Annotated in this window: 36 protein-coding genes (1 of these 36 only partly in view); 24 read left to right on the top strand and 12 right to left on the bottom strand. The window is 72.5% G+C overall.

The genetic code is table 11. The annotated features are described in order from the left end of the window. Nucleotides 1-168: 168 nt before the first annotated feature. Nucleotides 169-1,335, top strand: a complete 1,167-nt coding sequence (locus FF100_RS18070) for an amidohydrolase (protein ID WP_139037063.1) — start codon at nucleotides 169-171, stop codon at nucleotides 1,333-1,335. Nucleotides 1,336-1,343: 8 nt separating this feature from the next. Here FF100_RS18070 and FF100_RS18065 read toward each other — a convergent pair whose 3' ends face one another. Next, nucleotides 1,344-2,249 (bottom strand): DMT family transporter, encoded by a 906-nt coding sequence (locus tag FF100_RS18065; protein ID WP_139037062.1) that lies wholly within the window; start codon nucleotides 2,247-2,249, stop codon nucleotides 1,344-1,346. A gap of 107 nt (nucleotides 2,250-2,356) precedes the next feature. On the opposite strand from FF100_RS18065, the gene pdxR reads away from it, so the two are divergent. The 5 genes from pdxR (at nucleotide 2,357) to FF100_RS18040 (ending at nucleotide 6,716) form a co-directional block, all read left to right on the top strand. Next, the gene (pdxR, locus tag FF100_RS18060; RefSeq protein WP_139037061.1) at nucleotides 2,357-3,835 is read left to right on the top strand and encodes a MocR-like pyridoxine biosynthesis transcription factor PdxR; all 1,479 of its coding nucleotides are present in this window, start codon (nucleotides 2,357-2,359) and stop codon (nucleotides 3,833-3,835) included. A gap of 393 nt (nucleotides 3,836-4,228) precedes the next feature. Continuing rightward, complete coding sequence (locus tag FF100_RS18055; protein ID WP_425463324.1) at nucleotides 4,229-4,549, top strand: ArsR/SmtB family transcription factor; 321 nt, start codon at nucleotides 4,229-4,231, stop codon at nucleotides 4,547-4,549. Further along, nucleotides 4,546-4,902: an SRPBCC family protein gene (locus FF100_RS18050; RefSeq protein WP_139037060.1), complete on the top strand. Its 357-nt coding sequence runs from the start codon at nucleotides 4,546-4,548 to the stop codon at nucleotides 4,900-4,902. Before FF100_RS18055 ends, FF100_RS18050 begins: the two co-directional genes overlap by 4 nt. Nucleotides 4,903-5,130: 228 nt before the next feature. Continuing rightward, nucleotides 5,131-5,742, top strand: coding sequence for an ATP-dependent Clp protease proteolytic subunit (locus FF100_RS18045; protein ID WP_139037059.1), 612 nt, complete (start codon nucleotides 5,131-5,133; stop codon nucleotides 5,740-5,742). A gap of 98 nt (nucleotides 5,743-5,840) precedes the next feature. Further along, complete coding sequence (locus FF100_RS18040) at nucleotides 5,841-6,716, top strand: alpha/beta fold hydrolase (protein WP_139037058.1); 876 nt, start codon at nucleotides 5,841-5,843, stop codon at nucleotides 6,714-6,716. A 75-nt stretch (nucleotides 6,717-6,791) separates the two neighbouring features. Here FF100_RS18040 and FF100_RS18035 read toward each other — a convergent pair whose 3' ends face one another. Beyond that, nucleotides 6,792-7,478: a Crp/Fnr family transcriptional regulator gene (locus tag FF100_RS18035; protein WP_139037057.1), complete on the bottom strand. Its 687-nt coding sequence runs from the start codon at nucleotides 7,476-7,478 to the stop codon at nucleotides 6,792-6,794. A gap of 127 nt (nucleotides 7,479-7,605) precedes the next feature. After that, a complete protein-coding gene (locus tag FF100_RS18030; RefSeq protein WP_139037056.1) occupies nucleotides 7,606-8,949 on the bottom strand; it encodes a nucleotide sugar dehydrogenase in 1,344 nt (447 codons plus the stop codon). A 121-nt stretch (nucleotides 8,950-9,070) separates the two neighbouring features. Here FF100_RS18030 and FF100_RS18025 point away from each other — a divergent pair, with 121 nt between their 5' ends. The 10 genes from FF100_RS18025 (at nucleotide 9,071) to FF100_RS17980 (ending at nucleotide 19,827) form a co-directional block, all read left to right on the top strand. After that, entirely contained in the window at nucleotides 9,071-10,939 is a 1,869-nt protein-coding gene (locus FF100_RS18025) for an ABC-F family ATP-binding cassette domain-containing protein (RefSeq protein WP_139037055.1), read from the top strand. After that, nucleotides 10,936-11,574 (top strand): class I SAM-dependent methyltransferase, encoded by a 639-nt coding sequence (locus FF100_RS18020; protein WP_139037054.1) that lies wholly within the window; start codon nucleotides 10,936-10,938, stop codon nucleotides 11,572-11,574. The genes FF100_RS18025 and FF100_RS18020 overlap by 4 nt, the downstream gene beginning before the upstream one ends. A 47-nt stretch (nucleotides 11,575-11,621) precedes the next feature. Then, nucleotides 11,622-12,485, top strand: a complete 864-nt coding sequence (purU, locus tag FF100_RS18015; RefSeq protein ID WP_139037053.1) for a formyltetrahydrofolate deformylase — start codon at nucleotides 11,622-11,624, stop codon at nucleotides 12,483-12,485. Between the two features lie 108 nt (nucleotides 12,486-12,593). Further along, the gene (locus tag FF100_RS18010) at nucleotides 12,594-13,028 is read left to right on the top strand and encodes a GlcG/HbpS family heme-binding protein (RefSeq protein WP_139037052.1); all 435 of its coding nucleotides are present in this window, start codon (nucleotides 12,594-12,596) and stop codon (nucleotides 13,026-13,028) included. 8 nt (nucleotides 13,029-13,036) lie between these two features. Then, nucleotides 13,037-14,626, top strand: coding sequence for a peptide ABC transporter substrate-binding protein (locus FF100_RS18005; protein WP_171070225.1), 1,590 nt, complete (start codon nucleotides 13,037-13,039; stop codon nucleotides 14,624-14,626). Between the two features lie 10 nt (nucleotides 14,627-14,636). Continuing rightward, nucleotides 14,637-15,560 carry an ABC transporter permease gene (locus FF100_RS18000; RefSeq protein WP_139037050.1) on the top strand — a complete coding sequence of 308 codons (924 nt, stop codon included), beginning with the start codon at nucleotides 14,637-14,639 and terminating at the stop codon, nucleotides 15,558-15,560. Further along, on the top strand, nucleotides 15,557-16,678 hold the full coding sequence (locus FF100_RS17995) for an ABC transporter permease (RefSeq protein ID WP_139037049.1): 1,122 nt from the start codon (nucleotides 15,557-15,559) through the stop codon (nucleotides 16,676-16,678). Before FF100_RS18000 ends, FF100_RS17995 begins: the two co-directional genes overlap by 4 nt. Then, complete coding sequence (locus FF100_RS17990) at nucleotides 16,675-18,273, top strand: ABC transporter ATP-binding protein (protein WP_139037048.1); 1,599 nt, start codon at nucleotides 16,675-16,677, stop codon at nucleotides 18,271-18,273. Before FF100_RS17995 ends, FF100_RS17990 begins: the two co-directional genes overlap by 4 nt. A 100-nt stretch (nucleotides 18,274-18,373) precedes the next feature. Continuing rightward, nucleotides 18,374-18,847 carry a hypothetical protein gene (locus tag FF100_RS17985; protein WP_139037047.1) on the top strand — a complete coding sequence of 158 codons (474 nt, stop codon included), beginning with the start codon at nucleotides 18,374-18,376 and terminating at the stop codon, nucleotides 18,845-18,847. Nucleotides 18,848-19,110: 263 nt separating this feature from the next. Continuing rightward, nucleotides 19,111-19,827 (top strand): ribonuclease activity regulator RraA, encoded by a 717-nt coding sequence (locus FF100_RS17980; protein ID WP_139037046.1) that lies wholly within the window; start codon nucleotides 19,111-19,113, stop codon nucleotides 19,825-19,827. A 7-nt stretch (nucleotides 19,828-19,834) separates the two neighbouring features. Here FF100_RS17980 and FF100_RS17975 read toward each other — a convergent pair whose 3' ends face one another. Together FF100_RS17975 and ada are read right to left on the bottom strand one after the other, a co-directional pair. Next, on the bottom strand, nucleotides 19,835-20,050 hold the full coding sequence (locus tag FF100_RS17975; protein ID WP_139037045.1) for a hypothetical protein: 216 nt from the start codon (nucleotides 20,048-20,050) through the stop codon (nucleotides 19,835-19,837). Nucleotides 20,051-20,441: 391 nt separating this feature from the next. Further along, nucleotides 20,442-21,572: a bifunctional DNA-binding transcriptional regulator/O6-methylguanine-DNA methyltransferase Ada gene (ada, locus tag FF100_RS17970; protein ID WP_139037044.1), complete on the bottom strand. Its 1,131-nt coding sequence runs from the start codon at nucleotides 21,570-21,572 to the stop codon at nucleotides 20,442-20,444. A gap of 533 nt (nucleotides 21,573-22,105) precedes the next feature. Between ada and FF100_RS17965 the strand changes: the two genes are divergently transcribed. From FF100_RS17965 to FF100_RS17955, 3 genes are all read left to right on the top strand, one after another. Then, complete coding sequence (locus tag FF100_RS17965) at nucleotides 22,106-22,999, top strand: 3'-5' exonuclease (protein WP_139037043.1); 894 nt, start codon at nucleotides 22,106-22,108, stop codon at nucleotides 22,997-22,999. 335 nt (nucleotides 23,000-23,334) lie between these two features. After that, nucleotides 23,335-24,858, top strand: coding sequence for a UbiA family prenyltransferase (locus tag FF100_RS17960; RefSeq protein ID WP_139037042.1), 1,524 nt, complete (start codon nucleotides 23,335-23,337; stop codon nucleotides 24,856-24,858). After that, a complete protein-coding gene (locus FF100_RS17955; RefSeq protein ID WP_139037041.1) occupies nucleotides 24,858-25,286 on the top strand; it encodes a GtrA family protein in 429 nt (142 codons plus the stop codon). The genes FF100_RS17960 and FF100_RS17955 overlap by 1 nt, the downstream gene beginning before the upstream one ends. Here the strand turns inward: FF100_RS17955 and FF100_RS17950 are convergent. Next, nucleotides 25,274-26,512 carry a hypothetical protein gene (locus FF100_RS17950; protein ID WP_139037040.1) on the bottom strand — a complete coding sequence of 413 codons (1,239 nt, stop codon included), beginning with the start codon at nucleotides 26,510-26,512 and terminating at the stop codon, nucleotides 25,274-25,276. The two genes, FF100_RS17955 and FF100_RS17950, sit on opposite strands and share 13 nt — an antisense overlap. A 321-nt stretch (nucleotides 26,513-26,833) precedes the next feature. Between FF100_RS17950 and FF100_RS17945 the strand changes: the two genes are divergently transcribed. The 3 genes from FF100_RS17945 to FF100_RS17935 all read left to right on the top strand — a co-directional run bounded on the left by FF100_RS17945 (nucleotide 26,834) and on the right by FF100_RS17935 (nucleotide 28,506). Further along, nucleotides 26,834-27,040, top strand: coding sequence for a hypothetical protein (locus FF100_RS17945; RefSeq protein ID WP_246102142.1), 207 nt, complete (start codon nucleotides 26,834-26,836; stop codon nucleotides 27,038-27,040). Nucleotides 27,041-27,042: 2 nt separating this feature from the next. Further along, on the top strand, nucleotides 27,043-27,660 hold the full coding sequence (locus FF100_RS17940) for a type II toxin-antitoxin system VapC family toxin (protein WP_139037038.1): 618 nt from the start codon (nucleotides 27,043-27,045) through the stop codon (nucleotides 27,658-27,660). Nucleotides 27,661-27,765: 105 nt separating this feature from the next. Further along, the gene (locus tag FF100_RS17935; protein WP_139037037.1) at nucleotides 27,766-28,506 is read left to right on the top strand and encodes a phosphorylase; all 741 of its coding nucleotides are present in this window, start codon (nucleotides 27,766-27,768) and stop codon (nucleotides 28,504-28,506) included. Here FF100_RS17935 and hpnH read toward each other — a convergent pair. Both hpnH and ispH read right to left on the bottom strand, forming a co-directional pair. Beyond that, nucleotides 28,429-29,583, bottom strand: a complete 1,155-nt coding sequence (gene hpnH / locus FF100_RS17930; protein WP_048449925.1) for an adenosyl-hopene transferase HpnH — start codon at nucleotides 29,581-29,583, stop codon at nucleotides 28,429-28,431. The two genes, FF100_RS17935 and hpnH, sit on opposite strands and share 78 nt — an antisense overlap. Before the next feature lie 122 nt (nucleotides 29,584-29,705). Beyond that, nucleotides 29,706-30,656 (bottom strand): 4-hydroxy-3-methylbut-2-enyl diphosphate reductase, encoded by a 951-nt coding sequence (ispH, locus tag FF100_RS17925; RefSeq protein WP_139037036.1) that lies wholly within the window; start codon nucleotides 30,654-30,656, stop codon nucleotides 29,706-29,708. Between the two features lie 422 nt (nucleotides 30,657-31,078). Between ispH and FF100_RS17920 the strand changes: the two genes are divergently transcribed. Both FF100_RS17920 and FF100_RS17915 read left to right on the top strand, forming a co-directional pair. Further along, on the top strand, nucleotides 31,079-33,727 hold the full coding sequence (locus tag FF100_RS17920; RefSeq protein WP_139037035.1) for an MMPL family transporter: 2,649 nt from the start codon (nucleotides 31,079-31,081) through the stop codon (nucleotides 33,725-33,727). A 332-nt stretch (nucleotides 33,728-34,059) separates the two neighbouring features. After that, entirely contained in the window at nucleotides 34,060-35,535 is a 1,476-nt protein-coding gene (locus FF100_RS17915; RefSeq protein ID WP_139037034.1) for a SulP family inorganic anion transporter, read from the top strand. 31 nt (nucleotides 35,536-35,566) lie between these two features. Here the strand turns inward: FF100_RS17915 and FF100_RS17910 are convergent, their stop codons facing one another. From FF100_RS17910 to FF100_RS17895, 4 genes are all read right to left on the bottom strand, one after another. After that, nucleotides 35,567-36,220, bottom strand: a complete 654-nt coding sequence (locus FF100_RS17910) for a TetR/AcrR family transcriptional regulator (RefSeq protein WP_139037033.1) — start codon at nucleotides 36,218-36,220, stop codon at nucleotides 35,567-35,569. A gap of 75 nt (nucleotides 36,221-36,295) precedes the next feature. Further along, nucleotides 36,296-37,657 carry a cytochrome P450 gene (locus tag FF100_RS17905; protein WP_139037032.1) on the bottom strand — a complete coding sequence of 454 codons (1,362 nt, stop codon included), beginning with the start codon at nucleotides 37,655-37,657 and terminating at the stop codon, nucleotides 36,296-36,298. 39 nt (nucleotides 37,658-37,696) lie between these two features. Further along, the gene (locus tag FF100_RS17900) at nucleotides 37,697-38,935 is read right to left on the bottom strand and encodes a phosphopentomutase (protein WP_139037031.1); all 1,239 of its coding nucleotides are present in this window, start codon (nucleotides 38,933-38,935) and stop codon (nucleotides 37,697-37,699) included. After that, nucleotides 38,932-40,510 carry the 3' portion of an ABC transporter ATP-binding protein gene (locus FF100_RS17895; RefSeq protein WP_139037030.1) on the bottom strand. It continues 41 nt past the right edge of the window, so only the last 1,579 of its 1,620 coding nucleotides appear in the window; its start codon lies beyond the right edge, outside the window; it ends in the stop codon at nucleotides 38,932-38,934. The genes FF100_RS17900 and FF100_RS17895 overlap by 4 nt, the downstream gene beginning before the upstream one ends.

Here is a 40,510-nt window from a genome sequence, read left to right as displayed (position 1 = left end):
CCCGCGTCTCCTCGCCGAGGCGGGCGGTCCGGCGACGACGCCGTCCGGCGCGGCGGGCCTTGCCGGCCTGCTGGCGGTCCTGGCCGATCCGGCCCGGGCGGCGGATCTGCGCCTCGACCGGGACAGCCGCATCCTCGTCCTCGTCACCGAAGCGGCGCTGGAGGGGGCATGACGACGATTGATCCGGCCGCCTTGCGGGACATGGTCGCCTGGCGGCGCGACCTCCACGCCCATCCCGAATTCGGGTTCGAGGAGCGGCGCACCGCCGCCTTCGTGGCGGGACGCTTGCGGGATTTCGGCCTCGACGTCGCCGAGGGGATCGGCGGCACCGGGGTGGTCGGCACGCTCCGGCGCGGCAGCGGCCCCCGGACGATCGCGCTCCGCGCCGACATGGACGCCTTGCGCATCGCCGAGCAGGGCACCCACCCCCACCGCTCGACGGTGCCGGGGACGATGCATGCCTGCGGCCATGACGGCCACACGGTGATGCTGCTCGCCGCCGCCCGGGTGCTCGCCGCCGAGGGCGGGTTCGACGGGACGGTCCGATTCCTGTTCCAGCCCGCCGAGGAATGGGGCCGCGGCGCCCTCGCGATGCTGGAGGACGGGCTGCTGGAGCGGTTCCCGTTCGAGGAGATCCACGGCCTGCACACCCTGCCCGGCCTGCCCGTCGGCCATCTCGAGACCCGCCCCGGGCCGATCATGGCGGCGGAGGACAATTTCGAGATCGTGCTCCGGGGCGTCGGCGGCCACGCCGCCCGGCCGCACGCGACGAGCGAGGTCCTGGTCGCCGCCTGCGCCACCGTGATGAACCTCCAGACCATCGTCTCGCGCCGCCTCGATCCGGCGGAGACCGCCGTGGTCTCGGTGACCGAGCTGATCGCCGACGGCACCCGCAACGCCCTGCCCGGCCAGGCGCGCCTCCTCGGCGATGCGCGCAGCTTCCGGCCCGAGGTCAGCGCCGCGATCGAGCGGCAGATGCGTGTGATCGCCGAGGGCACGGCGCTGAGCCACGGCGTCACCGCCGAGGTCACCTATACCCGCGAGTTCGTGCCGCTCCTCAACGATCCCGCGCTGACCGAGGAGGCGCTCGCCGCCGCCCGGACCGTGCTCGGGCCGCAGGCCGTCGCCGTCGCGCGGGCGCCGATGACCGGATCGGAGGATTTCGCCCGCTTCCTCGCCCACGTCCCGGGGTGCTTCGTCTTCCTCGGCAACGGCGAGGATTCGGCGCCCCTGCACAACCCGACCTACGATTTCGACGACGCCGCCCTGCCCCACGGCGCGGCCTATCACGTCGCCCTGGTCCGCCGGCGCCTGCCGTTCGTCCCCGGGGCCTGATGCGGCGCTCATCGCGCCCGCGATGACCCGCCGACGACGAGGCCCGCCACGATCAGCGCCGCGGCGGCGGCGAGCGTCGGGCCGATGCGCTCGCCGAGCAGCAGCGCCGCGCAGGCGATGCCGACGAGGGGCGTGGCGGTGAGGCCGAGCGCGGTGGTCACGGCCGGCAGGCTCCGGTTCACGACCGCCATCGCCCCGTAGCCCAGCACGGTGCCGACGAGGCTGCTCGCGAGGAGCAGGGCGACGATCTCGCCCGTCCAGGCGAAGCGGGGCGGCCCGTCGCGCCACAGGGCGAGCCCGGTCAGCACCAGGGCCGCCACCAGGGCCTGCCAGACCAGGAGCTGGAGCGGGCCGGCGCGCCAGGGGCGTGACCGGATCAGCACGATGTTGGCCGCCCATGCCACGGACGCCGCCAGGACCAGGGCGCAGCCGGTCACCGTGTCGGCCCGGCCCCAGTCGAAGGCCGCCGGGTTGAGCAGCACCGCGAGGCCGGCGAGCCCGAGCCCGACTCCCGCGAGGCGGCCCGGACCCAGCCGCTCGCCGAGCGCCAGCGGCGCCATCAGGGCGACCCAGAGCGGGGTGGTGTAGCCGAGCACGATCGCCTGGCTCGCCGGCAGGAAGGTCAGGCCCGCCCCCGACAAGGTCGAGAACGCGACCATGTGCAGGAGCCCGGTGCCGGCGATGGCCGGCAGGTCGCTGCGGGGCGGTCGGACCAGCCGGCCCGAGGCGGCGAGGATCACCAGCACGGCCGCGAAGGCGATCCAGCAGCGCAACGCCGTGGTCCAGAGCGGCGGCACCGCCGCGACCAGCAGCTTGGTGACGGACCAGTTGCAGCCCCAGGCCGTGACGACGACGGCGAGGACGGCCAGGGCCTTGGGCGTCGAGACCTGTGGTGTCGGGAGACTCGGGGGCATGCCGTCATCCTTCGCCCCGGCAGCCTTGATCCGGGGGCGGCGACCGGCATAGCGTCAGACTGGACCTCGTCCGAGATCCGCTTCCGCCATTCCCGGGGTACCAGCGGATGACGGCCGTCCTCGCCGATCTGGTTGCGCTCGACCCGTGTCGCGGGCGCGGCCTGTCGGCCGATCTCACCGCGCAGCTGCGGGACCTGATCGCCCGGGGCCGGCTGGCGCCCGGCGCGATGCTGCCGTCGAGCCGGCTTTTCGCGCAGGATCTCGGCGTCTCGCGCAACACCGTCATGGCGGCGTGGGAGCAACTGGCGGCCGAGGGCTACCTCGTCGTGCGGCAGGGCTGCCGACCGGTCGTGGCCGCGCAGGGCGGCTTCGCGCCGGGGCCGGCGCGAGGCCCCGACGATCTCGGCCGCAATGGCCTTGCGGCCGGGCCCGCGCTCTCGGCCTGGGCCGCCGCCCTGCCGGCCGCGCCGGCGGAAACGGGCTTGCGGCCCTTCCGCACCGGCTTTCCCGATGCGCGGGAATTCCCGCACGCCGCCTGGGCCCGCTGCCTGCGCGAGGCCGCTCGCCGGCCTCCGCCCGGGCCGCCCTTCGTCGCCAACAGCCCCGCCCTCCAGACGGCGCTGCTGGACCATCTCGCCGCCGCCCGCGGCGTGCGGGCGTCGCCCGATCAGGTCGTCCTCCTGCCGAGCGCCCGGGCCGCCCTGGCGCTGATCGCCGCGATCCTGCTCGATCCCGGGGACGAGGCCTGGATGGAGGATCCCGGCTATCCGGGGTCCTGGGCCGCCTTGCGGGCGGCCCGGGCGCGCATCCGCCCGATTCCCGTCGATGCCGGAGGCCTCACCCTCCCCGAGGACGGGCCGGCCCCGAAGCTCGTCGTCACGACACCCTCGCACCAATTCCCGACCGGAGGCCTAATGCCGCTCTCCCGGCGGCGCGCCCTCCTGCGCCGCGCCGAGGCGGCGGGCGCGATCGTCGTCGAGGACGATTACGACGGCGAGTTCCACTTCGACGGCGCGCCGGTCCCCGCCCTCCAGGCCCTCGACGAGGCCGGGTGCGTCGTCTACGCCGGGACCTTCTCCAAGGCGACGCTCCCGGCGATCCGGATCGGCACCATGGTCGTGCCACGGCCCCTTCTCGCCCCGGTGCTGGCCGCGCAGCGCCAGCTCGGCCTGTTCGCGGCCTCCCCGGTCCAGGACGCGCTGGCCCTGTTCCTCCGGCGCGGGCATTACCGGGCCCATGTGCGCCGGGTGCGCCGGCTCTACCGCGAGCGGCGGGACCGCCTCGTCGCGGCGTTGCGCGCGCACTGCGCCGACCGGCTGGACGTCGCGGCGCCGGCCGGCGGGCTCCAGCTCCTCGCGACCTTGCGCGACGGGGGCGACGACGTGGCGGTGGCGGCCCGCGCCGCGACCCGCGGCCTCGACGTGCTCCCCCTGTCCCGGCTCCATGCGGGACCCACCGACCGGGCCGGCTTGCTCCTCGGCTTCGCCTCCTGCCGCCCGCAGGAGCTTGATGCGGCGGCGATGCGGCTGGCGGAGGCGCTGGCGGTCGGGGATGCCGATCCGGATCTGGTCGGCTCGGCCGTGTGATACGGTTTCCGCCTGATCTGTCATTCAGTCAGCAAAGCGCGGGATCCCCTCTCCAGGCGATGCCGGGCTTGCCCGGTATCGCTGCAAGGTGTGGGGTAGGGGCGATCGAAGATCGCGCGAGGGTGATACGGGTCCGTATGAAGCGCCCAGTGTCGACCTGCCAGCACGACGGTCACAGCTTTACATTGCAGTGTGTCACCCTCACGCGGGATCTTCGATCCCCCGGCCCCTCTTCCACTCGGGAGAGGGGAGACGCGCTCTCCTGTCTTCGGGCAGATCAACTGGAACTCGTATGACGGGCTGCCGTCCTCGCACCCGCGCACGGCGGACGATGCTCTCGCGCCACGCGGCCCGCAGTCCGGGCTTGCGGTTCACATAAGCATCTGCTTATCTATGGTCATGGTCGAGGACGACATCTTCCGGGCCCTGGCGGACCCCACCCGACGCGCGATCTTCGAGAAGCTCGCGGACGGGTGCATGAACGCCAGCGCACTCCGCGAGGGCATGGCGATCAGCCAGCCGGCGATGTCGCAGCACCTCGCCGTGCTGCGGGGCGCCGGGCTCGTGCGCCAGACGCGGCAGGGTCGTTTCGTGAACTACGACGTCGATCCGGCCGGCGTGGCACTCATCGCGCAATGGCTGGCGAAGTACCGTGCCTACTGGCCCGCCCGCGTCGACGCGCTCAAGGCCGTGCTGAAGGAGATGGACCAATGAGCGACCCGGCGCGTCACGAGCCCGGCCCCGGCATCGAGCAGGCCTACGCGCTGAGCGAGCCGCCCGAGAAGGTGTGGCGTGCGCTCAGCCTCCCGGCGCTTCGGGAGCATTGGCTGCCCGAGGCGGCCCTGGCCGCGCCCGAACCGATCGCCGTCACGCCCGGGCGCGAGGTCAGCTACCGGATGCGCGAGGCCGTCCCGCCCTACCTCGAGAGCACGGTGACGTTCCGCATCGCCCCGAACGGCACGGGCGGCACCTGCCTGCGGATCATTCACGAACTGACGGATGCCCGGTTCACGCATCTGACGAAGGCCGCCGCGAACGGCAACGCCCCCCGGTTGCGCGCGGCCTGACACCGCGCGTCCTCATAAGATCCGATGGCGCAACGCTGCTTGAACCCTCGCTTCTGCATCATTCGCCGAACCGGTCACCGCTTCAGCGAGTGATGTCGAGAGCATCGCCCGATCGCTTTGCAATCAGACGCTCCTCTCGCTCGTCGATTTTGCCGCATTTTCTGCGACGAACCAATCTCCTTCGTCGGAAGATGCTCCAGCCTCATCCCGGAAGATCGGAGGTCGCCGATGCGCGACGCGATGCAGCTCGTCCCCATGGTCGTCGAGCAGTCCAGCCGCGGGGAGCGGTCCTTCGACATCTATTCCCGCCTCCTGCGCGAGCGCATCGTCTTCCTCAATGGAGAGGTGAACGACACGGTCTCGGCGCTGGTCTGCGCCCAGCTCCTGTTCCTGGAGGCGGAGAACCCGACGCGGCCGATCCACCTCTACATCAACTCGCCGGGCGGCGTCGTCACGAGCGGGTTTGCGATGTACGACACCATGCGCCACATCCGCGCCCCGGTGCACACGCTGTGCATGGGAATGGCCTACTCGATGGGCTCGTTCCTGCTCATGGCCGGCGAGCCCGGGCAGCGGGCCGTGCTGCCCAATGCCAGCATCCTCATCCACCAGCCTCTGGGCGGCTACAAGGGACAGGCGTCGGACATCCTCATCCACGCCGCGGAGACGCTGCGGACCAAGCAGCGCATGACGCGGCTCTACGCCGAGCATTGCGGGCGGTCCTACGAGGAGTTCGAGCGCGCCATGGACCGCGACCGCTTCATGACGGCGGAGGAGGCGCTCGACTGGGGCCTCGTCGACCGTGTCCTCGCTCCCGCGCCGGCAGGCGGCCTCGCGTAGGTCGCACGGACCACGAGGGCCGCGCCTGAGACGTCCGCGCTGGAGCGGCAGGCCAGGAACGAGCGTCAGCGCGCCCGACCGCGTCGAGGATCGACACGATGCGCATCGCCGTGAACGGTGTGCGGCTCTTCGTGGATGTCGCGAATCTCGGCCTCGTGCCGGACGGCGACACCATGCGCGAGAAGCCGGCGCTCCTCATGCTGCACGGCGGGCCGGGCTGGGATCACACCGGCTTCAAGGAGGCGTTCGCCAGCCTCGGCGATGTCGCGCAGGTGATCTTTTGCGACCTGCGCGGCAACGGCCGCAGCGAGGGCAACGATCCCGCGACCTGGACCCTGGCGCAGTGGGCCGACGACGTGAAGGGTCTCTGCGACGCGCTCGGTCTCGTCCGCCCGATCGTGTGCGGTCTGTCGTTCGGCGGCTTCGTCGCGCAAGCCTACGCCACCCGCTACCCCGACCACCCGGGCAAGCTCACCCTGCTCAGCACGGCCGCCAGGATCGACTTCCCGACGATCTTCGCCGCGTTCGCGCGTCTCGGCGGCCCCGAGATCGGCGCGCTGGCCGAACGCTACTGGATGAACCCGACCCCGGAGGGACGGGCCCGCTACCTCGAGCGATGCCGGCCGTTCTACCGGCACCGGCGCGACCGGCCGCCCCCGAATCTGTCGCGCATCATCATGCGGACGGAGGTGGCGTTGCACTTCAACGGGCCCCGCAACGAGCAGGGGCGGTTCGACTTCCGCGACGGCCTCGCCACGCTGCGCTGCCCCGTGCTGCTGATGGCGGGCGAGCACGACCCCATCGTGCCGATGCCCCTGGCCGAAGCGACGGCCGCGGCCATTCCCGCCCACCTCTTGCGCTTCGAGCGTCTGGAGCAGTGCGCCCACGACATCCATGGGGACGATCCGGAGAGGGTGTTCGGGGCCATCCGCGACTTCATCACGGCCCCACGCCCGTCCTCCATCGACGGTTGAAGGAACCCCCTCGTAACGCTGCGCCGCGCGCGTCTTGAACCTGGACCTCCGGGCCCAGGATCCACGGCGGGCCGCCTACGCGTCCTCCCGCAGGGCCTCCGCCACCCGCGCCTCGAGGATGTCCGGCCGGCGCAGGATCAGCGCGCCGCGGGTGCGGTCGACGAGGCCTTCCTGGGCCATCACGGTGAATTCCCGCGTCACCTGCTCGCGGCGGCAGCCGATGCGGGCGGCGAGCACGTGGTGGTAGGGCGGCGGGCTCACGGCGCGCTCGCCGTCGGTGCCGGGCCGGGGGGCGGAGAGGCGCAGCAATTCGGCGTAGAGGCGGTGGCGCAGGTCGAGGACCGCGTGCTCCATCAGCCGGGCGTTGAGCATCCGCACGCGCTTGGCGAGCAGCCGCAGCAGCTTGTCGGCGATCGGCGGGGCCGCGAACACGATCTCGCGGAAGACCGCCGCCGGCACCACGCAGAGCTCGCCGCGGGTGAGCGCCGTGACGTTGGCCGAGCGGCTGACCCCGTCGATGGCGGCGAGCTCGCCGAAGAACTCGCCGGCCCGCATCTCGCCGAGGATCACCTCCTTGCCGGATTGCGTCCGGTTGAGGATCCGCACCTCGCCGGCGGCGAGCAGGTAGACGTCGGTCGAGGCGTCGTCGAAATCGACCAGGATCTCGTTGGCGTCGAACCGGCGCCAGATGCAGCGCGATTCGTACGAGGTCAGGTCGACGCCCGCGTCCTTGAAGAACGGAAACCCTGCGAGCCGACCCATCTGCTGCCCTCGACCCCCGCGCACGCGGCGTTGCCCCGCGTATCTAGCCCGGCGCTGCCGCGCTCGCCAGGGCGCGGGCGGCCTTCCCCCCGGGTCATGTGCCGGACAACCCGCGGTTTTTTCGACTTCAGGCCTTCACGATCGTCGCATTTGTTAGTTCATCCGTGAAGCCGTGCCGCGCCATGACGTTGCGGGTGTCGACGACGAGCCGGGCTTCGTGCGCCACCAGCCCGTAATCGACGCCGTCGTGATCGGTGGCGATCAGCACCGCGTCGACGGCGCGCAGGATCTCCGGCGTCAGGGCCTCCGAGCGCCGCCCGGCGAGCTCCGGGTGCTCGCGGGTCGCCGGCAGGACGGGCACCAGGGGGTCGTGGTAGAGCGCTCTCGCGCCCCGGGCCTCGATCAGCCGGATCAGCTTCAGCGCCGGGCTCTCGCGTGTATCCTCGACGTTGCGCTTGTAGGCGAGGCCCAGCACCAGCACCGTTGCGCCCGAGAAGGCGCGGCCGGTGCGGTCGACGGCCGCCGCCAGGCGCTCGACCACGTGGTAGGGCATCCGCGTGTTGACCTCGCCGGCGAGTTCCACGAACCGGGCCGGCACGTCGAATTCCCGCGCCTTCCAGGCGAGGTAGAACGGATCGATCGGGATGCAGTGGCCCCCGAGACCCGGCCCGGGCTGGAACGGCATGAAGCCGAACGGCTTGGTGGCGGCGGCCTGGATCACCTCCCAGACGTCGATCCCCATCGCGTCGTAGACGAGCTTCAGCTCGTTCACGAGGGCGATGTTGACCGACCGGAAGATGTTCTCGGTGAGCTTCACGGCCTCCGCCGCCGCCGCCGAGGAGACCGGCACGGTGCGCACCACCAGGGCGCCGTAGAGGGCGTCCGCCAGGGTCCGGGCGGCGTCGTCGTCCGCCCCCACCACCTTGGGGATGCGGGCGGTGTCGAACTGGTCGTTGCCCGGATCCTCGCGCTCCGGCGAGTAGGCGAGGAAGAAGTCGTGCCCGGAGCGCAGGCCCCCTTCCTCCAGGATCGGCCGCATCACCTCGGCGGTGGTGCCCGGATAGGTGGTCGATTCGAGCACCACGATCTGGCCCGGCCGCAACCGCGCCGCGATGGCGCGCGCCGTGGCCTCGACGTAGGACAGGTCGGGCTCGCGGTGGCGGGTGAGCGGCGTCGGCACGCAGATCAGCACCGCGTCGGGTTCCGACAGGCGCGCCATGTCGCCGGTGGCCGCGAAGGTGCCGGCGGCGAGCGCGGGACCCAGGGCCTCGCCCGGGATGTGGTGGAACGCCCCCTCGCCCCGGTTCAAGGCCGCGACCCGGCCGGGATCGACGTCGAAGCCGAGCACCGGAAAGCCGGCCCGGACCGCGGCGAGCGCCAGCGGCAGCCCGACATAGCCGAGGCCGACGATGCCGATCAGGGCCCGGCGCTCGGCGAGGAGCCGGCCCAGGGTGTCGGAGGAGGACGTCATCGCGGGTCCGGGCTCAGGCATCATGGCCTCGCTTACACGGTGCGGGGCCCCGCGCTGTCAACACGCAAGCCCCTCACCGATCCACCCTTGCCTCCGGTGCCCGCCGCCCCCACAACGCGCCATGCTCCGCGTCAACGACCTCACCTACCGGATCGGCGACCGCCTGATCCTCGACCATGCCAGCTTCGCCCTGCCCGAGCGGGCGCGGGTCGGGATCGTCGGGCGCAACGGCGCCGGCAAGACCACCCTGTTCCGCATCATCCAGGGCGAGATCCCCACCGAGGGCGGCACGATCGGCCTGCCGAAGGGCACCCGGATCGGCGGCGTGGCGCAGGAGGCGCCGGCCGGCCCCGAGACCCTGCACGCGGTGGTGCTCGCCGCCGATACCGAGCGCACGCGGCTGATGGAAGAGGCCGAGACCGCCGACGGGTTGCGCCGGGCCGAGATCGAGACGCGGCTCGTCGACATCGACGCCCATTCGGCCCCGGCCCGGGCCGCCGCGATCCTGCACGGCCTCGGCTTCGACGCCGAGGCGCAAGGCCGGCCCTGCTCCGACTTCTCCGGCGGCTGGCGGATGCGGGTGGCGCTCGCCGCGGTGCTCTTTTCCGAGCCGGACCTGCTGCTCCTCGACGAGCCGACCAACTACCTCGACATCGAGGGCACGCTCTGGCTCTACGACTACCTCGAGCGCTATCCGCGCACCGCGGTGATCATCAGCCACGACCGCGACCTCCTCGACACCTCGGTCGACCACATCCTCCACCTCGATCGCGGCAAGCTCACACTCTATCGCGGCGGCTACACCTCGTTCGCCCGCCAGCTCGCCGAGAAGCGCATGCTCCAGGCCAAGGCCCGGGTGAAGCAGGAGGCCGAGCGCGCCCATCTCCAGAGCTTCGTCGACCGCTTCAAGGCCAAGGCGACCAAGGCGCGCCAGGCCCAGTCGCGGATGAAGCGGCTCGCCAAGATGGAGCCGATCGCGGCGCTCATCGAGGACGACGTGCCGGTGATCCACCTGCCGAGCCCGGAGCGCGCCCTGTCGCCGCCGCTCGTCGCGATGGAGCGGGTCCAGGCGGGCTACCCCGACCGCACGGTGCTGACCGGCCTCAACCTGACGCTTGCCCCCGACGACCGGGTGGCGCTGCTGGGCGCCAACGGCAACGGCAAGTCGACCTTCTGCAAGCTCATCGGCGGCCGGCTCGACCCGCTGTCGGGCGAGGTGCGGCGCTGGGGCAAGATGAACGTCGCCTACTTCGCCCAGCACCAGCTCGACGAGCTCAGGCCCGCCGAGAGCGCCTACGCCCATGTCCGCGACCTGATGCCGGACGTGCCGGAGGCGAAGGCCCGGGCGGCGGCGGCCCGCCTCGGCTTTCCCGGCCACAAGGCCGACACCCCGGTCTCGCAGCTCTCCGGCGGCGAGAAGGCGCGGCTGCTGATGGGGCTTGCCGCCTTCAACGGCCCCCACCTGCTGATCCTCGACGAGCCGACCAACCACCTCGACATCGAGAGCCGCCAGGCGCTCGTCGAGGCGATCAACGACTACGAGGGCGCGGTGATCCTGGTGAGCCACGACCGCTTCCTGGTCGAGGCCTGCGCCGACCGGCTCTGGCTGGTGCGCAACGGCACCGTGAAGCCCTTCGACGGCGACATGGACGATTACCGCCGCCTGGTGCTCGCCGGCCCGGAGACGGAAGCGCAGAAAGCGCAGGAGCCGACCGGCGGCGCCAAGGCGGTGGAGCGCCGCTCCAACGCCGAGCGCCGGGCCGCGCTCGCCCCCCTGCGCCGCAAGCTCGAGGCGGTGGAGGCGCGGATGGCCAAGCTCACGGCCGCCATCGCCAAGATCGACGCCGCGCTCGCCGACGGCACCGCCTTCCGCACCGATGCCGCCAAGGCCGGCGAACTCGCCCGGATGCGGGCCGAGGCCGCGTCGGCCCTCGGGAGCGCCGAGGAGGAGTGGCTGGAGGTGAGCGGGGAGCTGGAGGCGGACGCGTGACGGACGGGAGTGCTCCGCAGGGTACGGCCGGCTACGCCGCCGAGGCCGAGAGGTTGGTCTCGCAATACGAGAGCATCACCTTCTCGGAGATCCACGCGGCGATCCTGCCCCTGCTTCCTGCGCCACCGGCCCATGTCCTCGATGTCGGAGCCGGGACCGGGCGCGACGCGGCAGGGTTCGCCGCCCTCGGCTACCGCGTGACCGCCGTCGAGCCGACGGCCGAGCTGCGCCGGCGGGCGATGGTGCTGCATCCCTCGCCGCAGATCGCCTGGCTGGACGACGGCCTGCCGGACCTGCCCGCGCTCGCCGGGCACGGCGCGGCCTTCGATGTCGTGATGCTCACCGCCGTCTGGATGCATCTCGACGCCGGCGAGCGGCTTTCCGCGATGCCGCGCATCGCCGGCCTGATGCGCGTCGGGGGCGTGATGGCACTGTCGCTGCGCCACGGGCCCGTGCCGCCCGGGCGCCGGATGTTCGACGTGACCGCATCCGAGACGATCGATCTCGCCCGGGCGCAGGGCTTGCGGTGCATTCTGTGTCGCACCGACGAGGATGCCCAGCTCGGGCGTCCCGGCGTCACGTGGGACCGGATCGCTTTCGTTAAGGAGGATACTCCGGGGGCTTCACGCGCCTGAGACGATCGCCTAGGGCGGGGACGCACGTCGTCTCAGCCCGGGCAGCCATGACCACCCCCTCCTACGTCCTCTCCCTCTCCTGCACCAACGTCCCGGGGATCGTGGCCGGCGTGTCGGCCTACCTGTTCGAGGCCGGCTGCAACATCCTCGACGCGCAGCAATTCGACGACGTCGAGACCGGCCGCTTCTTCATGCGGATCGTGTTCAACCCGGTTCGGGCCGAGCCCGGGCGGGACGCGCTCGCCGAGGGCTTCACGGCGGTGGCGGCCCGCTTCGGCATGGACTGGACCTTGCGCGACCGGGCCGAGCGGCGCCGCGTGATGCTGCTCGTCTCGCGCTTCGACCATTGCCTCAACGACCTGCTCTACCGCTGGCGCATCGGCGAGCTGCCGATGGAGGTCTGCGCGGTCGTCTCGAACTACCCGCGCGAGATCTACGGCGCGGCCGACCTCGCCGGGGTGCCGTTCCACCACCTGCCGATCACGCCGGAGACGAAGCCCCAGCAGGAGGCCGCCCTGTGGCGCCTCGTCGAGGAGACCGGGGCCGAGCTGGTGGTGCTCGCCCGCTACATGCAGATCCTGTCGGACGACCTCTCGCACAAGCTCGCCGGCCGCTGCATCAACATCCACCACTCGTTCCTGCCCGGCTTCAAGGGCGCCAGGCCCTACCACCAGGCCCACGAGCGCGGCGTGAAGCTGATCGGCGCCACCTCGCACCTCGTCACCGGCGACCTCGACGAGGGGCCGATCATCGAGCAGGACGTCGAGCGCATCTCGCATCGCGACACCCCCGACGACCTCGTCCGCAAGGGCCGGGACATCGAGCGCCGGGTGCTCGCCCGCGCCGTGCGCTACGTGCTGGAGGACCGGGTGATCGCCAACGGCCGCAAGACGGTGGTGTTCACGGATTGAGGCCGATGGGCGGCGCGCTCGGATGACCGGCTTGGCGCCGCCCGTCCCGCCGGGTAATCCGGTCACGAACCGAGCGGGCACCGCCCGCGCGACCACCCGGAGCTGCTCATGTCCGACCTCACCCTCGACGCCGCCTCGACCATCGTGACCGCCGCCCTCAAGGCCGGCCGCGAGCTCGGGCTGAAGCCCCTGGCGGTGGTGGTGCTCGACGCCCGCGGCGCCCTCAAGGCGGCGGGCGTGGAGGACGGCACCAGCCTCAAGCGGTCGGAGATCGCCGCCGGCAAGGCCAACGGCGCGCTGGCGCTCGGCATCGGCTCGCGGGCCATCGCCAAGCGGGCCGAGGAGCAGGCCTATTTCGTCGCCGCGGTGACCCATGTCGCGGGCCCGGCCGGCCTGATCCCGGTCCCGGGCGGCGTGCTGATCAAGCGCGACGGCACGCTTCTCGGCGCCGTCGGCATCTCGGGCGACACTTCCGACAACGACGAGAAGGCGGCGCTCGCCGGGATCGCGGCCGCCGGGCTCCAGGCCGAGACCGGCGCCTGAGGCCGGCGATGCGGCGCCGGGACGTCCTCGCGGGGTTGGGCGCCGCATCGTTGAGCGCGGCGGTCCCCGCCCGGGCCGCCGGGCCCGCCTCCTACCGGCGCGGCAACGGCGCCGACCCCGAGACGCTGGATCCGCACAAGACCTCGACGGTGGCCGAGGCGACGATCCTCCTCGACCTCTACGAGGGCCTGAGCGCCTACGGCCCCGACGGCAACCTGGTGCCCGGCGCCGCCTCCGGCTGGACCACCTCCCCCGACGGCCTGACCTGGACCTTCTCCTTGCGCCCCGACGGGCGCTGGTCGAACGGCGACCCGTTCGTCGCCGACGACGTCGTGCACGGCTTCCGGCGCATGCTCGACCCGGCGACGGGGGCGAAATACGCCAGCGTGCTGGCGCCGATCCGCAACGCCGAAGACGTCAATCGCGGGGCGATGCCGGTCGACGCGGTCGGCGTCGCCGCTCCCGACCCGCTGACCGTGGTGATCCGGCTCGCGCAGCCGACGCCCTACTTCGTCGAGCTGATGGCGCACCAGGCGAGCATTCCGGTCCACCGGCCCTCGCTCGCCCGCTTCGGCGACGCCTTCACCCGGCCCGGCAACCTGGTGTCGAACGGGGCGTACCTCCTCAAGGACTTCTCGCCGAACGACCGCATCACAGCGATCCGCAACCCGCATTACCGCGAGGCGAGCAAGGTCGCGATCCCCCAGGTCGAGTACATCCCGACCCCCGATCTCGCCGCCGCGGTGCGCCGCTTCGCCGCCGGCGAGATCGATTCCCTCGAGGACCTGCCCGCCGACCAGGTCAAGGCGCTCAAATCCCGCTTCGGCGCCGGCGTGATCCTCAATCCCGCCCTCGGCGTGCTCGCGCTGATGGTGAACGTGAGGAAGCGCCCCCTCGACGATGCCCGGGTGCGTCGCGCCCTGTCGCTCGCCCTCGACCGCGAGTTCCTGGCCGAGGCGGTGTGGGGCGAGACGATGCTGCCGGCCTATTCCCTGACGCCGGCCGGGCTCGACAATGCGCTGCCGCCGCCGACGATGCCGGGCCGGGACCTCTCGCCGCTGGAGCGCGAGGATGCGGCGGTCGCGCTCCTGCGCGAGGCCGGCTATGGGCCCGGCGGGACGCCGCTGGCGGTCGAGCTGCGCTACAACATCACCGACAACAACCGGAACACCATGGTGGCGATCGCCGACATGTGGCGGCCGCTCAACGTCGCGACGTCCTTCGCCGCCACCGACGCCAAGACCCATTTCGCCTACCTGCGCGACGGCGGCCCGTTCGACATCGCCCGGATGAGCTGGCTTGCCGACTATGCCGACCCGCAGAACTTCCTGTTCCTGGTCGAGAGCACCAACGACGGCTTCAATTCGGGCCGCTACGCCAACCCGGCCTACGACGCCCTGATGCGCGATGCGGCCCGCGAGACCGACCTCGCGGCCCGGGCCCGGATCCTCTCCCGGGCGGAAGAGCTCTTCCTCGCCGACCTGCCGTGGATCCCGCTGCTGCATTACCGGCACAAGCACCTGATCGGGCCGCGCCTGCGCGGCTTTACGCCCAACCTGCGCGGCGTCTCGCCGACCCGCTGGCTGTCCCTCGCATGAGGCCCCGCGCATGACGGCCTACATCCTGCGCCGCCTCGCCCAGAGCGTCCCGACGCTGTTCATCGTCGTCACCCTGTCGTTCTTCCTGGTGCGGCTGGCGCCGGGCGGGCCGTTCGACCTCGAACGGCCGCTGCCGGCCGCCGCGATGGAGAATCTGCGCCGGGTCTACGGCCTCGACCAGCCGCTCCTCGTCCAGTACGGCCGCTACCTCGCGGCGCTGGCGCGGGGCGATCTCGGGCCGTCCTTCTCGGTGCGCGACCTCTCGGTGGCGGAGCTGTTCGCCCGCGGCCTGCCGGTCTCGATGACGCTGGGCGGTCTCGCCCTCCTCGTCGCGCTCGTCCTCGGCACGGGTCTCGGCGCGCTCTCGGCCCTGCGGCGGGGCGCGTGGCTGGACCACGCCGTGACGACGCTCGGCACCTTCGCGCTCACCGTGCCGGGCTTCGTGGTGGCGCCCCTCCTCCAGATCGCCTTCGGGCTGTCCCTGCGCTGGCTCCCCGTCGGCGGCTGGGACGACGGCGCTCCGAGGAACCTCGTCCTGCCGGTGGTCACCCTGGCGCTGCCGCAGGTGGCGGTGATCGCCCGGCTGGCGCGGGCCGGCCTCGTCGAGGTGTTCGACCGGCCGCATTGGCGCACCCTGCGGGGCTTAGGCCTGCCGCCCCGCATCCTGGCGCTCCATGCGGTGCGCGGCGCGGCCCTGCCTGTCGTGTCCTATCTCGGCCCCGCCGCGGCCGGCCTCCTCACCGGCTCGGTGGTGGTCGAGACGGTGTTCGGGCTCCCCGGCGTCGGGCGCTACTTCGTCGACGGCGCGATCAACCGCGACTACACGCTGGTGCTCGGCACCGTGGTGCTGATCGCGGTGTTCGTCCTCGTGCTCAACCTCGTCGCCGATCTCGCCTGCGCCCTCATCGACCCGCGCCTGAGGGAGTTCGGGTGAGCGCGTCCCCGGCCGCCCTCGCCTTCGCCGAGGCCTCGCTCCTCGCCCGCGCCCGCCGGCGCCTCGCCGGCGACCGCGTCGCGCGGGCCTGCGCGGCGGTGCTGGCCCTCGTCACGCTCGCCTGCCTTTTCGGGCCCCTCGCCACCGGCCACCCCTACGACCGGCTCTATTACGACTATCCCGGCACCCCGCCCTCGCTCGCGCTCTACCCGAAGCCGGACGCCGTGCGCCCGGCCCTCGACCGCCTCGCCTTCCGGATGCGGGTGCGGGCCGAGGATGTGAGCGTGACCGGCGCCGCGATCCGCGCGACGCTCGCCGCCGACAAGCCGGTCGACCCGCGGGTGCTGACCTTCTTCGCCCGCTCCGACACCTTCGGGGAGGCGCGCATCCTCGGGCGCTCCGAGGACGGGCGCCGCCTCACCGTCGAGGCGCCGCTGCGCTCGCTGCGCTTCCTCGCCGGCACCGACGCGCTCGGGCGCGACCTCCTCACCCGCACCCTCGTGGCAGGGAGGCTGTCGCTGGCGCTCGGCCTGATGGCGACCGCGGTGGCGCTCGGCATCGGGGTCGCCTACGGGGCGCTCGCCGGCACGCTCGGCGGCCGGGTCGACGCGGCGATGATGCGCCTCGTCGACATCCTGTACTCCCTGCCCTTCGTGTTCTTCGTCATCATGCTGGTGGTGTTCTTCGGCCGCTCGGTGGCGCTGATCTTCGTCGCGGTCGGGGCCGTCGAATGGCTCGACATGGCCCGCATCGTCCGGGCGGAGGCGCAGGCGATCCGCCGGCGCGACTACGTCCGGGCGGCGGAGGCGCTGGGACTCACCACCGCGGCGATCCTGCGCCGGCACGTGGTGCCGAACCTGCTCGGCCCCGTCGTCGCCTTCGCGGCCCTGATGGTCCCGCGGGTGATCCTGCTCGAGAGCTTCCTGTCGTTCCTCGGGCTCGGCGTGCAGGAGCCGGCGACGAGCTGGGGCGTACTGATCGCCGACGGCGCCCGCAGCCTCGAGACCGCGCCGTGGATGCTGGTCGTGCCGGCCGCGTTCCTCGTCGCCACCCTGCTCGCCCTGACGCTGCTGGGGGAGCGCTTGCGCGACGCCCTCGACCCGCGGGAGGCCGCATGAGCCTCCTCTCCCTGCGCGGCCTGACCGTCCGCTACCCGCAGGCCGGCGTCACGGCGCTCGACGGCCTCGACCTCGACCTCGCCCGCGGCGAGACCCTGGCCCTCGTCGGCGAATCGGGCTCGGGCAAGAGCCAGGTCGCGCTGGCCGCGATGGGCCTGCTGCCGCCCCAGGCGCGCGTCTCCGGCAGCGTGCGCTTCGACGGAACCGAGCTGACGGCCCTGGACCGCCCCGCCCTCGACCGGATCCGCGGGGCGCGCATCGGCCTGGTGTTCCAGGAGCCGATGACCGCCCTCGACCCGCTGTTCACGGTCGGCCACCAGATCGCCCTGCCCTTGCGCGCCCATCGGTCGTTCAGCCGGCGCCGGGCCGGCGCGCGGGCGCGCGAGCTCATGGATCTCGTCGGCATCCGCGATGCCGCTTCGCGCCTCTCCGCCTATCCGCACGAATTGTCGGGCGGCGAGCGCCAGCGGGTGATGATCGCGATGGCGCTCGCCTGCGAGCCCGACCTTCTGATCGCCGACGAGCCGACCACGGCGCTCGACGTCACCGTCCAGGCCCAGATCCTGGCGCTGCTGGCCGACCTGAAGGACCGCCTCGGCCTCGCGCTCCTGTTCATCACCCACGACCTCCGGCTGGTCCGGCGCATCGCCGAGCGCACCGCGGTGTTGCGCGCCGGCCGCCTCGTCGAGACCGGGCCGACGGCGCGGCTGTTTCGCGACCCGCAGGCGCCCGAGACCCGCGATCTCCTGGCCGCCGAGCCCACCGGGCGCAAAGCGCCGGTGCCCGCTTCGGCCCCGGTGGTGCTGGAGGCGCGCGGCGTGTCGGTCGCCTATCCGGGGCCGCGGCGCTGGCTGCGGGCCGGGCCGCCGCGCCTCGCGGTCGAGGGCGTCGACCTGACGCTCCGGGCCGGCCAGACGATCGGGGTCGTCGGCGAATCGGGTTCGGGCAAGTCGAGCCTCGGCCGGGCGCTGCTTCGCCTCGAGCCCGCCGCTCACGGCCTGGTGCGGTTCGAGGATCGCGACCTCACCGCCCTCGACCGCACCGCGCTGCGGCCCCTGCGCCGCGGCTTCCAGCCGGTGTTCCAGGACCCGATGGGCTCGCTCTCGCCCCGCCTCACCGCCGGCGAGATCGTCGCCGAGGGGTTGCGGGTCCACGCGCCACGCCTCGACGCCGCCGCGCGCGACGCCCGGGCGGCGGAGGCCTTCCGCGAGGTGCGCCTCGATCCCGCCTCGCGCCACCGCTTCCCGCACGCCTTCTCGGGCGGCCAGCGCCAGCGCCTCGCCATCGCCCGGGCGATGATCCTGCGCCCCCGCCTCGTGGTCCTCGACGAGCCGACCTCCGCCCTCGACCGCACGGTGCAGCGCGACATCGTCGCCCTGCTGCGCGACCTCCAGGCGGCGCATGGCCTCGCCTACGTCTTCATCTCCCACGACCTCGCGGTGGTCCGGGCCTTGTCCGACACCGTGCTGGTGCTCCGCAACGGGCGCGAGGTCGAGCGCGGCCCGACCGATCAGGTGCTGGAGCGCCCGCGCGAGGCCTATACCCGGGCGCTGGTGGCGGCGGCCGGTCTCGAGGGCGGTCTCGCGCAGGCGTGAGCCCGCCCGGCATCCGTTGCGGCGCCCCGGGGCTTGAACCCCCGGCGCGGGCGCGCCACTTCGCGCCTTCCGATGGGGCATTTCCTGGAGAATGAGACAGATGCGCTCCGCGCTCGCCCTCACGCTGCTCGCGCTCGCGGCCGCCGGTCCGGCTGCCGCCCAGCCGGCCCCCAAGGGCCCGAAGGCCCCGCCGCCGCCGAAGGAGACGCTGCAGCCCGACCCGACCGCCGCGATGCTGTTCCCATGCCGCACGCCGGAGGAGACCTGCTACGTCGGCGTGGTCAAGGACGGCAAGGTCACGGTGCTGTTCACCAACGACCGCAAGGCCGACGAGATCGCCGGCAAGCCGATGGCCGTCTCCGGTGACGGGCTGGACCTCGCGAAGACCGAGAACCGGACCGTGATGCTGGTCGGCAGCTACGATCCGAAGGACGGCCTGACCAAGGCCGAGGTGGTGGATGTCGCGAGCCCCCTCGTGGCCTTCGCGCTGAAATCCACCATCGGCGGCGGCGAGCCCGACGAGGGCGGCGACGAGCCCCCGGCCCCCCCGCCGCCGGCACCGCGCAAGAAGTGAGGCAAGCGCACCGCTCCGGCTAGGGCGCAGGTTCTGATCCTCCCCCCGCCGGGGGGGAGGGTTCGGACGCGGGAGCATCCTGCGACATCCTGGTTGATGTACTAAAACATTAGTGCTTCAATGCGCGCGTCACAGGCCGCTCGCACGCGGCCGCGGAGCGGCGAAGCCGTCCGGGCGATGGGGAGGACTCGGGTTGGGGCGGCGCGGCCCCATGGCCATTCCCCGACGCCCCCGGCCCTCCGCCCCCGACCGGAGAATCCCCGATGCCCCTGAGCCCCGAGACCCGCGCGACGCTGAAGACCGTCAGCATCGCGACCCTGGCCACCGCCCTGTTCAAGCGCGGCCTGCGCAACCAGGTCATCCAGGATGTGCGCCCCCTCAACCCGCAGGCCGGGACGATGGTCGGCGAGGCCTATACGCTGCGCTACATCCCGGCCCGGGAGGACCTGAACACCCTTGCGGCGTTCCGCGACCCCGGACACCCGCAGCGCGTCGCCGTCGACCAATGCCCGGAGGGCGCGGTGCTGGTGATGGACAGCCGCAAGAACCCGCGCGCGGCCTCCGCCGGGGGGATCCTGGTGACCCGGCTGATGAAGCGCGGCGCGGCCGGCGTCGTCACCGATGGCGGGTTTCGCGATTCGCCGGAGATCGGCACCCTGCCCTTCCCGGCCTATCACAACCGCCCGTCGGCCCCGACCAACCTCACCCTGCACCAGGCCCTCGACATCAACGTGCCGATCGGCTGCGGCGACGTCGCGGTCTTCCCGGGCGACGTGGTGGTGGGGGACGCGGAGGGCGTGATCGTGATCCCGGCGGAGATCGCCGACGAGGTCGCCGCGGAGGCGGCCGAGATGACGGTGTTCGAGGATTTCGTGCTGGAGGAGGTCCAGAACGGCCGCGGCGTGATCGGCCTCTACCCGCTGATCGACGAGCAGGCCAAGGCCGACTTCGCGGCCTGGCGCCGGAAAACCGGGCGCTGACGCGCCGCTACAGCATCAGCCCGACCATCAGCACCGCCACCAGGGTGGCGGCGCCGCCGAGCGCCGCGGCCCACAGCCCGACTTCGGCGGTGGCGCCGGGGCGGACGTTGTCGTTGGCGGCCTGCGGCAGGGTACTGGGGAAGCGGCGCCATTTGCGCAGGTGCGACGGCGCCGTCGCGATCAGGTGCGGCAGGGGGGCGACGGCGTTGTGGCGGCACGACATGGAATTGCGCTCCTGAGGGAGGCCCGCGCTCGAGGTGTCACGTCAGAGCCCGGCCGCGGAACCGTGGCGGCAGGTCTCACAGGGAGAACGCCGATCCCTGCCCCAACGATCCGTGCCCGGCGCAGATTCCGGGTCGCTTTCCTCAAGGTGCGGGTCCGGGGGCACCTACGGAACCGGCCCCGGATCGCACGGGGGAAGCCCGGCTCGGGGGCTGCCGGCGACCAGGCGGCCCGACGAGCGGGGCGGGACGGCCCCTCGGGTCCACCCGGATGTGGCCCCGACGCGCGCTGACCTGTCGCGGCGCGAGGCCTGACGCCGTGTCGGCCTCGCACGCCTCCTTGTGCTGGCGCTCCGCTCGGTGCCGGGGCTCCGCGGGTCGAGGGGGCCTCCGTCAGGCCCTGTCCGTTGGGTCGCGCTCGCGGTCGAGGAGCGCCCGCTTGCGCGCGACGCCCCAGCGATAGCCCGACAGGCTGCCGTCGCCGCGCACCACCCGGTGGCACGGCACCGCCACGGCGATCGGGTTGGCGCCGCAGGCGAGCGCCACCGCGCGCGCCGCCGCCGGTGCGCCGATCGCCCGCGCGACCTCGGCATAGGTCGCGGTGCGCCCCGGGGGGATCGCCCGCAGGGCCTGCCAGACCCGCTGCTGGAAGGCGGTGCCGCCGATGTCGAGGGGCAGGCTCGCGGCCGTGCCGGGGGCCTCGACGAGGGCGATCACCTGCCCCACCAGAGCCTCGAAGCCCGGGTCGCCCCCGCTCAGCGCCGCCTTCGGGAAACGGTCCTGCAGGTCGCGCAGCAGGGATTCGGGGTCGTCGCCGAGCAGGATCGCGCAGACGCCCTTCTCGGTCGCCGCCACCAGGACGTGGCCGAGGTAGCAGGCGCCGATCGCGAAGCGGATCGCCGCACCCTCCCCGCCCTTCCGGTAGGCCGTCGGCGTCATGCCGAGGCGGCCCGGCGCCGCGGCGTAGAACCGGCTCGCCGCGCCGTAGCCGGCGCCGTAGAGCGCCTCCGTGACGGTCCCGGCCCGCCGCAGCTCCTCGGCCGCACGCGCGGCCCGCCGGCTCTCGCCGTAGGCCCGCGGCGTCACGCCGGTGACCTGCTTGAACACCCGGTGGAAGTGGTGCGGGCTCAATCCCGCCGCGGCGGCGAGGTCGGCGAGCGCCGGCGGCGCCTCGGCCGCCTCGATCGTCCGGCAGGCCCGCGCCACCGCCTCGGCCTGGCGGGCGTGGAGGCTCGCCTCGTTCGGCCGGCAGCGCCGGCAGGGCCGGAACCCCGCCGCTTCCGCCGCCGCGCAGGTCGGATGGAAGCTGACATTCTGAGGGAGGGCCGGCCGCGCGGCGCAGCTCGGGCGGCAATATACCCCGGTCGTGCGCACCGCGTAGACGAACAGGCCGTCGGCCGTCCGGTCGCGGCGGGCGACGGCCGCGAAGCGCGCGGCGTCGTCGTGGGGCGGGGCGTCGTGGGGCGGGGCGATGGTCGTGGCCCCCGGATGCGGGGCCGCGCAGTCGGGATCGGGGTTGCGCATGATCGTCCTTGCCTCCCTGTCCGGGCGATGACGCCATCCTGGCGCCATGCCGGGCGCCCTGCATCCCGGCGCTTGCGGCCGAATTCGGTCTGCCGCTTGACCCAGGTTTACTCCGGACGACGGTCCGGCGCCGCCCCCTGAAACCGGCCCAGCGATGGGATGTTGGCCTCGTATCGGGCGGCCCGGGAGCTGCCCGACGCACCCGCCGGCCCCGTTTCCTCCCCTGCCGGCGTGGGGCTCGTCTCTCGGATCTCCTCGACTCCCCCGCTGCCGACGGTCCTCGGGACCGTCGCCGGCGGGGTTTTTGTCGGAGGCGGACATCGGGACGGAGGGCCCGGGGCCGGTCGCTCCCCCCGGATGGGATCCCGGCCGTCTCCCGGCAGGGTCGAACACGGCTCCTGCGTCGCCGGCTCGCGAATGCGGTGGAGCGTGGCGGCACGGCTCTTGGCGCGGCGGGCGGGCCGGGTCTATGCCGGGGCCAGGCAACGACATGCGCCGCCCCCGCGCAGCGGCCTGCCAGGGTGACACGCCGCTTGACCGACGCGCTCGACGACATCGCCGCCATCCTGGAGCGCACCGGCGACTACCGGGTGCTGCGCCGGCTGAGCCCCTTCGTGCCCCCGCCGGACGCGCCGACCGAGCCGACCTTCGTCGGGCTGATCCTCGACACCGAGACGACCGGCATCGACGTGACCGCCGACGAGGTGATCGAGCTCGGCATCGTCAAGTTCGAGTACGGCGCCAGCGGCCGGATCTACCGGGTGCTGGAGCGCTTCAACCAGCTCCATCAGCCCTCCGGCGCGATCCCCGAGGCGGTGGTGCGCCTCACCGGCATCACCGATGCCGACGTCGCCGGCCAGCGCATCGACGATGCGGCGGTCGAGGCGCTCGCCGCCGAGGCCCGGGTCGTCATCGCCCACAATGCCCGCTTCGACCGGCAGATGTGCGAGCGCCGCTGGCCGATCTTTGTCTCGCGCAACTGGGCCTGCTCCTGCCACCAGATCCCCTGGCGGGCCGAGGGGCACGAGGGCATGCGGCTCGGCCACCTGCTCGCCGATCACGGCCATTTCCACAACGGCCACCGGGCGATCGACGATTGCGAGGCGCTGCTCGCGGTGCTCGCCCGGCCGCTGCGGACCTCCGGGCGCCTGGCGCTCGCCGCCCTGCTCGAGGCGGCGCGGCGGCCGACCGTGCGGCTCTGGGCCTCCGACGCGCCGATCGCCCTCAAGGACCGGCTCAAGGACCGCAACTACCGCTGGTCGCCCCGGCGCCGCTGCTGGTACGTCGACCTCGATGAGGAGCAGATCGAGATCGAGCGCACCTTCCTGTCGCGGGAGATCTACCGCGGCACCCTGCCCTCCGGCCTGCCGGCCGACCGCTTCACGGCGCGCGACCGGTTCTCGACGAGGGCGGATCCGGAGGCGTAAGGCGGGCGGCCGCCGCCCGGGATCGCTCCGCGTCCGGGGCGCAGCCGGACGTCGCAGGCTCTCCCTTCCCGGATCTCCCTCCACTGCGTTTCGATGGTCCGGGACAGGGTGGGATGAGCTGACGAGACCCGTTCGGGCTCGCCGGGACCCCGGCCACCTCTGGCGAGCCTGATGATGAACGCGGTCTTGCCGCGTTCCCCCGAAATACCGCCGGCCGCATCAACCCGGCGATCATCCTGCCGACCGAATGATCCGGTGCCGCGAGCCGGTTTAAGACTTGCACCGGCCCCACCATCGTAGCCTGCGCCAAGATCACAGCAGCACAGGCCGAAACGATGTCCTTGGCGAGCCCCCTTCCCTCCGGTCCCGGCGCGCGCGGTCGCGACGATGCGGCCGCCATCCCGGGGCGCGACGAGGGCCCGCTGGTGCCCCTCGTGGTCGATCTCGACGGCACGCTGCTGCGCACCGACCTCCTGCTCGAGGGCGTGGTGGCGATCCTGCGGCGCAACGTCCTGATGCTGTTCGCGATGCTGGCCTGGCTGCCCCGCGGCCGGGCTTATTTCAAGCGCCGGGTCGCCGAGCACGCCGCCCTCGACTTCGCCACCCTGCCGGCGAACGAGGAGCTGCTCGCCTATATCGCGCTCCAGAAGACCCTCGGGCGGGAGATCGTGCTCGCGACCGCGGCCGACGAGCTGATGGCGCGCGGCATCGTCGAGCGGTTTCCGCTGTTCGACCGGGCGGTGTCGAGCGACGGGCTCGTCAACCTCAAGGGCGAGGTCAAGGCGAAAGCCCTCGCCGCGCTGTTCCCCCGCGGCTTCGACTATGCCGGCAACGCCGCGGTCGACCTGCCGATCTGGGCCCGGGCGCAACGGGTGATCCTGGTCGAGACCCCGGCGAGCGTCGCCCGCGCGGCGCGGGCCGGGGGGCGGCCCTCGGAGGAATTCGCCGCCGCCCCGCGCCTGCGGGCGCTCGCCAAGGGCTTGCGGCTGCACCAATGGGCCAAGAACGGCCTCGTCTTCGTGCCGATGCTGCTCGGCGGGCTCGCCGGCAGCGCCGGCGCCTGGGCCGAGGCCGGGCTCGCCTTCCTGTCCCTCGGCCTCGTCGCCTCGGCGAGCTACCTCCTCAACGACCTGTGGGACCTGCCGCATGACCGGGCGCACTGGTCGAAGCGCCACCGGCCGCTGGCGAGCGGGCGGCTGCCGCTGGCCACCGGGCTCGCGGCGACGGTGGGCGGGCTCGGCCTGGGCTTGGGCCTCGCGGCCCTCGCCGGTCCGGCGGTCCTCGCCGCACTGCTCGCCTATCTCGCCGTCACCCTCGCCTACTCGTTCTCGCTCAAGCGCGTGCCGATGCTCGACGCGCTGATCCTCGGCGGGTTGTTCACCCTGCGGCTCGTCATCGGGGTCGCGGCGGTCGGCGGCGCCTGGTCGCCCTGGCTCCTGACCTTCTCGATGTTCCTGTTCACCTCGCTCTCCTTCGCCAAGCGCCACACCGAGCTGCGCGGGGCGGTGAAGCGCGGGCGCACCGGCCAGCTCTCGGGCCGCGGCTACCGGCCGGCCGACGAGCCGGTGGTGCTCGCCTTCGGGATCGCGGCGGGCCTCGCCAGCATCGTGATCTTCATCCTCTACCTCGCCAACGAGGCGTTCCGGCATGCCGTCCTGTCGGCGCCCCTGGCGCTGTGGGCGTTTCCGCTGGTGCTGGTGCTGTTCATGGGCCGGATCTGGCTGCTCGCCGGCCGCGACGAGCTCCACGACGATCCCGTCGCCTTCGCGGTCAAGGACCGGCCGAGCCTGGCCCTCGCGGCAGTCGCCGGCCTGTCCTTCGCGGTCGCCGCCTTCGGGCTGCCGGGCTGGGGCCTGTGATGGCGCCGGAGGTCGTCCGCTTCCTGGTCGCCGGCGGCTCGGCCGCCGCGATCAACTGGCTTGCCCGCATCCTGCTCTCCCTGGTGATGCCGTTCTGGGCGTCGATGCTGGTTGCCTACGGGATCGGCATGGCGGCGGGGTTCTGGCTCTACCGGACCTTCGTGTTCCGGGGCGCCAGCACCGGCCCGCTCCCGCGCCAGGCCGCCGTCTTCGTCGCCGTCAACGCCGTCGGCGCCGGCGTGGTGCTGGGGGTGAGCGCCGCGCTCGTCGCCGGGCTCGCCGCCCTGGTGCCGGTTCTGCCGCTGCCGGCGGCCGAGGCGCTCGGCCACGGCGTCGGCATCGCCGCCGGCGCGGTGTCGAACTATTTCGGCCACCAGATCCTGACCTTCGGCACGCGCCGCGCGCCCGCCGGGATTCAGATCTTGTAAAGGCTGGTCAGCAGCGTCACCGCCGCGTTGGCGAGGATGCCCCAGGTGACCAGCAGCGGCAGGGCCGCGAAGGCCCGGGGCCGCTCGCCGCGCAGCATCAGCACGATCAGGATCGGCAGCCAGTCGAGGGCGTAGCGCTGGGTGGCGGTCTGGTCGGCGCCGTTCGAGTGGTAGAACAGCGTGATCCCGGCGATGATCGCGATCACGGCGGCGCCTGCCGCGAAGGTCCGGTCGAGGCGGGCGTAGAACGCCAGCAGCAGCCACGGGCACATCACCAGGAGGGCGGAGCCCGAGCGGTCGATCCCGGTGAGCTGGGTCAGGTACGGCCCGCCGAACTCGAAATGGATGCCCTGCAGGAACAGGTAGAGGGTGTTGAACAAAAGGTAGTCGCGCGAGAAGATCCCGACCTCGGAGATGCGCCGCCAGATGAAGCCGCTGCTGCCGGGATTGTGGATGAAGGCATAGCCGGTCTCGGTCGGGCTGCCGAAGCGGGCGTAGTTGTAGGCGACATACGCGATCAGCGCGACCGCCACCGGGATCCCGGCGAGTACGATCGGGCGGACGAGGTCCCGCGCCGTCTCGCGCCACGCGCCCGGCCGGCCCTGGTGCTGCGGCAGCGCCAGCACGAGCAGGAACAGGGGGTAGAAGATCGCCATCTGCCGGCACAGGAAGGCGAGCGCCACGAACAGGCCGGCGAGCGGCAGCGAGCGCCGGCAGATCACCGCCCACAGGCTCAAGGTGGTCATCAGGAAGCCGACCGACTGGGCGTAGAACCACACCCCGTCCGACCGCAAGCTGACCTGGAACAAGGGGCTGGCGAAGGCGATCGCCGCGAGCAGCCAGAGCGCATCGGCATCCTCGACGTCGAGGGCCCGGAAGATCCGGTGCCAGGCCCACAGGCTCAAGGCTCCGAGCGCCAGCGCCAGCAGCACGAAGCCCTTGAAGCCCGGAAACCCGAACACGGCGACGAAGGGCAGCGCGACGAGGGCCGGCAGCGGCGGGAAGATCACGTAGGTGCGGCCCTGGAACAGGGCGCAGTCGATCTCCGGGCAGGTCTCGATCCACAGGCGTCCGTGCAGGAACGCGTCGGCGAGCGCCCCGTGCGAGTTGAGCCCGGGATCGCGCAGGACCCCGCGCAGGATCAGGAGGCCGAGGAGCGCCAGGGCGCCGAGCCCGGCGAGGACGGCGAGCGCCCGGTTGCGGTTGTCCTCGGAGCTGCGGTGCATGGGGACCTGACGGAGCAAGGGGATGGGCGGGGCCGGTCCTCCTTTCTTCACGGTCAAGCTTAACCGGGTCTTTCGCGGCGAGGCGCGACCGGCAGGGGACCCGTCCTCTTTCGCGAGGCGGCCCGTGTCCGGTCGGCCGTTGCGGATGCCGACGACGGCGCGCATGTCAAACGGATTGAGCGACGTGTTGAACAGGCTGATCGCCATGGTGACCGGCCGATCGATCTCCGCGCCTCGGAGGCCGGAGCGCTCGTTCCGGAGGACGCCCAGCCGGCGCCGGGCGCGTCGATGGTTCCCCGGGTGATGGATCGCGCCGCGGAAATGGTCCTGTTGGATGCGGAGACCCGTCAGGTCGGTGCGCGGCTCCCGTTCAAGCTGATCGAGCAGGCCAGGCGACGCACCGGCATCGGATCCACCACGGATCTCCTGGCCTTCGCCCTCGCCAGCATCGCCGTCGAGGACGATTTCGCGACGGTCCTCGCGCAGGCCCGAGGCACGCTCGATCCGGACCTCGACATCGGCTTCTGAGCGTGCCCCTGCTCTCGAAGCACGCAGAGAAGGTCTGTGCGCGTCTCGACCTGGCGCGTCTCGACCTGGCGCGTCTCGACCTGGCGCGTCTCGCGCCGCGGCGACGGACCGGGCTCACGGTCCTGGACGATGAGGCTCCGTCGGCCGGCGGGCCGCTTCTGCTCGATACCGGGGTCTATATCCACCAGCTCGAGGGCCGGACTCCCCGCGCGCTGGATGACTTTCTCGGCTTGCGTCGGATCAACCACAGCGTCGTCGCCGTCCAGGAGGTGCTGCACGCGATCGGCGTCCTCGATCCCGCCGACCCGCGCAGGCAGGCGAATGTCGGAGCCATTCGCCGTGTCCTCGACGGCATTCCTTCGCACCGCCTGCACACACCCACGCAGGACGTGATGACCGACGCCGCGGTCTATGCCGGCATCCTCTGCCGACTTCAGGGCTACGCGAAGGACAGGCGCATGAAGGCCCTGCACGGGCGCATGAAGGCCCTGCACGACTGCGCGCTGTTCTTCCAGGCCCGACGGCTCGGCTGCATCCTGCTCACCGCGAACGTCGCCGACTTCGATTGCCTGCAGCAATTGCGGCCCGAGGGACGGGTGCTGTTCTACGCCGCCGCCTGATCCCGGGTCCTCACCCGTGTCACCGAGGCCACAGGACCGCTCCCCCCGCTCTGGTATGAGGGGTGCTTCACCACCCCTTCCCCATCGCGTCGCCCGAGCCCCCGCATGATCGTCGTCGAGGACACCACCGGTTCGACCGGGGCCCTTCCCGTCCTGGCCGTCACCGGTCTCGCCCGCGAGGCGCGGCTGGCCGATGGGCCGGGCGTGGCGGCGGTGGGGGCCGGGGGAGACCCGGAGCGGCTGCGGGATCTCCTGAGGGCGCGTCGCAGCCCGGGCTGCCGGGCGGTGATGAGCCTCGGCATTGCCGGCGGGCTCGATCCCGCGCTGGTGCCGGGCGACGTCGTGGTGGCGACCGGGGTGAGCGCCGGCGGGATGCGGCATCCGGCCCATGCCGAGGTCGTCGCGGCGCTCAGGCATCGGCTGGCGGGCGTGCCGGCGCGGGTCGTGCTTGCCGATGTCGTCGGGGTGGAGGCGGCGGTGCTGTCGCCGCAGGCCAAGGCGCAGTTGCGCGCCGAGACCGGCGCGGCGGCGGTCGACATGGAATCCCACGTCGCGGCCGCCTTCGCGGAGGCGCACGGCCTGCCGTTCTGCGCCGTGCGGGTGGTGTGCGACCCCGCCGACCGCGCCCTGCCGGCGGCGATCGCCAAGGCCATCAAGCCGGACGGCGAGCCCGACATCCTCGCCGTCCTGGCGGCGTTGGCCCGCCGCTCGGCGAGCGTGGGCGGGCTGGTGCGCCTCGCCCGCGACTCGTCGGCGGCCTTCGCCTCGTTAGGCCGCTGTCGCGCGCTTCTTGGCGTCGGCCTTGGCGTCCCGGATCTCGGACAGCTTCTGCGCGACGTTGCGTGAGAACACGAACTCGGCCGGGCGCTGGTTCTCGAGGGAGATCTCGGGAGCCATCTCGCCCTCGGTCTTGATCCCGCGGAGCGCGTAGATCACCGGCTTCCACGGCTTCTTCACCGAATCGACCACCGACGAGGCCTCGTAGCCCGAATGCACCATGCAGTCGGCGCACTTCTCGTAGTTGCCGGTGCCGTAGGCGTCCCAGTCCGTGGTCTCCATCAGCTCCTTGAAGGTCTTGGCGTAGCCCTCGCCGAGGAGGTAGCACGGCTTCTGCCAGCCGAAGACCGTCCGGGTCGGGTTGCCCCACGGCGTGCAGTGGTAGGTCTGGTTGCCGGCCAGGAAGTCGAGGAACAGGCCCGACTGCTGGAAGGTCCACTTCTCGCGGCCCTTCTCCTTGCCGAGGCGGAACACGCCGCGGAACAGGTCCTTGGTCGCCCGGCGGTTGAGGAAGTGCTGCTGGTCGGGGGCGCGCTCGTAGGCGTAGCCGGGGGAGACGGTGATGCCGTCGATGCCCATCCGGGTCACGCTGTCGAAGAAGTCGGCGATCTTGTCGGCCGAGGAGTTGTTGAAGAAGGTGCAGTTGATCGTGACCCGGAAGCCCATCTCCTTGGCCTTCTGGATCGCCGCCACCGCCTTGTCGTAGACGCCGCGCTGGCACACCGACTGGTCGTGCATCTCCTTGTCGCCATCGAGATGGATCGACCAGGTGAAGTACGGGCTCGGCTTGTACTGCGCGATCTTCTTCTCGAGAAGGAGCGCGTTGGTGCAGACGATCGCGAACTTCTTCTGGGCGATGATGCCCTCGACGATCTGCGGCAGGTCCTTGTGCAGCAGCGGCTCGCCGCCCGCGATGACGACGACGGGTGCGCCGCACTCGCGGACCGATTCGAGTGCTTCGTCGACCGGCAGGCGCTTGTTGAGGATCTCGTCCGGATAGTCGATCTTGCCGCAACCCGCGCAGGCGAGATTGCACCGGAACAGGGGCTCCATCATCATGACCAGCGGATACCGCTTGCGGCCGGTGAGGTGCTGCTTGAGAATGTAGCCGCCGATCTTCGCGACGTACCGGAGAGGAATGCCCAAGACCAAGGCTCCTTGTGTCGTGGTTCGTGTCGGGTGCTGTGCCAAGCGGGCTGATTAGCCCGAAAAGTGGCGGATTTCCAGCAAGCTAGGTTCGAAAGGGTCCAAGCTTGGTGCGGAACGGCCTAAGTGTGGCCCAAACTCGACGGGAGAGGGAAGCTCACGCTCTCGGCAACGCCCGGAAGCGTCGAAATCGTCAGGGGGGTGCGACGCTGCAGCGCAGCAATCACCTCGGCGATCACCCCCTCGGGCGTCGAGGCACCGGCCGTGAGGCCGAGGGTGCGCAGGCCTGTCAGATCGATTCGCTCCAGATCCTCCGCCCCCTCGACGAGGTGGCTCGGCCGGCCGGCCTCGGCGGCGATCTCGCGCAGACGGTTGCAGTTCGAGGAGTTCCTGGCGCCCACCACCAGGATCAGGTCGGCGATCGCGGCGAGCGCCCGCACGGCGGCCTGACGGTTCTGGGTCGCGTAGCAGATGTCCTTCGTCTCGGGCCCGACGAGGTCGGGGAAGCGGCGGCGCAGGACCGCGATGATCGCCCGGGTGTCGTCGACGCTGAGCGTCGTCTGGGTGACGTAGGCCAGCGCCGTGTCGGCGGGCAGATCGAGGCCTTCCGCCTCCGCCACGCTGCCGACGAGACGGACCTCGCCGTCGATCTGGCCGAGCGTCCCCTCGACCTCGGCGTGGCCCGCATGTCCGACCAGGATCACGGTGCGGCCTTGCGCGGCGTAGCGCCGGCCCTGCCCGTGCACCTTGGCGACCAGCGGGCAGGTCGCGTCGATGACGGGCAGGTTGCGCCGCGCGGCCTCCGCCTCGACCGCCCGCGACACGCCGTGGGCCGAGAAGATCGTGGTGGCACCGTCCGGGACGGCGTCGAGGCTCTCGACGAAGCGGGCCCCCTTGGCCTTCAGGTCGGCGACGACGCGGCCGTTATGGACGATCTCGTGGCGGACATAGACCGGGCCGTCGTCCCGGGCGAGCACCCGCTCGACGATGTCGACCGCCCGCACCACCCCGGCGCAGAAGCCCCTCGGCTGCGCCAGCACGAGGGCGACCCCGTTCTCCCGCGTTTCCGCCACCGGCCCTCCGTCGCGCCGTCTCCCGGACCCCGCACCGCCGGGCGAAAGTCCCCGTCCTCGCGACGTTTACGGCGAGGATCGCCGCCGGGTAAAGCCGCGCTGACCGGGCGCGGGGCGGCCGGGATCGTCGCCCGGGCCGGGGATCCGTTTGCCGCCAATGCGTTGCAATCGGGCCTGCGGGTCATTACCTAGCGCGCCACGGCCGGGCTCGGATCGAGCATGTCCGTGACGAAATGCGCGTCTCCGTGGCATGGTTACCCACCGTGACCATGGGCGCCGCCGCTCCGCGCGCTATACTGGCCTTCCGCCGGTGCTCGCGCCGGTGCCGGGGCCTCGCCGCTCCGGCGGGCCGATCCACAGGGACTTCACCGGGCCGCCGCGATCCGCCGCGCGGCCCGCGAGCTAGAGGCAGGCTTCGCATCGTGATCGAACGGCTCGTGGCGTTTTCCGTACATCGGCGCTGGCTCATCATCGTGGCCGCGCTGCTGCTCACCGTCGCGAGCGCCGTCATGGCGGCGCATCTCTTCCGCATCAACACCGACGTCGAGCGCCTGATCACGTCGGACGTGCCCTGGCGCCAGGACGAGATCCAGTTCGAGAAGACGTTCCCGCAGCGCGGCAACCTGCTCGTGATGGTGGTCGACGGGCAGACGCCGGAACAGGCCGAGGAGGCGGCGACCCGCCTGGCCCAGGCCCTCTCGACCCACAAGGATCTCCTTCCGATCGTCTATCGGCCCGATGGCGGCCCGTTCTTCGACAAGAACGGCCTGCTGCTGATGTCCCAGAAGGAGCTGGACCAGACCACCGAGAGGCTGATCCAGCAGCAGGGCCTGCTCGGGCCGCTCGCCGCCGACCCGTCCTTGCGCGGCATCATGCAGGCCATGGTGATGGGCGCCCAGGGGGTGAAGGCCGGCCAGGCCAAGCCCGAGGATCTCGTCGGCCCGATGGGCCAGATGAAGGAGGTCTTCGACAAGGTTCTCAAGGGCGAGCGGGCCCAGCTCTCGTGGCAGCTGCTGCTGTCGGGCGGCAAGGCGGAGCCGAGCGACCTGCGCCGCTTCGTCATCGCCCAGCCGGTGCTCGACTACGACGCCCTCCAGCCCGGCGAGAAGGCGACGCAGCTGATCCGCGAGACCGCCCGCAGCCTCGGCTTGACCGAGGCCAACGGCGTGCGGGTGCGCCTGACCGGCCAGGTCGCGGTGGCGGACGACGAGTTCGCGACGCTGGCCGACGATGCGGGCCTGAACTACTCGGTCACCGGCGGCGCCATCGTGCTGTTCCTGTGGCTGGCGCTGCGATCCGGCAGCCTCGTCGTCGCCGTCCTCATCACCACCTTCGCAGGGCTCATCGTCACTGCCGCCCTCGGCCTCGTGATGGTCGGCGAGCTGAACCCGATCTCGGTCGCCTTCGCGGCCCTGTTCGTCGGCCTCGGCATCGACTTCGGCATCCAGTTCGCCGTGCGCTACCGCGCCGACCGCTTCGTCGAGGGGGATCTGGAACAGGCGATCCGCTCGGCCGCCCGCGGCGTCGGCTGGTCGCTGACGCTCGCGGCGGTGTCGCTGCTCGCCGGCTTCTTCTCGTTCCTGCCGACCGATTTCCGCGGCGTGTCGGAGCTCGGCCTGATCGCCGGCGTCGGCATGATCGTCGCCTACTTGTTCTCGCTGACCCTGCTGCCGGCGCTGATCGCCGTGCTGCGGCCGCCGGGCGAGAAGCAGGAAGTCGGCACCGCCGGCATGGCCTCGGTCGATCACTGGATCCTCGAGCACCGCAAGCTGGTCCTGGTGCTCACCGGCGTCGTGACGGTGGCGGGCCTGCCCCTGCTGTACTGGTTGCCGTTCGATTCGAACCCGATGCACCTGCGCAGCACGAAGGTGGAATCGGTGGCGACCTATCTCGACCTCGCCAAGGACCCGAAGACCAGCCCGAACTCGATCGACGTGGTGGTTCCGAACCGCGACGCCATCGCGCCGATGGTGAAGAAGCTGCTGGCCCTGCCGGGCGTCGCCGGGGTCGTCGACATCAACACCTTCGTGCCCGCCGACCAGGACCAGAAGCTCGCCACCATCGAGGATGCGGCGCAGGTGCTCGGCCCGGTGCTCAACCCGCCCCGCGTCGCGGCCCCGCCGACCGACCGCGAGGTGGTGACGGCGATCCGCAACGCGGTCACGGCGCTCCGCGGCATCGCGCAAGGCGCACAAGGGCAGGCGGCGAACGCCTCCGGCCCGCTCGCCACGATCCAAGGCTTCACCGACACCCTCGACCGCCTGGCCGCCGCCGAGCCGCCGGTCCGCGAGGCCGCCGCCGCCGCGGTGGTGCCGAACCTCAAGGCCCTGCTCACCCGCCTGCGCGGGCTGCTCTCGCCGGAGAAGATCACGCTGGAGAACCTGCCGGCGCAGATCCGCTCCGAATGGATCGCCGCCGACGGCAAGGCCCGGATCGAGGTGCAGCCCAAGGGCAACTCGAACGACAACCTGGTCCAGCGCCGCTTCGCCAAGGAGGTCCTGAGCGTGGCCCCGCACGCCACCGGCGCGCCGGTCGCCACCACCCTGTCGAGCCACACGATTCTCGGCGCCTTCATCGAGGCGGGCCTGCTGGCGCTGCTCTCGATCTTCATCATCCTGTCGGTGGCCCTGCGCCGGCCCTGGGACGTCGCCATGGCGCTCGGACCGCTGGTGCTCGCCACCCTGTGGACGCTGGAGGCGCTCTACCTCATCGGCATGCCGCTGAACTTCGCCAACATCATCGCGCTGCCCTTGATGCTGGCCGTGGGCGTGGCCTTCCACATCTACTACGTGATCGCGTGGCGTGCCGGCGTCGCCGACATGCTGGCCTCGAGCCTGACCCGGGCGATCTTCTTCTCGGCGCTCACCACCGGCACCGCCTTCGGCTCGCTGGTGCTGTCGAGCCACCCGGGTACCGCCAGCATGGGCAAGCTGCTCGCCCTGTCGCTGTTCTTCACGCTGGTGGCCGCCTTCTTCATCGTCCCGGCCTTCCTCGGGCCGCCGCCGAAGCAGAAGGCCAAGGACGGGGTGCCGGAGACCGAGGCCCGGCGGGATCCGCTGATCCCGGCCTGAGGCCGAGGACGAGATCCGCAACCACAAGGCCCGTCCCTCCGCGGGGGGACGGGCCTTTTTCGTCATGGGCACCGGTTGTCCCGGCCTGCCCGGATCAGGCCGTGCCCACAAAGGCTGGACTTTAATCCCCTGGCCGGTTGCGGCGCCGCGAAGTCCCGTGCTACGCACAACCCATGATGCAGGATCGAGCCATACTGGTCTCGCGGCCCACGCCGCCGTAGCGCCCCGCTCTCCCGCGTCTTTCCCCCACGTCCATCCTCCGTGCCCGTCCGCATCGCGCGGCCGGTCGTCCTCGCGCGCCTGTCGCGCCCGTTCTCGAAAGCCAACATCCCATGAACCTCGTCCGCCTGCGGCGCGAATGGGCGCCCGACGTCACGCGCGAAATCCTGGCCGGCACCGTCGTGGCGCTCGCCCTCATCCCCGAGGCGATCGCGTTCTCGATCATCGCCGGGGTCGACCCGAAGGTCGGGCTCTACGCCTCGTTCTGCATCGCGGTCGTCACGGCGATCGCCGGCGGGCGGCCGGCGATGATCTCGGCCGCCACCGGCGCGATGGCGCTGGTGATGACGACGCTCGTCAAGGAGCATGGCCTCGGCTACCTCTTCGCCGCCACGATCCTGACCGGCCTGATCCAGCTCGCCGCCGGTGCCTTGAGGCTCGGCAACCTGATGCGGTTCGTCTCGCGCTCGGTCGTCACCGGCTTCGTCAACGCGCTCGCCATCCTGATCTTCCTCGCCCAGATGCCGGAGCTGATCGGCCGCGGGCCGGTCGTCTACGCCATGACCGCCGCCGGCCTCGCGCTGATCTATGGGTTGCCGTACCTGACCAAGGCCGTTCCGTCGGCGCTGGTGACGATCGTGCTGTTCACCGCCCTGTCGATGAGCCTCGGCCTCGGCATCCGCACCGTCGGCGACATGGGGGCGCTGCCGAGCGAATTGCCGAGCTTCGCCCTGCCGCAGGTGCCCCTCACCCTCGAGACCCTGCGGATCATCCTGCCTTACGCCCTGACCCTGTCCATGGTCGGCCTGCTCGAAAGCCTGATGACCGCGGCGATCGTCGACGAGCGCACCGACACGACCTCGAACAAGAACCGCGAATGCGCCGGCCAGGGGCTCGCCAACGTCACCGCCGGGCTGTTCGGCGGCATGGCCGGCTGCGCGATGATCGGCCAGTCGGTGATCAACGTCTCGTCGGGCGGCCGCGGCCGGCTCTCGACCCTGTGGGCCGGCGCCTTCCTGCTGTTCCTGATCGTCGTGCTCGGCCCCTACGTGGCGCAGATCCCGATGGCGGCCCTCGTCGCGGTGATGATCATGGTGTCGATCAACACCTTCCAGTGGCGCTCGATCCGTACCCTCCTCACCCACCCGACCACGTCGAGCATCGTGATGCTCGGCACCGTGGCGGTGGTGGTCGCCACCCACGACCTCGCCAAGGGCGTGCTGTTCGGCGTGGTGCTGAGCGGGCTGTTCTTCGCCCACAAGGTCACCCGCTTCTTCGCCGTGACGTCCTCGCGCGAGGGCCGCATCCGCACCTACCGGGTGACGGGCCAGATCTTCTTCGCCACGGCGGAAGCCTTCCATGCCGCCTTCGACTTCCGCGAGGAGGAGTTGGAGCGCGTGGTGATCGACCTGACGGACGCCCATTTCTGGGACCTCACGGCGGTCAACGCGCTCGACCGCGTGGTGCTGAAGTTCCGCCACCACGGCGTGCCGGTGGAGGTTGCCGGGCTCAACGCGGCCTCGGCGACGCTGGTGGACCAGCTCGGCACCCACGACAAGCCGGGAGCGGCCCTGGCCTCGGGGCATTGACCTCGCGCGACGGAGCCAGGCTCCGTCGCCCCTACCCCGCCCGCGCCGTCGCCCCGTGCACCATCGCCAGCACCCCGGCGCGCAGGAGGTCGTGCTTCGTCGGCAGGCCCGGCCCGGTCGGCAGCCGGCCGGCGGCGGCGAGCGTCGCGATGCCGTGGGACAGCGCCCAGACTTCCAGGGCGATGAAGCGCGGATCGACGCCCCCTGAGAACCCGTCCGGGAAGGTCGAGCGCAGGGCCTCGACCAGGAGGCCGAAGGCGTCGCGGTCGCTCGGGGCCTGCTGCGGCGGTCCGCCGCCCGGCGGGCAGCCGTCCGGTCCGGCCGGTCGGGCCTCGAAGATCGCCGCGTAATAGCCCGGCTCTTCCTCGGCGAAGGTCAGGTAGGCTTCGCCCATGCGGGTGAAGCGCTCGAGCGGCGTGCCGGGGCCGCGCAGCGCCCGGGCGAGGCGGGCGGCGAGCTCGGTGAAGCCGCGCTCGGCCACCTCCTCCAGCAAGGCCTCGCGGCCGCGGAAATGGCGGTAGAGCGCCGCCGGCGAGACGCCGACGAGGCGCGCCGCGTCGACCAGGGTGAAGCCGCCGATCCCGCGCTCCGCGATGAAGCGGCGCGCGGCCTCGATCAGGGCCTCCTTGAGGTTGCCGTGATGGTAGCCGCGCCGGTCGGACGGGCCGCTGCGCCAGGGTCGCACCGTGTCTTCGTCTCTTCGCAGGGCCGGATCGGCCGCTCGCCAAGCCCATAGAGCATTTTCGCGCCGACGGCAGGCTCAACCGGTCCGGCGGGCCAGATGGAAGCGCGGCACGTGGTCCGGCCGCATCACGGTGGTCGCCACCGGCAGGACCGGCCGATCGCCGTCGAGGGAGAGCCGGAACCCACGCATCAGCCGCGCCAGGACCAGGATCGCCTCGGCCAGCGCCAGCTGCGCGCCGATGCAGATCCGGGGACCGGCCCCGAACGGCAGGTAGACGAAGCGGTCCGGCTCCGGGCCGTCGAGGAAGCGCCCGGGGTCGAACGTCTCCGGCCGGTCCCACCAGCGCGGGTTGCGGTGCAGCACCCAGGTCGGGATCATCACGATGCTGCCGGCCGGGATTTCCGTGCCCTCGACCATGCTCGCCCGCGCGGCGCGGCGGGGGATGACGTAGACCGGCGGGTAGAGCCGCAGAGTCTCCTGCGCCACCGCCTTGGCCAGCCGCAGCTGCGGCAGGGCCGCCGCGGCGCCTGCCTCCGACAGGTCGAGCCCGGCGGCCTCCGCCGCCAGCGCATCCTGCATCGCCGGCGCGCGGGCCAGCAGCGTGCAGGCCCAGAACAGGGTCGAGGCGGTGGTCTCGTGGCCGGCGACGATCAGGGTGCCGACCTCGTCGGCGAGCAGCCCGCCGGGCGCGTCGCCATGGGCGTCGACCAGGAGGTCGAACAGGTCCCGCGCCGCGCCGGCCGCGCCCTGCCCCCGCCGGGCCGCCAGCACCGCCTGCACGACGGTCAGCCAGCGGCGGCGGAAAAGCGCCCGGCGCGGGGTCGACGGGGTCGGCCAGCCCGGCGGCAGCAGGAAATCGGCCACGGTCGGTCGGCCGAGCCGGTCGAGATAGCCGGAGACCAGCGTCCGGATCTCGCGACCCAGCGCCCCGGTCTCGAGGGAGAACATCGAGGTGGTGGCGATGTCGAGGGCGACGCGCTGCATCTCGGAGCGCAGGTCGGCCGGGGCGCCGTATCCCGCCTCCAGCCGGCGGCACGATTCCTCCGCGCTGCGGGCGACGAAGCGCAGCATCAACGGCAGGGTGCGGGGCGTGAAGGCGGGAGCCAGCACCTTGCGCTGGTGCCGCCAGGCCTCGCCGTCGGCGAGAACCAGGCCGTTCCCGGCGATCGGCCCGATCGCCCGCCGGCCGGCGGGCAGGCGCACGAAATCCTCGGTGGCCGAGAGCAGGACGTGGCGGGCGCCGGCGGGCGTCGCGAGCAGCACGATCCGGCCCCCGCCCGGCAGCGGGATCGTCACCGCCGGCTCGTGGAGGCAGGCGCGGGGGAACGCCTCCAGGGTGTTGCGCCGGAACGCGCCGAGGAGCTTGAGCCAGCCGACCCGCTCGGCGAGGGCCGGCACCGGCGGCGCGTGGAGCGCCAGCGGACCGGGAGCCGTCATGGACAAGGAATCAGGTCTCCGGTGCGCGTCCCCGACGTTCTAGGCGACCGGTCCGGGCCCCGCCAAGCTCGCATCGTGCGAGCGGGTATCCGTCAAGCCGAGATGCTGCGCGATCCGTGCGCCGATCGCCGGGAAGCCGAGCCGCCCGAGGGGACCGGGCGCGATGCCCGGCCCGAAGGCCAGGACCGGCACCTGCTCGCGGGTATGGTCGGTGCCGCTCCAGGTCGGGTCGTTGCCGTGATCGGCGGTGACGAGGCAGAGGTCGCCGGGGCCCAGGGCCGCCCGGATCTCCGGCACCCGGGCGTCGAAGCGCTCCAGGGCCGCGGCGTAGCCCGGCACGTCGCGGCGGTGGCCGTACTCGGTGTCGAACTCGACGAGGTTGGCGAAGACGAACCCGCCGTCGGGCAGGTCGGCGAGCGCCGCCAGCGCCGCGGTGAGGCAGGCATCGTTGCCGCCGGGCTTGATCTCGCGGCCGGTCGCGCGGTGGGCGAAGATGTCGCCGATCTTGCCGACGCTCACCACCGGCCGGCCGGCGGCGGCGAGGCGGTCGAGGAGCGTGTCGGCGGGGGGCGTGACCGCATCGTCGCGCCGGTTGCCGGTACGGGTGAAGCCGGATGTCGCGTCGCCGACGAAGGGCCGGGCGATGACCCGGCCGATGCGGAAGGGGTCGCAGAGCCGGCGGGCGATGGCGCAGAGGTCGTAGAGCCGGTCGAGCCCGAACGCCTCCTCGTGGGCGGCGATCTGGAACACGCTGTCGACCGAGGTGTAGCAGATCGGCTGGCCGGTCCGGACATGCTCCGCGCCCAGCGCCTCGATGATCGCGGTGCCGGAGGCGTGGCAATCGCCGAGGATGCCCGGCAGCCCGGCTTCGGCGATCAGCGCCCGGGTGAGTTCCGGTGGGAAGGCCGGGCGGGTCGCCGGGAAGTGGCCCCAGGCGAAGTCGACCGGCACCCCGGCGATCTCCCAGTGGCCCGACACTGTGTCCTTGCCCCGGGCGCTCTCGACCGCGTGGCCCCATGCGCCCTCGACCGGGCCGGACGGGGCGAGGCCCGGCGGCATCCGCCCGCTCGCCGCGTCCGCCGCGAGGCCGAGGCCGAGGCCGGCGAGGTGCGGCAGGCGCAAGGGACCGGCCCGCAGGCCCGCCCGGTCGCCGCGACCCTCAGCGCAGGCCTCGGCGATGTGCCCGATCGTGTCGGCGCCCGCGTCGCCGAACTCCGCGGCGTCCGGCGCCCCGCCGATGCCGGCGGAATCGAGGACGATGAGGAGCGCCCGGCTCATTCGCTCACCGCCCCGGTCGGGGCCGCCGCGAGGTCGAAGGCGGCGGCGAACAGGGCGCGGGTATAGGCGGTGCGGGGTGCGGAAAAGATGTCCTCGGCCGCGCCCTCCTCGACCACCTGGCCGCCCTGCATCACCATCACGCGGTTGGCGAGCGCCCGCACCACCTTGAGGTCGTGGCTGATGAACAGGTAGCCGAGGCCCCGCCTCGCCTGCAGGTCGCGCAGCAGCTCGACGATCTGGGCCTGGACCGACATGTCGAGGGCCGAGGTCGGCTCGTCGAGGACGACGAAGCGCGGATCGAGCGCCATGGCGCGGGCGATGGCGATGCGCTGGCGCTGGCCGCCGGAGAATTCGTGCGGATAGCGGTCCATGGCGGCCGGATCGAGCCCGACATCCTCGAGCGCCCGGGCGACGATCTGCCGGCGCTCGGCGTCGCTGCGTCCCTTGCCCTGCACCTCCAGCCCCTCGGCGACGATCTCGGCCACCGACATCCGGGGCGAGAGCGAGCCGTAGGGGTCCTGGAACACGACCTGCATCTCGCGCCGCAGGGGCCGCATGGCGTTGGCCGACAGCCCGTCGATGCGCCGGCCGAGATAGACCACCGGCCCCTCGGACGCGGTGAGGCGCAGGATGGCGAGGCCCAGCGTGGTCTTGCCGGAGCCCGATTCGCCCACCACCCCGACGGTCTCGCCCTGGCGTACGCTCAGCGCCACGCCGTCCACCGCCTTGACGTGGCCGGTGGTGCGCCGGAGCAGGCCCGTCTTGATCGGGAAGTGGACCCGGATCGGCCCGGCCTCGACCAGGATCGGCGCCCCGTCCGGGACCGGGTTGCCGCGGCCCTTCGGCTCGGCGGCGAGCAGGCGCCTGGTGTAGTCGTGCTGCGGATGCGAGAAAACCTCGGCGACCAGGCCGGTCTCGACGATGCGGCCCTCGAGCATGACGCAGACCCGGTCGGCGACGCGGCGCACGATGCCGAGATCGTGGGTGATGAACAGCATCGCCATGCCGAGGCGCGATTTCAGGTCGGCCAGCAGCGACAGGATCTGCGCCTGGACGGTGACGTCGAGGGCCGTGGTCGGCTCGTCCGCCACCAGCAGGTCGGGCTCGCAGGCGAGCGCCATCGCGATCATCACCCGCTGGCGCTGCCCGCCCGAGAGTTCGTGCGGATAGGCGCCGAGGCGGCTTTCGGCGTCGCGGATGCCCACGAGGGTCAGGAGTTCGAGGGTGCGGGCCCGGGCCGCCTCGCCACTCATCCCCTTGTGCAGCCGCAGCACCTCGCCGACCTGCTCGGCGATGCGGTGCAGCGGGTTCAGGGAGGTCATCGGCTCCTGGAACACCATGGTGATGTCGGCGCCGCGGATCTCGCGCATCTCCGGCTCGGAGAGCGTCAGCAGGTCGCGGCCCTTGAACCGGATCCGCCCCGCCGGCACCGCGCCGTCGACGAGGCGCAGGATCGAGAGGGCCGTCACCGACTTGCCGGACCCGGATTCTCCGACCAGGGCCACGGTCTCTCCCGGCGCGATGGCGAAGGAGACGCGATCGACGGCGCGGGTCTCGCGCCCGCCCTGGCGGAAG

The sequence above is a fragment of the Methylobacterium terricola genome (genome assembly GCF_006151805.1).
Classification (GTDB): domain Bacteria; phylum Pseudomonadota; class Alphaproteobacteria; order Rhizobiales; family Beijerinckiaceae; genus Methylobacterium; species Methylobacterium terricola.
Note: the sequence above shows the minus strand (reverse complement) of the source record. Positions and strands in the feature narration are given on the sequence as shown.

What these genes read in the sequence shown, in the direction of transcription:
- FF100_RS18070 (WP_139037063.1), top strand. Translation starts at nt 169, where the DNA reads ATGACGACGATTGATCCGGCCGCCTTGCGGGACATGGTCGCCTGGCGG.
- FF100_RS18065 (WP_139037062.1), bottom strand. Translation starts at nt 2,249, where the DNA reads ATGCCCCCGAGTCTCCCGACACCACAGGTCTCGACGCCCAAGGCCCTG.
- pdxR (WP_139037061.1), top strand. Translation starts at nt 2,357, where the DNA reads ATGACGGCCGTCCTCGCCGATCTGGTTGCGCTCGACCCGTGTCGCGGG.
- FF100_RS18055 (WP_425463324.1), top strand. Translation starts at nt 4,229, where the DNA reads ATGGTCATGGTCGAGGACGACATCTTCCGGGCCCTGGCGGACCCCACC.
- FF100_RS18050 (WP_139037060.1), top strand. Translation starts at nt 4,546, where the DNA reads ATGAGCGACCCGGCGCGTCACGAGCCCGGCCCCGGCATCGAGCAGGCC.
- FF100_RS18045 (WP_139037059.1), top strand. Translation starts at nt 5,131, where the DNA reads ATGCGCGACGCGATGCAGCTCGTCCCCATGGTCGTCGAGCAGTCCAGC.
- FF100_RS18040 (WP_139037058.1), top strand. Translation starts at nt 5,841, where the DNA reads ATGCGCATCGCCGTGAACGGTGTGCGGCTCTTCGTGGATGTCGCGAAT.
- FF100_RS18035 (WP_139037057.1), bottom strand. Translation starts at nt 7,478, where the DNA reads ATGGGTCGGCTCGCAGGGTTTCCGTTCTTCAAGGACGCGGGCGTCGAC.
- FF100_RS18030 (WP_139037056.1), bottom strand. Translation starts at nt 8,949, where the DNA reads ATGACGTCCTCCTCCGACACCCTGGGCCGGCTCCTCGCCGAGCGCCGG.
- FF100_RS18025 (WP_139037055.1), top strand. Translation starts at nt 9,071, where the DNA reads ATGCTCCGCGTCAACGACCTCACCTACCGGATCGGCGACCGCCTGATC.
- purU (WP_139037053.1), top strand. Translation starts at nt 11,622, where the DNA reads ATGACCACCCCCTCCTACGTCCTCTCCCTCTCCTGCACCAACGTCCCG.
- FF100_RS18010 (WP_139037052.1), top strand. Translation starts at nt 12,594, where the DNA reads ATGTCCGACCTCACCCTCGACGCCGCCTCGACCATCGTGACCGCCGCC.
- FF100_RS18005 (WP_171070225.1), top strand. Translation starts at nt 13,037, where the DNA reads ATGCGGCGCCGGGACGTCCTCGCGGGGTTGGGCGCCGCATCGTTGAGC.
- FF100_RS18000 (WP_139037050.1), top strand. Translation starts at nt 14,637, where the DNA reads ATGACGGCCTACATCCTGCGCCGCCTCGCCCAGAGCGTCCCGACGCTG.
- FF100_RS17990 (WP_139037048.1), top strand. Translation starts at nt 16,675, where the DNA reads ATGAGCCTCCTCTCCCTGCGCGGCCTGACCGTCCGCTACCCGCAGGCC.
- FF100_RS17985 (WP_139037047.1), top strand. Translation starts at nt 18,374, where the DNA reads ATGCGCTCCGCGCTCGCCCTCACGCTGCTCGCGCTCGCGGCCGCCGGT.
- FF100_RS17980 (WP_139037046.1), top strand. Translation starts at nt 19,111, where the DNA reads ATGCCCCTGAGCCCCGAGACCCGCGCGACGCTGAAGACCGTCAGCATC.
- FF100_RS17975 (WP_139037045.1), bottom strand. Translation starts at nt 20,050, where the DNA reads ATGTCGTGCCGCCACAACGCCGTCGCCCCCCTGCCGCACCTGATCGCG.
- ada (WP_139037044.1), bottom strand. Translation starts at nt 21,572, where the DNA reads ATGCGCAACCCCGATCCCGACTGCGCGGCCCCGCATCCGGGGGCCACG.
- FF100_RS17960 (WP_139037042.1), top strand. Translation starts at nt 23,335, where the DNA reads ATGTCCTTGGCGAGCCCCCTTCCCTCCGGTCCCGGCGCGCGCGGTCGC.
- FF100_RS17955 (WP_139037041.1), top strand. Translation starts at nt 24,858, where the DNA reads ATGGCGCCGGAGGTCGTCCGCTTCCTGGTCGCCGGCGGCTCGGCCGCC.
- FF100_RS17950 (WP_139037040.1), bottom strand. Translation starts at nt 26,512, where the DNA reads ATGCACCGCAGCTCCGAGGACAACCGCAACCGGGCGCTCGCCGTCCTC.
- FF100_RS17945 (WP_246102142.1), top strand. Translation starts at nt 26,834, where the DNA reads ATGGTCCTGTTGGATGCGGAGACCCGTCAGGTCGGTGCGCGGCTCCCG.
- FF100_RS17935 (WP_139037037.1), top strand. Translation starts at nt 27,766, where the DNA reads ATGATCGTCGTCGAGGACACCACCGGTTCGACCGGGGCCCTTCCCGTC.
- FF100_RS17915 (WP_139037034.1), top strand. Translation starts at nt 34,060, where the DNA reads ATGAACCTCGTCCGCCTGCGGCGCGAATGGGCGCCCGACGTCACGCGC.
- FF100_RS17905 (WP_139037032.1), bottom strand. Translation starts at nt 37,657, where the DNA reads ATGACGGCTCCCGGTCCGCTGGCGCTCCACGCGCCGCCGGTGCCGGCC.
- FF100_RS17900 (WP_139037031.1), bottom strand. Translation starts at nt 38,935, where the DNA reads ATGAGCCGGGCGCTCCTCATCGTCCTCGATTCCGCCGGCATCGGCGGG.